General features: G+C 32.9%; 49 protein-coding genes (1 of these 49 running past the window's edge). 30 read left to right on the plus strand and 19 right to left on the minus strand.

Translation table 11 applies throughout. The annotated features are described in order from the left end of the window. Nucleotides 1-32 precede the first annotated feature (32 nt). The 3 genes from SOM12_RS10665 to SOM12_RS10675 form a co-directional block, all read right to left on the minus strand. Nucleotides 33-2297 carry a hypothetical protein gene (locus SOM12_RS10665; protein WP_320493412.1) on the minus strand — a complete coding sequence of 755 codons (2265 nt, stop codon included), beginning with the start codon at nucleotides 2295-2297 and terminating at the stop codon, nucleotides 33-35. A gap of 92 nt (nucleotides 2298-2389) precedes the next feature. Further along, complete coding sequence (locus tag SOM12_RS10670; RefSeq protein ID WP_320493413.1) at nucleotides 2390-5077, minus strand: carboxypeptidase-like regulatory domain-containing protein; 2688 nt, start codon at nucleotides 5075-5077, stop codon at nucleotides 2390-2392. 76 nt (nucleotides 5078-5153) lie between these two features. Then, nucleotides 5154-6041: a GLPGLI family protein gene (locus SOM12_RS10675; RefSeq protein WP_095928083.1), complete on the minus strand. Its 888-nt coding sequence runs from the start codon at nucleotides 6039-6041 to the stop codon at nucleotides 5154-5156. 213 nt (nucleotides 6042-6254) lie between these two features. Here SOM12_RS10675 and SOM12_RS10680 point away from each other — a divergent pair, with 213 nt between their 5' ends. Further along, on the plus strand, nucleotides 6255-7070 hold the full coding sequence (locus tag SOM12_RS10680) for a hypothetical protein (RefSeq protein ID WP_414655673.1): 816 nt from the start codon (nucleotides 6255-6257) through the stop codon (nucleotides 7068-7070). Then, on the plus strand, nucleotides 7070-7684 hold the full coding sequence (locus SOM12_RS10685) for a deoxynucleoside kinase (protein WP_095928085.1): 615 nt from the start codon (nucleotides 7070-7072) through the stop codon (nucleotides 7682-7684). The genes SOM12_RS10680 and SOM12_RS10685 overlap by 1 nt, the downstream gene beginning before the upstream one ends. Before the next feature lie 706 nt (nucleotides 7685-8390). On the opposite strand, the gene SOM12_RS10690 is transcribed toward SOM12_RS10685, so the two are convergent. The 5 genes from SOM12_RS10690 to SOM12_RS10710 form a co-directional block, all read right to left on the minus strand. Next, nucleotides 8391-10910, minus strand: a complete 2520-nt coding sequence (locus SOM12_RS10690; RefSeq protein WP_320493415.1) for a sodium-translocating pyrophosphatase — start codon at nucleotides 10908-10910, stop codon at nucleotides 8391-8393. 113 nt (nucleotides 10911-11023) lie between these two features. Further along, nucleotides 11024-11554, minus strand: coding sequence for an inorganic diphosphatase (locus SOM12_RS10695; RefSeq protein WP_095928087.1), 531 nt, complete (start codon nucleotides 11552-11554; stop codon nucleotides 11024-11026). A 111-nt stretch (nucleotides 11555-11665) separates the two neighbouring features. Next, entirely contained in the window at nucleotides 11666-12265 is a 600-nt protein-coding gene (locus tag SOM12_RS10700) for a DNA-3-methyladenine glycosylase family protein (RefSeq protein ID WP_095928088.1), read from the minus strand. Nucleotides 12266-12528: 263 nt separating this feature from the next. Continuing rightward, complete coding sequence (locus SOM12_RS10705; RefSeq protein WP_320493416.1) at nucleotides 12529-15030, minus strand: DUF5686 and carboxypeptidase-like regulatory domain-containing protein; 2502 nt, start codon at nucleotides 15028-15030, stop codon at nucleotides 12529-12531. 70 nt (nucleotides 15031-15100) lie between these two features. Further along, nucleotides 15101-16078, minus strand: a complete 978-nt coding sequence (locus SOM12_RS10710) for a pyruvate dehydrogenase complex E1 component subunit beta (protein WP_008466560.1) — start codon at nucleotides 16076-16078, stop codon at nucleotides 15101-15103. 500 nt (nucleotides 16079-16578) lie between these two features. On the opposite strand from SOM12_RS10710, the gene SOM12_RS10715 reads away from it, so the two are divergent. From SOM12_RS10715 to SOM12_RS10730, 4 genes are all read left to right on the plus strand, one after another. Beyond that, complete coding sequence (locus tag SOM12_RS10715) at nucleotides 16579-17325, plus strand: electron transfer flavoprotein subunit beta/FixA family protein (protein ID WP_095928090.1); 747 nt, start codon at nucleotides 16579-16581, stop codon at nucleotides 17323-17325. A 145-nt stretch (nucleotides 17326-17470) separates the two neighbouring features. Next, nucleotides 17471-18439 carry an electron transfer flavoprotein subunit alpha/FixB family protein gene (locus tag SOM12_RS10720; RefSeq protein WP_320493417.1) on the plus strand — a complete coding sequence of 323 codons (969 nt, stop codon included), beginning with the start codon at nucleotides 17471-17473 and terminating at the stop codon, nucleotides 18437-18439. Nucleotides 18440-18605: 166 nt separating this feature from the next. Next, entirely contained in the window at nucleotides 18606-19229 is a 624-nt protein-coding gene (locus SOM12_RS10725) for a bifunctional nuclease family protein (RefSeq protein WP_008466556.1), read from the plus strand. A gap of 116 nt (nucleotides 19230-19345) precedes the next feature. After that, nucleotides 19346-20197, plus strand: a complete 852-nt coding sequence (locus SOM12_RS10730) for a thymidylate synthase (protein WP_095928092.1) — start codon at nucleotides 19346-19348, stop codon at nucleotides 20195-20197. 38 nt (nucleotides 20198-20235) lie between these two features. Here the strand turns inward: SOM12_RS10730 and SOM12_RS10735 are convergent, their stop codons facing one another. Then, nucleotides 20236-20532 (minus strand): isoamylase early set domain-containing protein, encoded by a 297-nt coding sequence (locus tag SOM12_RS10735; protein ID WP_095928206.1) that lies wholly within the window; start codon nucleotides 20530-20532, stop codon nucleotides 20236-20238. A gap of 240 nt (nucleotides 20533-20772) precedes the next feature. On the opposite strand from SOM12_RS10735, the gene SOM12_RS10740 reads away from it, so the two are divergent. The 4 genes from SOM12_RS10740 to SOM12_RS10755 all read left to right on the plus strand — a co-directional run bounded on the left by SOM12_RS10740 (nucleotide 20773) and on the right by SOM12_RS10755 (nucleotide 23634). Then, complete coding sequence (locus SOM12_RS10740; protein ID WP_095928093.1) at nucleotides 20773-21117, plus strand: 2TM domain-containing protein; 345 nt, start codon at nucleotides 20773-20775, stop codon at nucleotides 21115-21117. 11 nt (nucleotides 21118-21128) lie between these two features. Next, nucleotides 21129-21611, plus strand: a complete 483-nt coding sequence (locus SOM12_RS10745; protein WP_095928094.1) for a dihydrofolate reductase — start codon at nucleotides 21129-21131, stop codon at nucleotides 21609-21611. 579 nt (nucleotides 21612-22190) lie between these two features. Next, complete coding sequence (gene ubiE, locus SOM12_RS10750; RefSeq protein ID WP_095928095.1) at nucleotides 22191-22922, plus strand: bifunctional demethylmenaquinone methyltransferase/2-methoxy-6-polyprenyl-1,4-benzoquinol methylase UbiE; 732 nt, start codon at nucleotides 22191-22193, stop codon at nucleotides 22920-22922. A gap of 1 nt (nucleotide 22923) precedes the next feature. Next, the gene (locus tag SOM12_RS10755) at nucleotides 22924-23634 is read left to right on the plus strand and encodes a porin family protein (RefSeq protein ID WP_095928096.1); all 711 of its coding nucleotides are present in this window, start codon (nucleotides 22924-22926) and stop codon (nucleotides 23632-23634) included. Between the two features lie 9 nt (nucleotides 23635-23643). Here the strand turns inward: SOM12_RS10755 and SOM12_RS10760 are convergent, their stop codons facing one another. Further along, on the minus strand, nucleotides 23644-24372 hold the full coding sequence (locus tag SOM12_RS10760; protein WP_320493418.1) for an RNA methyltransferase: 729 nt from the start codon (nucleotides 24370-24372) through the stop codon (nucleotides 23644-23646). 37 nt (nucleotides 24373-24409) lie between these two features. Between SOM12_RS10760 and SOM12_RS10765 the strand changes: the two genes are divergently transcribed. From SOM12_RS10765 to accD, 3 genes are all read left to right on the plus strand, one after another. Continuing rightward, nucleotides 24410-26983 carry a BamA/TamA family outer membrane protein gene (locus SOM12_RS10765; protein WP_095928098.1) on the plus strand — a complete coding sequence of 858 codons (2574 nt, stop codon included), beginning with the start codon at nucleotides 24410-24412 and terminating at the stop codon, nucleotides 26981-26983. A 60-nt stretch (nucleotides 26984-27043) separates the two neighbouring features. After that, the gene (gene fbaA / locus SOM12_RS10770; protein ID WP_320493419.1) at nucleotides 27044-28111 is read left to right on the plus strand and encodes a class II fructose-bisphosphate aldolase; all 1068 of its coding nucleotides are present in this window, start codon (nucleotides 27044-27046) and stop codon (nucleotides 28109-28111) included. Between the two features lie 104 nt (nucleotides 28112-28215). Further along, nucleotides 28216-29070: an acetyl-CoA carboxylase, carboxyltransferase subunit beta gene (gene accD / locus SOM12_RS10775; RefSeq protein ID WP_026728501.1), complete on the plus strand. Its 855-nt coding sequence runs from the start codon at nucleotides 28216-28218 to the stop codon at nucleotides 29068-29070. 224 nt (nucleotides 29071-29294) lie between these two features. Here the strand turns inward: accD and SOM12_RS10780 are convergent, their stop codons facing one another. Both SOM12_RS10780 and SOM12_RS10785 read right to left on the minus strand, forming a co-directional pair. Then, entirely contained in the window at nucleotides 29295-30182 is an 888-nt protein-coding gene (locus tag SOM12_RS10780; RefSeq protein ID WP_320493420.1) for a cupin-like domain-containing protein, read from the minus strand. A gap of 90 nt (nucleotides 30183-30272) precedes the next feature. Then, nucleotides 30273-31520, minus strand: coding sequence for an ABC transporter permease (locus tag SOM12_RS10785; RefSeq protein ID WP_320493421.1), 1248 nt, complete (start codon nucleotides 31518-31520; stop codon nucleotides 30273-30275). A gap of 165 nt (nucleotides 31521-31685) precedes the next feature. Between SOM12_RS10785 and purH the strand changes: the two genes are divergently transcribed. From purH to rodA, 6 genes are all read left to right on the plus strand, one after another. Further along, entirely contained in the window at nucleotides 31686-33212 is a 1527-nt protein-coding gene (gene purH / locus SOM12_RS10790) for a bifunctional phosphoribosylaminoimidazolecarboxamide formyltransferase/IMP cyclohydrolase (RefSeq protein ID WP_320493422.1), read from the plus strand. Between the two features lie 56 nt (nucleotides 33213-33268). Further along, nucleotides 33269-34297 (plus strand): rod shape-determining protein, encoded by a 1029-nt coding sequence (locus SOM12_RS10795; RefSeq protein WP_008466528.1) that lies wholly within the window; start codon nucleotides 33269-33271, stop codon nucleotides 34295-34297. Between the two features lie 111 nt (nucleotides 34298-34408). Then, the gene (gene mreC / locus SOM12_RS10800) at nucleotides 34409-35239 is read left to right on the plus strand and encodes a rod shape-determining protein MreC (RefSeq protein WP_095928102.1); all 831 of its coding nucleotides are present in this window, start codon (nucleotides 34409-34411) and stop codon (nucleotides 35237-35239) included. Further along, nucleotides 35232-35738: a rod shape-determining protein MreD gene (locus SOM12_RS10805; protein ID WP_095928103.1), complete on the plus strand. Its 507-nt coding sequence runs from the start codon at nucleotides 35232-35234 to the stop codon at nucleotides 35736-35738. The genes mreC and SOM12_RS10805 overlap by 8 nt, the downstream gene beginning before the upstream one ends. Continuing rightward, nucleotides 35735-37708, plus strand: coding sequence for a penicillin-binding protein 2 (gene mrdA, locus SOM12_RS10810; protein ID WP_320493423.1), 1974 nt, complete (start codon nucleotides 35735-35737; stop codon nucleotides 37706-37708). The genes SOM12_RS10805 and mrdA overlap by 4 nt, the downstream gene beginning before the upstream one ends. A gap of 15 nt (nucleotides 37709-37723) precedes the next feature. Beyond that, a complete protein-coding gene (rodA, locus tag SOM12_RS10815; protein WP_095928105.1) occupies nucleotides 37724-38959 on the plus strand; it encodes a rod shape-determining protein RodA in 1236 nt (411 codons plus the stop codon). 282 nt (nucleotides 38960-39241) lie between these two features. On the opposite strand, the gene SOM12_RS10820 is transcribed toward rodA, so the two are convergent. The 6 genes from SOM12_RS10820 to xrtF form a co-directional block, all read right to left on the minus strand. After that, nucleotides 39242-39922 carry a DedA family protein gene (locus SOM12_RS10820; protein WP_320493424.1) on the minus strand — a complete coding sequence of 227 codons (681 nt, stop codon included), beginning with the start codon at nucleotides 39920-39922 and terminating at the stop codon, nucleotides 39242-39244. Between the two features lie 133 nt (nucleotides 39923-40055). After that, entirely contained in the window at nucleotides 40056-40397 is a 342-nt protein-coding gene (locus tag SOM12_RS10825) for a heavy-metal-associated domain-containing protein (protein WP_095928107.1), read from the minus strand. Nucleotides 40398-40445: 48 nt separating this feature from the next. After that, entirely contained in the window at nucleotides 40446-42452 is a 2007-nt protein-coding gene (locus SOM12_RS10830; protein WP_320493425.1) for a TonB-dependent receptor plug domain-containing protein, read from the minus strand. 118 nt (nucleotides 42453-42570) lie between these two features. Continuing rightward, nucleotides 42571-42969: an HYC_CC_PP family protein gene (locus SOM12_RS10835; RefSeq protein WP_320493426.1), complete on the minus strand. Its 399-nt coding sequence runs from the start codon at nucleotides 42967-42969 to the stop codon at nucleotides 42571-42573. A 46-nt stretch (nucleotides 42970-43015) separates the two neighbouring features. Further along, nucleotides 43016-43462 (minus strand): exosortase F system-associated membrane protein, encoded by a 447-nt coding sequence (locus SOM12_RS10840; RefSeq protein WP_320493427.1) that lies wholly within the window; start codon nucleotides 43460-43462, stop codon nucleotides 43016-43018. After that, nucleotides 43452-43988, minus strand: coding sequence for an exosortase family protein XrtF (xrtF, locus tag SOM12_RS10845; protein WP_320493428.1), 537 nt, complete (start codon nucleotides 43986-43988; stop codon nucleotides 43452-43454). Before xrtF ends, SOM12_RS10840 begins: the two co-directional genes overlap by 11 nt. A 71-nt stretch (nucleotides 43989-44059) precedes the next feature. Here xrtF and SOM12_RS10850 point away from each other — a divergent pair, with 71 nt between their 5' ends. The 4 genes from SOM12_RS10850 (at nucleotide 44060) to SOM12_RS10865 (ending at nucleotide 47981) form a co-directional block, all read left to right on the plus strand. Next, nucleotides 44060-44515 (plus strand): GAF domain-containing protein, encoded by a 456-nt coding sequence (locus tag SOM12_RS10850; protein ID WP_095928111.1) that lies wholly within the window; start codon nucleotides 44060-44062, stop codon nucleotides 44513-44515. 33 nt (nucleotides 44516-44548) lie between these two features. Continuing rightward, nucleotides 44549-45244, plus strand: coding sequence for a hypothetical protein (locus tag SOM12_RS10855; protein WP_320493429.1), 696 nt, complete (start codon nucleotides 44549-44551; stop codon nucleotides 45242-45244). Between the two features lie 154 nt (nucleotides 45245-45398). Continuing rightward, on the plus strand, nucleotides 45399-45665 hold the full coding sequence (gene rpsO / locus SOM12_RS10860) for a 30S ribosomal protein S15 (protein WP_012023524.1): 267 nt from the start codon (nucleotides 45399-45401) through the stop codon (nucleotides 45663-45665). 180 nt (nucleotides 45666-45845) lie between these two features. After that, nucleotides 45846-47981, plus strand: a complete 2136-nt coding sequence (locus SOM12_RS10865; RefSeq protein WP_320493430.1) for a polyribonucleotide nucleotidyltransferase — start codon at nucleotides 45846-45848, stop codon at nucleotides 47979-47981. 73 nt (nucleotides 47982-48054) lie between these two features. Here the strand turns inward: SOM12_RS10865 and SOM12_RS10870 are convergent, their stop codons facing one another. Beyond that, complete coding sequence (locus SOM12_RS10870; RefSeq protein ID WP_320493431.1) at nucleotides 48055-49140, minus strand: fatty acid desaturase family protein; 1086 nt, start codon at nucleotides 49138-49140, stop codon at nucleotides 48055-48057. Between the two features lie 106 nt (nucleotides 49141-49246). Here SOM12_RS10870 and SOM12_RS10875 point away from each other — a divergent pair, with 106 nt between their 5' ends. The 7 genes from SOM12_RS10875 to SOM12_RS10905 form a co-directional block, all read left to right on the plus strand. Next, complete coding sequence (locus SOM12_RS10875) at nucleotides 49247-50209, plus strand: helix-turn-helix domain-containing protein (protein ID WP_095928115.1); 963 nt, start codon at nucleotides 49247-49249, stop codon at nucleotides 50207-50209. A 303-nt stretch (nucleotides 50210-50512) separates the two neighbouring features. Then, nucleotides 50513-51259 carry a hypothetical protein gene (locus SOM12_RS10880; RefSeq protein WP_095928116.1) on the plus strand — a complete coding sequence of 249 codons (747 nt, stop codon included), beginning with the start codon at nucleotides 50513-50515 and terminating at the stop codon, nucleotides 51257-51259. 5 nt (nucleotides 51260-51264) lie between these two features. Next, nucleotides 51265-54048 (plus strand): TonB-dependent receptor, encoded by a 2784-nt coding sequence (locus SOM12_RS10885; protein ID WP_320493432.1) that lies wholly within the window; start codon nucleotides 51265-51267, stop codon nucleotides 54046-54048. A gap of 27 nt (nucleotides 54049-54075) precedes the next feature. Next, complete coding sequence (locus SOM12_RS10890) at nucleotides 54076-55257, plus strand: DUF4249 domain-containing protein (RefSeq protein WP_320493433.1); 1182 nt, start codon at nucleotides 54076-54078, stop codon at nucleotides 55255-55257. Further along, nucleotides 55245-56963, plus strand: coding sequence for a hypothetical protein (locus SOM12_RS10895; RefSeq protein WP_095928119.1), 1719 nt, complete (start codon nucleotides 55245-55247; stop codon nucleotides 56961-56963). The genes SOM12_RS10890 and SOM12_RS10895 overlap by 13 nt, the downstream gene beginning before the upstream one ends. Before the next feature lie 124 nt (nucleotides 56964-57087). Beyond that, a complete protein-coding gene (locus tag SOM12_RS10900) occupies nucleotides 57088-57501 on the plus strand; it encodes a hypothetical protein (protein ID WP_095928120.1) in 414 nt (137 codons plus the stop codon). Between the two features lie 10 nt (nucleotides 57502-57511). Then, nucleotides 57512-57671, plus strand: the start of a protein-coding gene (locus SOM12_RS10905) for a sigma-70 family RNA polymerase sigma factor (RefSeq protein WP_320493434.1). It continues 392 nt past the right edge of the window; only the first 160 of its 552 coding nucleotides appear in the window; it begins with the start codon at nucleotides 57512-57514; its stop codon lies beyond the right edge, outside the window.

The raw sequence follows: 57671 nt of genomic DNA on the forward strand, positions 1-57671 counted from the left end.
CGGCTTTTATTTTATATACTGATAATTCTTTATTAATACGTTCCGTTGCTCATTTTAGTTAAAACTTCTTTCATTTGATTCGCAGTTTCTTCATCCATATCACTAGTCATAAATTTTACTGCTAAAACTTGCGTTTCGATAGCTTTGTCTTTTTGTCCGTCTTTATAATACAATTGCGCTAAAGTGTCTAAGTAATACGGATTGTTTTTAGAGATCACCAAACTATATTCAGACCATTTAATAGCATCTTTAATAAAGTTTGAATTTTGTGGCTTTAATACAACTGTCCATGCCGCATTGTTACAGATGTCTGAATGGTAAAGTTTGAATGAATTCCATCCATCATAAGAATAGCTTGAACTAGAATCTAATCCCGAAAAGATTGCATCTAATTTTTCAATCGGACTTGCTCCTGCCAAAGTATTATCAAAATAAGTGTTGAACTCTTTTAAATAAGTTGTGTTTGAACCGTCTTGATCTTCAAGCTGGCCTAAATAATAAAAATAGTTTCTGTACGAATCGAAATTCCCTTTTCCTGAAGCAATAATCTTTTTATAAATAGAATTGATCTTTTCTTTATTCATCTCTCCAGAAACTCCATCTTGAGCAAGATATAGGTTTTGCTGCAATGCATCTGAAACTTCAGAAACCACATTTCCAATCGTATGAAGTTCTCCTTGTTTGCTATTAAAATCTGCACGATTACGTTCAATATCTTCTGAGTGATTAAGCAAATAATCGATTGCTAAGAAATCGGTATCATTTAGAATTCTATCTGTACTAAAAAGCTGTTTTGTAAATCCTTGGTTTTTGATTTCTTTAATAATCGTTTCTACCAAATACATATTGGCAACTTTATCTTTTTGATGCGCTTCAATCAACTTTTTCCAAGTTTGAGCCACCTCTTTTTGGTTTAAAGCCGTTTTTGTAATTACAAATTCAGTCGAATTAGGATCGTTTACCGTATAATCTGAATCATAATCATAAGATGTTTCTAATAAGGCTGCCTTATTAAAAGCTGCAATTAAATCTGAGTGTGAAGCTTTTTTGTTCTTTAAAACTTTATCTACAGAAAGAAATGCATTTGCTCTCTGAAGTTTTCTATAGAAATCTCCATAATAACTAAATTGATATTGTTGCGTAGTTAAATCTGATTTTGCAACAGCTAGCAGATCACCACTTCCATTTAAAATAATTACACTTTGGTCGCTAGCAATTTTATTGTTTTTAAGCCATTTTTTGTCATCGGCTCCAGCAAAATAATAATTGTAGATATCATAAAGAGCATTATAAGAATCGTACATATTATATCCCGTCTGGGTTTCCTGCTCTTTTACAAAAGCATCAAAATTTTCTTTTGCAGTCTTATCCTTATTGTCAACTACAACAACCAAAAACTTGTTATTTGCCGTTTTTGTAGATTCTATTGCCTTTTTTAGATTGTTTTCAACTTTTAATTTAAAATCATATTTGATATAGGCTGGCGGAGGAATTGTCGCATCAACGGCGGCAGCATCTACTATTACAGCGGCACTATCCACAGCTACTCCAGAACCAAAATCATCGTTTATTAAAGTATTTTCTTTTCCTGGATACGTCCAATTTTTTATGGTTTGATTTTCTATAGGAACAACTGTTGGAGCTTTAGCAGGTTTCTCCTCTTTTTCATTTATAAATACCAAAGGATCTTTTCCGTATTGATCAGAAATTTTCAATTCTTTTGTTCTTTTATCAAAAGATCCAATAAGATTTAAATCGCTTAAAACTGCCAAATCATAATTGATCGTCACTTCCGAAACATCTTTTGGCAATGCATATTTACTCACATCGCTTTTTCCGTCGTAATCTTCGTAAACCAAATAAAGGAAGTCGGTTTTCTCAATTTCAAAATCTAAATCTGTTTTGATATAATCAGGATCTACTTTCGTTTTTATATCAGAAAGTCTCTCGTATTGAACCGATTCTGCTCCTTTTTGGGTTCCAATGTAAAAAGAATAATACGATGGATTCAAGAATTTAATCTTAACTTTTTTTGCCTTTTTATCTTTAGCAAAAGCAAGATCAAATCTATTTGTTTTATTTTCAGTGCTTTTTAAAAAAACTAGCGAATCGCCTTTAATCTCGTAACCTCCCGAATAAAAAACCAATTCGTATTTATTATCCTCTAATAAATTTAACTTAATCTTTCCTCCTTTATTTGTAGATAAATAAGTTCCTTTTTCGATGCCATTTGTTTGAGAGAAAGAGATAGAAATTCCAGCAAACAGGAGCGATACACTCCAAATAAAATTGCGCATGATTACGTTTTTTGTCGTTAATACTATATCGCAAAGATATTTGATTCTTCATTAAACAAATCACAAAAACCACAATATTGGCACCAAAAATACTACAAATTGTATTTCATCGAAAATATGATGTAACGCGGCTGAACCGTATATTGAGAAACTCGAGTCGAGAACTGAGAAAAGCTGTCGTCGTTAAGATAAGTCGTGTTTAACAGGTTGGTTGCCGAAACTTTATATTCCCATTTGCTATTCTTTTTTTGATAAACCAAACTCGCGCTTAAGAAATCATATTCATTATCGACCGTTTTATCTCCATTATAATAATGATAGAATTCGTATTCCGAAACAAAAGAAAAACTATCCAAGAAATAATAATCTAATCTTGCAAATGGCTTGTCGGTGTAAAAAGTTGAACCACTGTATTTGTTAACCAAAAGATTATAACCAAATTCTATATTGGGAAGATTTTTATAATTTGTTGAAGCTTTGACGGTATAACTTTGACTGAAACTTTCTGTGGTTGACAATTGGTCATTTTGAATGTTATTGAATTTCGACCAATTAAAACTAGCATTAACAGAAGCTTTATAATTCTTTAAAAACGAACGCCCGTAATTTCCCATTCCTGTAAAAGTTTCATCGGCCAAATTGGAATTGTAAGGAACAGAAGACTGATTAATTCCGTCAAAATTGGCTTTTGTTTTAATCGCGTCCACTTTTCTGGTATAGGTGGCATTGGCAAAAATGTTCTCAAAATTGAACATATTATATTTAAAATATCGAAGCGAATGTACTTGCGAAGTCGCATTTTCTAAGAAACGATTTCCGCGAAACAAACTGCTGTAATCTGACAAAACATAACCCGAAGCCAATTGATTAATATCGGTAAAATCGTTTGTCAATGAGAAATTATAGGTAAGTGTTTCCGATTTTTTGATTTGATATAAGGCAAAGAAATCAGGAAGGACCTTTACGAAATTCTGAGAATAATCGGTTCCAAATTGCCCATTTGTCATTTGATACGTATGCAAACTCACTCCAGGCGTTAATGTAAATTTTCCTGTTAGAATTTTATAATGAAAACCTAAAAAAGCATCATTAAAACTGTAATCAACATCATTGTTATTTTCGGCATCATTCAAATCATTTTTATCCCCATTATCTAAAATTTGAAAAATATGAGAATTGAAATTCTGATACGAATATGTATTTCCTACCGTAATATTGATGTTACTTTTTGGCGTTACCATATAATAGTAATCCAATTTGGTATCCAATTTATTGGTTTTTACAAAACGATCTTGATTCAAGTCGTTTCGATTTTGTCCCGAAATATATCCTGATAAATCAAAAGGCTGTGTTCTTAAATTGGCATTGTAAAACGGATTTTCGTCTTGATATAAATGTTGCATTTCAAAAGCAAAAATATTTTTACTGCTTTGCGTATAATACAAACTCAGATTTTGATTGATAGAAGTTGGATCTTGTTTCTTTTGAGTTAAAATAGTTTCAACTGCCGAAACATTATCAACAACCGATTCACGAAGCAAGTCTGTATCTTCATTCTGTTTTGATAATTTGGTCAGGATATCATAATCAAACTGAAATTTATCATTTGGCTTGTAAGTCGAGCTCAGTTTAAAAAGTCCCAAATTATTCTTTTGATGCGTCAATTCATCCCGTTTCTGCTGATCTCCAGAATCTAAAATCGTGGTTTGAGATTTCGTTTCCAAATCTGTTTTTGAAGTTGAAAGAATTCCAAAACCGCTTATATTCCAAGCTTTATTTACAGAATAAGCAAAGTTTGTTGCGCCAAATTTGGTTTCGATTTCTTTAGCGCGATTATTTCGAAGCAATGAAATTCCTAGATCATTTGAAGAAACATTAAAACTGCTTCCCCCCTTTTTCATCATATTTTTAAATCCGCCCGTAAACTTAAAATAATCTTGTGCAGTAAGTGGCAATTCTCCAATATTATTAAAATTAGTGATTAAATTAATGCTGTATTTTGGACTGTAATAGAATAATTTCGGATTAATAATATAGCGACTATCCAATTCTGCAACTCCAATTCCAGCAGTCACATCTCCAAACCAAAAATTCTTTTTTCCTTCTTTTAATTTGATATTCATTGCCACATTATCTTGATCGTTTTCTAGACCTTTAAGTGCGCTTACTTCATTGTAATTTCGTAAAACCTGAACCTTATCAATAGCATCGGCCGGAATATTTTTAACGCCTAGTTTTGTATCTCCGTCAAAAAAATCTTTTCCTTCCACCATCAATTTACTGACTTTTTTTCCTTCAACTTCAATTTCACCATCGGCATTTACCTCAACTCCAGGCAATTTCTTCAGAACATCTTCGAGCTTTTTTTCTGTTCCCGATTTAAAAGAATCTGCATTGTAAACAATTGTATCGCCTTTTATAGAAACAGGCATTTCTCGAACAATTTCTACACCTTCCAATTCGATTCCAGCACCATCCATTACAATATTTTGAGTCATGTTCTCAGCCTTTGTAACTACAGCTATTTCCTTAGATTTCATTCCCAAATAACTTAATTTAATAGTGTAAGCTGTATTCGGTTTTAAAGTAAGCTGGAACTTTCCTTTATCATTGGTGATTCCGTATGAATCCATTGCTTTGGTGCCATTGTTAATCGCCATGATATTGGCCATTTCCAACGGATTTTTCTGTTCGTCTTGAATCAAACCATCAAAACGGATACTTTGAGCAAAAGAAAAAGAAGTAAAAAGTAAGGCAAATAAAAAAAGTGTCTTATTCATTATAAGAATATTGGAAGTTTGGACCCGAGCGATAGCGAACAGGCGTAGCAATTTGATATTTTGAGTTTTATAAATTTTATCTTCCCATTGGAGGAGGTCCGCCCGCACGACCGCGGTTCATCTCCCTAAATTCTTCCATTTTTTTAATTACCGTTTCGTCGTATTCTTTCTGAGAAATTACTTTTCCTTTTTTCGAAGGTTTTATTTCCACTTTCTCTTTAGCATTCAAAACTATCTTCGAACACAAAATTGTAGTGGTTCCGTCGTTAATTTCTAAAATTAAACCTGGAAGTCCCCAGTAATTTTCTGGCCCTTGATTTATAGGAATTTCAGGTGTATACCAAGCTGTTACTACAATTTCTTTTGGAATTTCGAAGTTATCAGCAAAATTCGTTTTGGTATCTCCCGAAGTCTTTTTAGCCTCCTCTTTTTTATCTTCATCCTTTTTAGGTCTGAAGTTTCTAAAATCGGTTTTACTGGCTTGCTTTACCGCTGTTGCTTTATAACAATTGTAGCCTCCAATTTGCTTGGTTTCTTGTTCCAGTTTCCAGTCTAATTTTGGCAGCGAATCAATCACAAGAAATTCTTTACCCATAAATTCTTTATCAACCGTATACGTTTTTGTTTTTACATCTTTGTAAAAAGTACCGCCTCCACCTGTAAGCGAACCAAACATCATGCGAAAACCGCCTTGCTGCTGACCTGGCGCTTCTAGTTTTTCTTCTTCTTTGTAAATCGATGCTGCTTTATCGAAATTTAAAACGAATGTTTTTTCGAGCATCTTTTTCATACGCTCTTCCATGTTTTTCTGCATTTCTGGGGTAATATCTCTATTCCCGCGCATGCCTTCAAATTTTGGAGCCTGTGTTTTTGACTCATAAACAGCCATTCCCTGAAAATCTTTTTGCGCTTGAATTTGTGCAGAAACAAGCAGTAAAGTCATATAAAAAAATATCTTTTTCATTTCATTTTCTTTAAGTGAGTAAATCCGATAAAGCTTACATTCAAATGTATTATTTATTTTAAGATTCAAAAAACTAAATATATAAACGGCATTAAGGCATAGATAGAACCGCTTATTTTTTAGACTATTAGATTTAAAAAAGGTTTAAGACTCCAAATTGAAATTTTAAGGAGAGTTTTTTGTAATTTGGTGCTCTTGTAAATTAATTTTCTAATGTATAGAAACGTGCAAAAAATTTTATTTTCCGTATTTCTTTTCTGCACTTTTCATGCGCTTTCAGCTCAGGATCTGAGCATAAATCCAACTTTAATTTCGCAGTATAAAAACACTGCTGATGAATTTTTAGGATACGATTCGTTTGGATATTCCTATCAGATTACGAACAACGTTTTTAGCAAAATTAAAGGAAAAGAAATCTTCGAATACAAGAATGTTTCTTTGGGAAAAATAACAAAAGTCGATCTTCAAAATCCGTTAAAAATTGTTTTGTTTTATGAAGATTTCAACAGTGTCGTTTTATTAGACAATCAATTGAATAAAATGACCGAAATTAACTTTTCGCAAAATGCAGCGCCAATTGTAGTAAATGCCATCGGAATGTCTACGCAAAACCAGTTATGGATTTACAACACTTTAAATCAGCAAATTGGACTTTTTGATTATTTAAAAAATGAATATAAAACGCTTTCAATTCCATTGACTGAACCAATTCAATATTATCAAACCGATTTTAATACCTTCTATTGGATTGATAAAAAAAACAACGGGTATTCTTGTGATATTTTTGGAAAAATCACTTCATTAGGCCCAATAGGGGATTTTGATAAAATTGTTATAATTAGTCCTTCACAATATCTTTTCAGTAAGAATCGTTTACTGTACTTTAAAGGTATTAATAAGTCGAATCCAGAGGTAATTTCTGAGATTAAAATTTTAGAAAAAACCTTTGACAATTTTTATTACAAAGACCAAATTTTATCTATTTTTACAGCTACAGATATATCAAATTATAAAATCGTAACACCGTAATGCACATAGCAATAGCAGGAAACATAGGCGCAGGAAAAACCACTCTGACCAAATTATTGGCGAAACACTTCAAATGGGAACCTCATTATGAAGATGTAGTTGATAATCCGTACTTGGATGATTTCTACCATCAAATGGAGCGCTGGTCATTTAATCTTCAGATTTATTTCCTAAATAGCCGTTTCCGTCAAGTGCAGCAAATTCGCGAAAGCGGAAAAAGAATCATTCAGGATAGAACGATTTATGAAGATGCTCACATCTTTGCTCCCAACTTATATGCAATGGGATTAATGACGAGTCGTGATTTTGAAAATTATACGTCGTTGTTTGAATTAATGGAATCTTTGGTTAAAGCTCCAGATTTATTGATTTATTTAAGAAGTTCTATTCCGAATTTAGTGGGACAAATTCATAAACGCGGACGCGAATATGAAAACTCTATTTCGATAGATTATTTAAGTCGTTTGAACGAAAGATATGAAGCTTGGATCCAGACTTACACTAAAGGAAAACTCTTGATTATTGATGTTGATAATATCAATTTTGTTGATAATCCTGAAGATTTGGGTGATATCATTAATAGAATTGATGCTGAATTGAACGGATTGTTTTAGAACACGAATTACACAGATTAACACGAAATAAAAAAATGCCTCTAAATAATATTTAGAGGCATTTTTTATTTTTCAACTTTCAGAATTACCATATAAGTTATTGGTTTATAATATAAAATCTTGCATTAGAAAGAATATAAGTTTTTTTTAAATTTAACAAACAAAATACTACTTTAAGCAATTAAAATTGCGATCTTTATATTTTAAAAAGATTATGCTTAAAATAAAAATCATCTCGAGGGGTCTCTTTCTAAATATTATAATATTCATTATCGGCGCTTTAATGATTGACAGAAAACTCGATAATCTGTACCCTATTTTACCGTTGCTTTTATTTACAAATTTTTGCTATCAATGGTACATTTTTTCCAGCAATCCAAAATCTACAGATAAGTCAAATTGGACAGTTGCAACCATAAATTTTGTTCTGACTATAGTTCTCTCAATAGCTTCATTAGCAATCTGGATTATACTTCTAACTGTTTCTGGAATTCCAAAAAACAGGGCTGTTACTAATCACAATGTGCTTTATAAAAAAGAGTTTTCTAAAGATTTCAAAAAAAAACTTTTTAACGGAGACCTATATTTTTAACACATAGAATAAAACCTGATTGCAAAACTTTGTTAAAAGGAAAAGTCTCTCGAATAATTCAAGAGACTTTTAATTTGATTATCCTGGCAGGTTTAAAACCTCTCAGGTAGATTATTATTTCGCAGCTTCAACTTTTGCCAGAACTTCTTCTTCAGTTCCTTCAAAAACTTCGGTTGTTGTTTTACCATTTTCTGTTTTAGTAACAGTTCCAGTAGTTTTTCCGTTAATATTTTTAACCTCAACACGAACTGATTGGCTTTCGGTATGAGAGTATTTTCCTTTCGCATCAAAATGAGCTAAACATTTAGCTGTTTCTTCTTCAGAACAACCTTTTTCTTTACACATTTTAATACATTCTTCTTTTGTCATTCCAGACATATCTCCACATTTAGAAATTCCTGCATGCATTTCTGTTTTGGCACAGCAAGAAGCTTTTGTAGCAATATCTGATGGCGCGTGACCTTCTCCTAAAATTGGAGCAATTACCAATCCAATCAAACAAGTTAATTTAATTAAGATATTCATTGAAGGTCCAGAAGTGTCTTTAAACGGATCTCCAACTGTATCTCCTGTTACGGCAGCTTTATGCGCATCAGAACCTTTATAAGTCATTTCTCCGTTGATCATTACTCCTGCTTCAAAAGATTTTTTAGCATTATCCCAGGCGCCTCCCGCATTGTTTTGAAAAACTGCCCAAAGTACTCCAGAAACCGTAACTCCAGCCATATATCCTCCTAACATTTCAGCAATTAACTGATTGTTGTCTGAGTAAACTAATTTTCCTAAAAGAACAATTAAAATTGGGAAACCAATCGTTAAAATCCCTGGAAGCATCATTTCTCGTAAAGCAGCTTTTGTAGAAATCTCAACACATTTTCCATATTCTGGTTTTCCCGTTCCTTCCATAATTCCAGGAATTTCTTTGAACTGGCGACGAACTTCGTACACCATATCCATTGCCGCTTTTCCAACAGAATTCATTGCTAAAGCAGAGAAAACTACTGGTATCATTCCGCCGACAAATAACATCGCCAAAACTGGAGCTTTAAAAATATTGATTCCGTCAATTCCTGTAAAAGTTACATAGGCTGCAAATAATGCTAATGAAGTTAAGGCTGCAGAAGCAATAGCAAATCCTTTTCCTGTCGCTGCTGTTGTATTTCCAACTGAGTCTAAAATATCGGTTCTGGTACGAACTTCTTTTGGCAATTCGCTCATTTCAGCAATTCCTCCAGCATTATCAGAGATAGGTCCGAAAGCATCAATTGCTAATTGCATAGCAGTTGTCGCCATCATGGCTGAAGCCGCCAAAGCTACTCCATAAAATCCTGCTAAAGCATAGGAGATCCAAATTGCAACAGCAAACAATAATACCGTTGGGAAAGTCGAAATCATACCTGTTGCCAAACCAGCAATTACGTTTGTTCCTGCTCCCGTAGATGATTTTTGAACAATTGCCAAAACTGGTTTTGTTCCTAATCCTGTATAATATTCTGTTACTGATGAAATAGCTCCACCAACAACTAATCCGACCAATGTAGCGTAGAAAACACGCATTGACGAAATCGCTTTTGATCCTTCTCCAAAGAAACTCATCTGCATCGTTTCCGGAAGCATGTGCTGTACTAAAAAGAAACAAGCTACAGCTGTTAAAACAATCGAAACCCAGTTTCCTACATTTAAAGCTTTTTGAACTTGTGCTTCTTTGGCATTATCATCTGAAATTTTCACTAAAAGTGTTCCTATAATGGAAAATATAATCCCAAAACCGGCAATTGCCATTGGAAGCAAAATTGGGCCGATTCCGCCGAAAGCATCATTAATACTTCCGCCCATATCTTTTATAACATAATTTCCTAGTACCATTGCTGCAAGAACTGTTGCTACATAAGACCCAAACAAATCAGCTCCCATACCTGCAACGTCTCCTACGTTATCTCCTACGTTATCTGCAATTGTAGCAGGATTACGAGGATCATCTTCTGGAATTCCCGCTTCTACTTTACCAACTAAATCTGCTCCAACATCGGCTGCTTTAGTATAGATTCCACCTCCAACACGAGCAAACAAAGCAATTGATTCTGCTCCTAATGAAAATCCTGCTAAAGTTTCCAAGACAACTGTCATGGTATCTGTATCTTTCCAAACACCATCAGAGAATAAATGAAAGAAAATAATAAAAAAGGATGTTAAACCTAAAACGGCTAAACCAGCAACGCCAAGCCCCATGACAGTTCCACCGCCAAAAGAAACTTTTAAAGCCTGTGGCAAACTTGTACGAGCCGCTTGAGTAGTTCTAACGTTTGTTTTAGTTGCTATTTTCATTCCGATATTTCCAGCATAAGCCGAAAATAAAGCACCAAAAATAAATGCTATTACGATTAATAAATGTGTTTTTACTCCTGGAATAAAAGTAATTCCTGCCAAAGCTAAACTGGCGATAATTACAAAGATTGTTAATAATTTATATTCGGCTTTTAGAAAGGCTAAGGCTCCTTCGTAGATGTAATCTGAAATCTCTTTCATCTTACCGTCTCCAGCGTCTTGTTTTAAAACCCAAGTCCTTTTTATTCCCATGAAAAGTAATCCTAAAACTGCCATTATAATGGGCAGGTAAATCATAAATGCATTCATAATATTTTAATGGTTTTGGTTAATAGTCAACAATCTAACTAAAACGAATTTAAACAAAAAAGCAATACTCCTGACGGTAGTATTGCTTTTTTTATATTAGAATGCGGTTAAAATTATTTAATACTAAATAATCCAGCCGGTTTATTTTCAATGTCATCAAAACGTTTTGTACACTCAGCGATAATCTCGTAAGCTTCTTTTACGTCTCCCCATCCTTCTACATCTACTTTTTTGTTTTCAAGATCTTTGTAAACTTGGAAAAAGTGCTCGATTTCTTTTACTAAGTGAGGATTAATATCTGATAAATCTGTTAATGAATTCCAAATTGGATCTGAAACTGGTACACAAATAATTTTTTCGTCTGGTCCTTTATCATCTGCCATGTGGAATACACCGATTGGCTTAACTTCCATAACACATCCAGGGAAAGTTGGTTCGTTTACCAAAACTAATACGTCAAGAGGATCACCATCTAAAGCTAAAGTTTCTGGAATAAATCCGTAATCTGCTGGGTACATCATTGAAGAGAATAACATTCTGTCAAAACGCATTCTTTTGATTTCAAAATCGTACTCATATTTATTTCTGCTTCCTCTTGGTATTTCGATTAATACATCGAAAGTCGTTAATTTGTCTGCGGTCATTTTCGTTTTTTATTATTTCTATAATTTCGGTTGCAAAAATAACTAAAGAATCTAGTTCTACAATAAAAAACAAGGTTAAATTATCTGTATTAGAGTTTAAAATACAAGCATTTAATAACTAATCGTTCGATTTCTTTTTTTTAGGTAATAATGCCAAAGTAAATAAGTCGCATAAGATCGATATGGACTCCATTGTTCTGCATGAATTTCCATTTCTTGTTTATCATGAATATTAAGTAATTCTTTGATGGTATTGATTACTGCAATATCGCCAAGCGGAATCAAATCGGGCTCTTCCAGACAAAACATTAAATAAATATCGATAGTCCAGTTTCCAATTCCTTTTAATTTAATGAGTTCTTCGCGAACTTGTTTTGCAGATTTCAAAGCCAAACTTTCAATATCTAATTCTTTGTTTAAAACTGCTTCCGCTAAGATTTTGATGTATTTTGTTTTCTGACGGCTTACTCCTAGATTTCTAAATTCTTCATCAGACAAAACGGCCATGTTTTCAGGATCGCAAGTTTTGTAAGCTTTTATTTTCAAAAAAGTGGCTTTCGCCGAATCTATAGAAACCTGCTGTTCGAGTATAAGCAAAACCAAAGTTTCAAAACCTGGAGGACGTTTGGGAATTGGAGGCAATCCGTATTTTTCTATGATTTCAAGAAATATTGGATTTTTAGATGAAAGAAAATCAATTGCTTCTTGCATGGTTTTGGGTTTTGAAAGTAAATCAAAAATAAGAAAAATGAAACTAGTTCTCGCAAAGACGCAAAGGCGCTAAGTTTTTTTTTCACGCAGATTCTGCAGATTTAAGCAAATTCTATTTTTCCAATCTTAAATATATTTAATCTGTGTTTATCTGCTCAAATCCGCAGAATCTGCGTGAGAAAAAGTATTAAAAACACAAAAAAAGTCGCAAAGATTTAAACCTTTGCGACTCTGTAACTTTGAACCTTTGCCCCTAAATACAATTAGAAATAGAATCCAAAAGATCCTTTTACTGCAAATTTGTGAGCATCTGGCATATCTAGATAATTTCCTCTCCAAGAAAAATCAATTCGAAAAACTTTAAATATATTTCCAATTCCTGTATGATACTCCCAATACACTTTTTCTGGAGCATTATAAGGTAATCCAGAGGCATTAATCGCGCGGTTGGCATCAGAAATTGTTCCGTGAACCGCTCTTACTCCAACAAACTCTCTCCAATTAAGTTTTCTCATAAAAGGAACTCTTGCGAATAATCTTCCTCCAAAATCATGGTTCCACTGCAGGGTCGTATATTGATCCGTAACAAATTCGTAGAAATTCAAGTTACTGAATGTATTCTCGATTGTAAAATACGTCTGGTTACCTGGAATTACACTCATCAAACCTAACGGAATTGTACCAAATGTTTTTCCTGTTTCAACTGTAATATTTGATCTTCCTAAAGGTCCAATAATGATTGGCTGCCTGTAAAAAACTTGAATTTTTTCGTAAGCAAAATCACTGTCAAAAACTCCTTTTAAACCATAACTAAAATTCACAAAGAAATGACTAAAAGGGCTATCAACTAAATCTCTTTCGACACCATAACCAATAGTTTTGCGGTTAGGCATATATTCAAATTGAATATTTGCTTCAGATTGTTTTACTGCACTTTCAATAACTCCAGCTGGATTTTCAGGAGTTGGTAAAGTCGAATAATAATCTAAACTAAATGTTTTTGATGCCGATTCTAATGTACGATACGAGAAACCAGCCTGAACTATAAAGTTCTTTTTAGCTTCCATTTCAACAGAAACATTACTCAGATTAATGTTAGTCAGCTTACCATTACTTCCCGTTGTAAACAAAGCAGAAGAAGCAAAACTTCGCCCTAAAACATCATTTGTTGTAGTTAAGCTTGCACCAATTTGTTCAATATCACGCCTATTTCCTCCAGAAATAATAACACGGTTTTTCTTGTCAACCATCCATTTTCCAGAAACTCCGTATTTGAATTTATTATCATCAAATCCATAAGCTGTATAGGCTTGAATACGCCAAGGATCATTTGGTCCAAAATAGGTCCTTCCTCCCACTCTCAACCTTAAACCTTCGACTTCATTATATCCAAAAGTTGAAAAAATTGGTCCGTAATCGAAGTTTTTAAACTCAACATAACCACTTCCTAAAATGGAGACGAGATTATACAACTGCTTAAATCGCTTTACTGTTTGCAGTGTATCGAGCATTTTATAAATTCCCTGTTCGTCTTTATTTAATTTTTCAAAACGATTTTCGTCCCAGAATTCAGGCGGTCGATCATAGACTGCATTATCAATAAAATTGACTTCTTCTTTGTAAAACTTCTCGGGTTTCTGAATATTGAATTTATGATTGCGATATAAAGTTGTTCTTTTACCATAAACTCCTTTTGATTTTTCTTTTTTATTTAAAGCAAAATCGGACATCATGTAATCACGCGTCAAAAGGAAAATTGAATCGTTTTGCACATCAAACTCCTGTTCGATATAAATATCTTTTACCCAGTTAATATTGGCACTTTTGGTTACGCCCATATTAATTTTTTTGATCGCAAAAGTGGTATCGTTAACCCAAAAATCTCCTTTAAAAGTTAATTCGTTTTTACGTCTAGGATAAAAGACAATATTATAACACCATTTTTTATCTACAAATGCACTGTCTTTTAAGACATAATTGTAAACATCAATTCCTGTTCTTGAAAGTGGGCTTGTAAAACTTTTATCAAAAAACTTAAGGTGATTATCGTAAATATTATACTCAGAATAAAGGTCTTTTACAAAGGATAAAATCTGCTGATTTCCATTAAAACCAGACATTTTATTTCCTGTTATATTTTCTTTTACTTTCTTTAATTTATTATCGCCATAAACATCATAAACAGATTCGTTAATAAAAATTGGCAGATACGTTTTTCCTGTAACATCTGAAGTATCAACATGATTAAAGATAAACTCCATTCCTTTAAAAAGCTTGTTTTTCATGAATGCACTATCAATAGTGTTCATGTCAAACTCTACTTTTTCATACTTCTGCATTTGATATTGATTAAACTGATAAAGTCCGTTTTTACGTTTTCTTTCCCAGATTTTTCTTAAAATATCCAATGCGGGATTGTTCTTTTTAGAAGTTTTACCCGTATAAATTACAACTTCATTTAGCGCTTCGGCTTCGCCTAAAACAATTTTGAAATTATAATTAACTGCTTTTTCTAACGGAACTTCTTTATCCGAAAATCCTGCCGAAGTAACAATAAGTGCCGTATACGTATTTGGAGATTCTAAATAAAAACGTCCATCTTCGTTAGAAACGATTCCTATATTAGAACCTTTAAATACAACATTTGCAAAAGGTATTGGCTGATTGGTTTTGTCCAAAACAACTCCACTCACCTTAGTTTGTGCAGTAGCAACATTCGCAAATGCAAATAAAAAATATAAGAGAAGTAGAGTTAATTTGTTCATTATAAAGTAAAAAAAAACTTCACCAATCCATGTTTGTCTGATGAAGTTTTATGAGTATTATGTATTTGTATTATTTATATAATACTTTTTTTACTGCTTTTACTACATCACCTGCATTTGGCAACCAGTCTTTAAGCAGTACTGGAGAATACGGTGCAGGAGTATCTGCAGTTGTAATACGTTGAATTGGCGCATCAAGGAAGTCAAACGCTTGTTCTTGTACGATATAAGATATTTCAGAAGAAAGGCTGGCAACTGGCCAAGCTTCCTCAAGAATTACTAAACGATTTGTTTTTTTAACCGATTTTAAGATTGCATCTTTATCCATTGGACGAACTGTTCTTAAATCGATGATCTCACAAGAGATACCTTCTTTAGCTAATTCATCAGCAGCGATAAAAGCTTCTTTGATAATTTTTCCGAAAGAAACAATTGTTACATCTGTTCCTTCACGTTTAACATCAGCAACACCTAGAGGGATTGTATATTCTCCGTCTGGCACTTCACCTTTGTCACCGTACATTTGCTCAGATTCCATGAAAATAACTGGATCGTTATCACGGATAGCAGATTTCAAAAGTCCTTTTGCATCGTAAGGAGTTGAAGGAACAACAACTTTAAGACCTGGAGTGTTAGCAAACCAGTTTTCTAAAGCTTGTGAGTGAGTAGCTCCTAATTGACCAGCAGAAGCTGTTGGTCCGCGGAAAACGATAGGCACATTAAATTGTCCTCCTGTCATTTGACGCATTTTAGCAGCGTTATTTATAATTTGATCAATACCAACTAAACAGAAGTTGAATGTCATATATTCTACAATAGGACGGTTTCCATTCATTGCAGAACCTACTGCAATTCCTGAAAATCCAAGCTCAGCGATTGGAGTATCAATTACTCTCTTTTCACCAAACTCAGCAAGCATTCCTTTAGAAGCTTTGTAAGCTCCATTGTATTCTGCAACCTCTTCTCCCATTAAATATATGGATTCATCGCGACGCATTTCTTCACTCATCGCTTCGCAAATGGCCTCTCTAAATTGTATTGTTCTCATATTTTATATTGTATGTTGAATTTTCTGAAGAGCAAAAATAAATATTTTAAATAACTTAAAAGCATAAATTGAATTTAAAATCGTACGAACTTCTATCTGTTCTGCCATTTTAACTTTTTAATCTTTATTGTGATAATTACGAAATCGATATAATAACGTACAAATCACACTTAATCGCTCTAAAATATTTTTCAGACAAACTTTTATCTATTTGTTTAATTCTTGTCTCTCCAAAATTCATTCATCAAAACGCAAAAAATCAAAAAATAGTATTTATCAGACAAAAATAATTTACATTCCAATTATCGGTTATTGCAAAATTCCTAACAATCAGACAAAATGAATATTATTTTATTTTTAGATTACGATGAAAATCATCCAAAACTGAACAATCTGCGAAATCGTAATAGTTTTAAAAAATATTATGCATGCATAGTATAATTATTCCAAATTAAATTCTAAATTTGTAAAAGCATATTATAAATTCAAAATATATACTTATGAAAATACTAGTTTGCATCAGCCATGTGCCTGATACTACTTCAAAAATTAACTTTACCAACGGTGATTCAGAATTTGACACTAATGGAGTACAATATGTAATTAACCCTAACGACGAATTCGGTCTTACACGCGCAATCTGGTTTCAAGAACAACAAGGAGCAAATGTAACGGTTGTAAACGTTGGAGGTCCTGATACTGAACCAACTTTGCGTAAAGCATTGGCAATTGGAGCAAACGAAGCAATTCGTGTTAATGCAAACCCTACTGATGGTTTTTTTGTTGCAAAACAATTGGCAGAAGTTATTAAAAACGGTGGTTACGACTTAGTAATTGCTGGTAAAGAATCTTTAGATTATAATGGAGGGATGGTTCCTGGAATGATCGCTGGTATTTTAGGCTCTAATTTCTTAAACTCTTGCACTTCTTTAACTGTTGACGGAAATAATGTAAAAGCTGTTCGTGAAATCGACGGTGGAAAAGAAACAGTAAGCACAACTCTTCCTTTAATCATTGGAGGTCAAAAAGGTCTTGTTGAAGAAAAAGATTTACGTATCCCGAACATGAGAGGAATTATGACAGCCAGAACTAAGGCTCTTACTATTCTTGAGCCAGTTGATGCTGCTGTAAATACAAAAGCCGTGAAATTTGAAAAACCAGCTCCAAAATCGGCAGTAAAATTAGTTTCTGCAGATAATTTAGATGAGTTAATCAATTTATTACACAACGAGGCAAAGGTGATTTAAGATTGTAGAATTTAGATTTTAGATTGCAGATTGCAATACTAAATCTAAAACTCAACATTTGATTCACTTCAAAATCTAAAATCAATAATCATTTTAGATTTCAATTTTTAAATCTGAAATCTAAAATCTAAAATCTAAAATTGTTATGTCAATATTAATATATGCAGAATCTGCAGAAGGAAAATTTAAAAAAGTTGCTTTCGAATTAGCTTCTTACGCTAAGAAAGTAGCTGAATCATTAGGAACAACTGTTACGGCTTTGACTGTAAACATTAGCGATGTAAGCGAATTAGGCAAATACGGAGTTGATAAAGTTCTAAAAGTAAGCAATGATAAATTAGCTGGTTTTAATGCAAAAGCTTATGCTGATGTTATCAAACAAGCTGCTGAAAAAGAAGGAACAAAAGTAGTTTTACTTTCTTCTACAACAGATAGCATTTACCTTTCTCCACTAGTAGCGGTAGGCTTAGAAGCTGGTTTTGCTTCAAATGTAGTTGGATTGCCTGTTAGCACTTCTCCATTTCAAGTAAAAAGAAATGCTTTCTCAAACAAAGCTTTCAATATTACTCAAATCGATACAGATGTAAAAGTTATTGGTTTAGCCAAAAACTCTTACGGTCTTTTTGAAAGCGCAGGAGCTGTTGCTGCTGAAGACTTTAACCCAACCGTTGGAGACAATGACTTTGGAGTAAAAGTAGAATCTGTAGAAAAAGTATCTGGAAAAGTTTCTATCGCTGACGCCGATATTGTAGTTTCTGGCGGACGTGGATTAAAAGGTCCAGAAAACTGGGGATTAGTTGAAAATCTTGCCGCTGTACTTGGCGCTGCAACTGCTTGCTCTAAACCAGTTTCAGATTTAGGATGGAGACCTCACAGCGAACACGTTGGACAAACAGGAAAACCTGTAGCAACAAACTTATATATTGCAATTGGTATTTCTGGAGCTATCCAACACATTGCGGGTATTAACTCTTCTAAAGTAAAAGTAGTAATCAATAACGACCCAGAAGCACCTTTCTTCAAAGTTGCAGATTATGGTATCGTTGGAGATGCTTTTGAAATTGTACCGCAATTGACAGAGAAATTAAAAGCTTTTAAAGCGCAGCATTCTTAATACAAAGAATTCTCTTTAAAAAATATTGTCGCCTAAAAACAAGATGTTGTATCTTTGTTTATAGGCGGCTTTTTTGTTCCATATTTTTTGATTAAAATTGCAGCTTTATTTTTCAAACCAAAAAAGTATTAAAATAAGGTGCTAAGTGCCTTTTTTACAAACATATATGAGTCTAGTAAAATTATCCATAAAAGGAATTTCATACAGTCAAACTCAAAATGGCGCTTATGCCTTAATTTTGAATGAAGTCGATGGCGAAAGAAAATTACCCATTGTTATTGGCGCTTTTGAAGCCCAGTCAATCGCTATTGCTTTAGAAAAAGAAATAAAACCGCCACGTCCTTTAACTCACGATTTATTTAAAAATTTTGCCGAAAGATTTGATATTGTAGTAAAACAAGTTATCATTCACAAATTAGTCGATGGTGTTTTCTACTCTAGTTTAATTTGTGAAAGAGATAAAATCGAAGAAATTATCGACGCAAGAACTTCTGATGCTATTGCTTTGGCACTGCGTTTTAATGCTCCTATTTTTACTTATAAAAACATCTTAGACAAAGCTGGGATTTATCTAAAATCAAATACTGCTGAAACAGATTCTGGAGCTCAGGAAATAGATGATGTTCTTTCAAATCCTGAAACTTTCGGACACGAAGAAGAAAGCAACCAATCTGGAGATGTTTACGCAAAACATTCTTTACAGGAATTAAACGAGCTTTTAGACCAAGCCGTTTCTCAAGAAGATTACGAAAAAGCAGCAAAAATTAGAGACGAAATCTCTAGAAGATAATTTTTAGGCTATAAGCCGTAAGCTTTAGGCTATAAGCTTAAAGCATAATCATAAAAAAACAAACTTTAAGCATTAGGACAAAGCCTAAAGCTTGAAGCCTAAAGCTTAAAGCAAAGATGAAGCAATACTTAGATTTAGTAAAACACGTTTTAGAAAACGGCAATCAAAAAGGAGACCGAACTGGAACTGGGACAAAAAGTGTTTTTGGCTACCAAATGCGTTTTGATTTAAGTGAAGGTTTCCCAATGGTCACAACAAAAAAACTGCATTTAAAATCCATCATTTACGAATTGCTTTGGTTTTTAAAAGGCGATACAAACGTAAAATACCTTCAGGAAAACGGAGTCAAAATTTGGGATGAATGGGCAGATTCTAATGGCGATTTAGGACCTGTTTACGGTCATCAATGGCGTAATTGGAATAGTGAGGAAATAGATCAGATTTCTGAATTAATTAAAGAATTAAAAACAAATCCGAATAGCAGAAGAATGTTGGTTTCTGCTTGGAACCCTTCGGTTTTGCCAGATACTAAAAAGTCTTTTGAAGAGAATGTTGCCAATAACAAAGCAGCATTACCTCCATGCCATGCCTTTTTTCAGTTTTATGTAGCAAGCCCAGATCCTGAAAAAGGCGAAACAAAAGGAAAATTATCTTGCCAATTGTATCAGCGAAGTGCTGATATCTTTTTGGGAGTTCCTTTTAACATTGCTTCTTATGCATTGCTAACCATGATGATCGCACAAGTATGCGATTTAGAAGCAGGCGAATTTATTCATACTTTTGGTGATGCACACATTTATAACAATCACTTTGAGCAATTAGAATTACAACTTTCGAGAGAACCAAAACCATTACCAAAAATGATTTTAAATCCGGAGATTAAAAACATTTTTGATTTTGATTATAATGATTTCACACTGGTAGATTACGATCCGCATCCAGCCATAAAAGGAAGTGTTGCTGTATAATAATAAAAAAATCCGCTTAAAAATTTAAGCGGATTTTTTTATACAACTAAAACTCCATTTTCACTTCCGGCATAATCGTTCCATTTGTAAAAATCGGCTTCAGGATCGTTAACATAATTTCCGTCGATTACATACTTAAATTCGTAAATCGCATCTTTCACCAAATCGTAAGTTGCTTTAAACGTTCCGTTTTTTAACTTGCTTAAAGTTCCTTCTGAGGCATTCCAGTTATTAAAATCTCCAACCACCGCTGCCGAATCAGCATCTTTGGCATCTATTGAAAATGTAACTTTAACAACCGGCTTCGTTTTGATAAATTGTTTTTTCAAAGACATAACTATTTCGTTTTTAGATTTATACCATCTAAAATTACTTAAATTCAACGAAACACTAACTAACCCCAGAACCGATTTATGATAATACCAAAAACAGCATATTATTTTCGCTTTATCTGTAATTTAAAGTGGTTAAAATTTTGTTTTTCAAATTCTTATAATTTTTAAAAGCAAATATTCCCAATCCAAAATATGGACTTTCGAAAATAAATTTTAACTTTATAATCTCATTTTTATCTTATGGAAAAAGAAGTACACGAACAATACGAATACGCTAGACGCCGGTTAAGACAAAAAAAAATCTTATATTTTCATTTTGTTCTTTTCCTTCTAGGAAGTTTATTCCTATTTATTGGCAACAAATTTTTTGGTTTTGGTGAGGGCACAACCCAAAACTGGTGTATTTGGGGAATTACAATCTGGCTTTTCCTTTTTATTCTACATTTTATAAAAGTGTACATAACTGACCGTTTTATGAATAAAAAATGGGAAAGAGAACAAATTGATCGATTAGTTGCTTTACAGCAAAAACGAATCAGTCAGCTCGAATCTTCTATTAACGAAGAAAATGAAAATAAAATTTAGTTAGGCATACCATGATTATAATGATAGCGGCTGCAGCCGAAAATAATGCGCTTGGAAAAAACAATGAATTAGTATGGCATTTGCCAAATGATTTTAAAAGATTTAAATCGCTTACTACTGGTCATCATATTATTATGGGAAGAAAAACTTTTGAAAGTTTCCCAAAACCATTACCTGACCGTGTTCATGTTGTAATTTCTCGCCAAGAAAATTATAAACCAGAAGGATGCATCGTAGTAGATAGTATTGAAAAGGCTATTGCAATATGTCCTGAAAATGATGACAGCTACGTTATAGGCGGTGGAGAAATTTACAATCTTGCCCTTCCCTTTACCGACATTATTGAATTAACCAAAGTTCATCATTCTTTTGAAGCAGATGCCTTTTTTCCTAAAATCAATAAAAGTGAGTGGACTTTGGTAGAATCTGAAGAAAATTATAAAGACGAAAAACATCTTTATGATTACACTTATGAAACTTACATTAGAAAATAAATAAAAAACATCCTCTTTTAACGGAGGATGTTTTTAAATAATTGACATGAAGCTTAACTCGCTCAAGAAAAAATTTTTGTTTAAAAAAATCACAAATGTTGAGAAACATTTGTAAAACTGAATAACATTTAATGTTGTTTGAGACCTAAATCTCAAAAAGCCTTTAATAACAAATACCACTAAGATATTAAAGGCAGAAAATTAAAATTTCCAAAAACAAATTTAATCCTAAGAACGTACTTTGCACTTAATATAGTATATCCCCCCAAAGAACGATACTTACAAAACTCTTTCATGAACAAATGAAATTACCAGCGCAAAAAAAGCAACCATTTGTTTAAGTCATGGCGACATTATCAATCATTAACTTTAATCATTTTTACTTTGACAAAGTTGCTCATAATAGCCTTATTAGACAATACCGTGATTTAGGGATTTTGATAAAATCCCTAGATTTAGGGATAGCAGAAATACCCTTTTATTCTGTTTTAAAATAAACACTCCAAAACATTTATTTGACAAATTAAAAAACTCAATTACAGTTAAACTAGATTGTTTATATTTGCCTAAATAAAAAAAATGTCTGAAAAAGTAACTCCGTATAAAGACTCTACCTTAGGTAAAAAAGAGCAAGTAACCCAAATGTTTGATACCATTTCTGGGAATTACGACAATTTGAATCGTGTAATTTCATTTGGAATTGATGTTAAATGGCGTAAAAAAGTATTAAAAATTGTTTCAGACAAAAAACCAAAAGTTATTCTGGATATTGCAACAGGCACTGGTGACTTAGCCATTTTAATGGCAAAGACCAATGCTGAAAAAATTATTGGCCTAGATATCTCTGCTGGAATGCTAGAAGTTGGTAAAAAGAAAGTTGAAGAAAAAAATCTATCCAATATTATTGAACTAGTTTTAGGCGATTCTGAAAATATGCCTTTTGAGGACAATTACTTTGATGCTATTACGGTTGGCTTCGGTGTGAGAAATTTTGAAAACCTAGAAAAAGGTTTTGCAGAAATCTTAAGAGTCTTAAAACCAAATGGAGTATTTGTTATATTAGAGACTTCTGTCCCAGATAAATTTCCTTATAAACAAGGTTATAATTTTTACAGCAAAAATATACTTCCATTAATTGGTAAATTATTCTCTAAAGATAATGATGCCTATGGCTATTTGTCTGAATCTGCTGCCGCTTTTCCTTATGGAGAAGCCTTAAACAATATTTTGAGAAAAACTGGGTTTATAGATGTTGTGGCAATGCCCCAAACTTTTGGTGTCGCAACAATTTATTCTGCATCTAAAAAATAGTATGAAAAAAGTTGTAATCTTATTTTTATTAGTCTTAACGACAAAAGGACATTCTCAATTTGCTAAAAACATGTTTAGCAAAGACCCTATCATTAATCTTGAAAATTGGCAAAAACAGCGTGTCTATTTTGGCTATTATCTAGGTTTTAATAGTTTTGACTTTAAATTTGACTACAAAACTCCTGTACAGGAAGATATTCAAGTAAAAAAAACTACTGGTTTTAATGTTGGTGTCGTAGCCGATTTAAGACTTCAGGAATACATTAACCTTCGTTTTGAACCAGGTTTGTATTATACTAAACGTGATTTGTTTTTTCCTGGCGTAGGAACTACAGAAAACGACTATTTAAGAGAAGTAAACAGTACTTATATTCACTTTCCTTTATTATTGAAATTTTCTGCCTTGCGCACAGGAAATATACGTCCGTACTTGGTTGGCGGTATGTCTACAACTTTAAATTTATCTAGCAATGCTAAGTCTCAAGATGATAACTTTGAGCAAAAATTTAGAGTAAAACAATGGACAGCTGCTTACGAGTTAGGTTTAGGAATTGATATTTTTACCGAATACTTTATTTTTTCTCCTTCTGTTAGAGGAATGTTCGGAATCACAGATGAACTTATTAGAGATAAAACTCCAGACAGCCCTTGGACTGGAAATATCGATTCGATGAAATCTAGAGCAATTTTAATAAATTTCACTTTTCATTAAAACAAAATATCAACTATTTCGTTTAAATTCACTAAGAATAATTGCTGTTGCAGTAGCTACATTTAAACTTTCGGTTTTTTGAAGCTCTCCAAATCTAGGAATTGTTAGGCGACTGGTTACTATTTTTTCAATTTCTTCTGAAATACCATTGGCTTCATTACCCATAATAATGATTCCATCCTGAGGTAATTTGGATTGATAAATATTTTCTCCGTCCATAAAAGTTCCAAAAACTGGCAGTTTAGTTTGAGCAAGAAAAAGTTTTAAATCAACATAGCTTACATTTACTCTGGTAATTGAACCCATTGTAGCTTGTACCACTTTCGGATTATAAATATCTACCGTTTCTTTAGAACAAATAATCTGCTTAATACCAAACCAATCGCATAAACGCAAAATAGTTCCTAGATTTCCAGGATCTCTAATGTCGTCTAATGCTAAAATTAAGCCCGAATCGATTGTCTTTTTGGGAGCTGGAATTTTAAAAACTGCCAAACAAGAATTCGGAGTCGACAAAGCACTTATTTTTTTCAGTTCTTGGTCATTAATAAGCGTTCGTTTTGAAGCATGTACCGTTTCAAAATCATTCAAAGTGGTGTATAAATGTTCTAATTCAAAATTGGATTGCAGCAATTCTTGAATTACTTTTACTCCTTCTGCAAAGAATAATTGACTAGCAAAACGCTGCTTTTTTTGATGTAAACTAGAGATAAGCTTTATTTGGTTTTTACTAACCATAAAATAATGTACTTTTGAATTAAATATTAAAAAACACTTGAAAAATAATTCCACAAAAATAATAGCATTTCTTCTAATTGCAATATTAATTTGCGCTTGTAATGCCGTAAAAAGAGTTCCCGATGGAAAAAACCTTCTTGTAAAAAATAATATTTTAGTTAACGGAAAATCTACAAATGACGAAACAGCTTCTAACCAAATGTACCAAAAACCAAATGGTAAATTATTAGGTTACAAACTTCGATTAAATTTATACAATTTAGCCAATTTAAATCCAGATTCTACTTATCAAGCAAAATTTAAAAATAATCCTGGAAAGTATGAACGAATGTCCAAAATATTTTCTGCAAAACAAGTAGATCGCCTTGGACAATCGTTTTATTACAAAGGAATTCATGAGTTTTTAAAAAGCACTGGTGAACCGCCTGTAATAGTTGACACTTCAAAAACCAGAAAATCATTATTGCGTTTAAAATACTATTATTTTAACAATGGTTTTTTCAACGTCCATACCGATTACACAATCGACACGGTTGGAGTAAAAAGAGCCGAAATTAATTATAACATCACTACAGGACCAGCTTATAAATTGGATACTATTAGAACCAAAATAATGACTCCTGCGTTAGACTCTTTATACAGAACCAACAATGAACCTTCTTTATTAAAATCTGGAAATCAATATAAAACTACCGATTTTGAAGAAGAGAAAAATCGTATTACAACCTATTTTAGAAATCACGGAGCGTATTATTTTCAGCCTACTTATGTAACTTTTGACATTGATACCATTGGCAAAAAAGCAAAAGCTGATGTTAGCTTAATTATAAACAACAATACTATTCAGGAAAAAGATTCGAGCCGTACAGAACCTTTTAAACTATACAAAATTAGCGATGTAAATATTTACACCGATTATTCTGCTACCAATGCCAAGAAAAAACCAACAGATAGCGTAACATACAACAATTTTAATCTATACAGTTACAAAGGATTAAAATATAGACCGCGTGCTATTACCGATGCTATTTTCATTACAAAAGGAAGCACTTTTGCCGATTTTAGAACCACCCTTTCTTCTCGCTCTTTAAACAATTTAAGGATTTTCAACTATCCTTCTATTCAATACGAAGTAGACAAGAGAGATTCTACAGCTCAATCTCTTATCGCTAATGTTTATCTGACTCCAAGAAAAAAATACAGCTTTGGAGCTACTCTTGACGTAACGCACTCTAATATTCAGGATTTCGGAATTGGAGCCAGCATTTCTGAAACGATTCGAAATGTATTTAATCGAGCAGAAACTCTTGAAATTTCAGCGCGTTTAAACATTGGTTCATCTAGAGATATGGCCAATCCGAACAACAACTTCTTTAACGTTTCGGAATATGGATTAGATATGAAATTAAATTTTCCGAGAATTTTACTGCCCTTTGGAACCGAAAAAATCATTCCGAAAAGCATGATTCCATATACCTCAATATCTTCTGGTTTTTCCAAACAGAGAAATATTGGTCTTGATAAAGAAAACTTCACAGGAGGTATCTCGTATAACTGGAGTCCAAAACGCCATAATACTGCGAAACTGGAATTATTGAATGCACAGTTTGTCCGCAACTTAAATCCAGACAACTATTTTAGAGTTTACACTTCTTCTTATGATGATTTGAATGGAATTGGAAAAGACTACAATGTTAACCCTGGCAACTGGGGAGAAACAACAGAAGAACAAGCAAGAAAAGATCTGACAATACCTAAAGGGACAACAGGATTTACGAATGACGTATTAACAGGCCAAACTGCTCTAACACCTTCAGACTCTCAATACCAAGAAGTTGAAAGTATTGAAGAAAGAAGAGTTCGTTTAACTGAAAATGATTTCATTCTAGCAACAAGTTTCTCTTTTACTAAAACAACTAAAAAAGATTTAGCAGATAACAACTTCTATCAATTTAGAACAAAAATAGAATCAGCAGGAACTTTGTTGTCTCTAGTCTCTGAAATTGGAAACCTTCAAAAAAATTCAAGAGGAAATTATGAGATTTTCAACCTAGAATACTCAGAATATGTTAAAACTGAATTTGATTACATCAAACACTGGGACTTTGGAAAAGAAAAAGTTTTGGCTGTTAGAAGCTTCTTCGGAATTGCAGTTCCGTTTGGAAATTCAAATTACATTCCGTTTTCACGAAGTTATTATGCCGGAGGTTCAAATGACAACCGTGCTTGGCAACCTTATGCTTTAGGACCGGGAAGTACAAATGCTGTAAATGACTTTAATGAAGCAAATATGAAAATTGCGGCAAGTATCGAATATCGCTTCAAAATTTTTGGAGATGTTAAGGGAGCTCTCTTTGCAGACGCCGGAAATATCTGGAATGTGCTCGATAATGTCGTAGATCCTAAAGCAAAATTTGACAACTTAAACGATTTAGAAGAAATTGCTTTGGGTACAGGATTCGGTTTACGATACGATTTAAGCTTTTTTGTTATTCGTTTAGATTTAGGCTTTAAGACCTATAATCCCTCGCATGACAAAGGAGATAGATGGTTTAAAGAATACAATTTTGGGCACTCGGTTTTAAATTTTGGAATAAATTATCCGTTCTAATGCTAATTAATTCTTATTTTTGCAACCTAAAAACTAAAAACAACTATAAAAAAAATTACAATGGCACATAACATTAAACCAGGAGTAGCTACAGGAGATCAAGTACAAGAGATCTTTAATTATGCTAAAGAGAAGGGTTTTGCTCTTCCAGCAGTAAACGTTACTGGATCAAGCACAATTAACGGAGTTCTTGAAACTGCAGCAAAACTAAAAGCGCCAGTTATCATTCAATTTTCTAACGGAGGAGCACAATTCAACGCTGGAAAAGGATTATCAAATGCAGGTGAAAAAGCAGCAATCGCAGGAGGAATCGCGGGAGCAAAACATATTCATACTTTGGCAGAAGCTTACGGTGCAACTGTAATCTTACACACTGACCACTGTGCAAAAAAACTTTTACCTTGGATTGATGGTTTATTAGACGCTTCTGAAAAACACTTTGCAGAAACAGGAAAACCATTATTCAGTTCTCACATGATCGATTTGTCTGAGGAGCCAATCGAAGAAAATATCGAGATCTGTAAAGAATATTTAGCTAGAATGAGCAAAATGGGTATGACATTAGAAATCGAACTTGGTATTACAGGTGGTGAAGAAGATGGTGTTGATAACTCTGATGTTGACAGCTCAAAATTATATACTCAACCAGAAGAAGTAGCTTACGCTTACGAAGAATTATCTAAAGTAAGCCCTAAATTTACAATTGCTGCTGCTTTCGGAAACGTTCACGGTGTTTACAAACCAGGAAACGTAAAATTAACTCCAAAAATCTTAAAAAATTCTCAAGACTTCGTACAAAACAAATTCAACACAGGACACAATCCAGTTGATTTCGTATTCCACGGAGGTTCAGGTTCTACACTTGAAGAAATCAGAGAGGGAATTAGCTACGGAGTTATCAAAATGAACATTGATACAGATTTACAGTTTGCATACACTGAAGGAATCCGTGATTATATGGTTAAAAACCTTGACTATTTGAAATCACAAATTGGTAACCCAGAAGGTGCTGATGCTCCAAACAAAAAATATTATGACCCAAGAAGATGGGTTCGTGAAAGCGAAGTAACATTCAACGCAAGATTGGAACAAGCTTTTGCAGATTTAAATAACGTAAACACGTTATAAAAAAGTATTCAGTTTACAGTTTTAAGTATTCAGTATCTGAGTACTTAAAACTGAATACCACTGAACACTGAAATTTTTATTACTGAACACTGAATACTAGAAAAATGGCTTGGTTTAAAAGACAAGAAAAAGGGATTACGACCGCGACAGAAGATAAGATGGACGTTCCGAAAGGATTGTGGTACAAATCTCCTACTGGAAAAATTATTGATGCTGACGAATTAGCGAGAAATTTATTCGTGAGCCCTGAAGATGATTTTCATGTTCGAATTGGAAGCGCAACCTATTTTGAAATTTTATTCGACAACAACGAATTTGTTGAGTTAGATAAAAACATGACTTCTAAAGATCCTTTGCATTTTGTGGATACAAAAAAATATGCAGAGCGTTTGAAAGATGTAATGGAAAAAACTCACTTAAAAGACGCTGTTCGTACGGGAGTAGGAAAATCTAAAGGAAGAGAACTTGTAATTTGCTGTATGGATTTTGCATTCATCGGTGGATCTATGGGAGCTGTAGTAGGTGAAAAAATCGCAAGAGGTATTGATCACGCTATTAAAAACAAACTTCCATTTGTAATGATTTCTAAATCTGGTGGAGCTCGTATGATGGAAGCTGCTTATTCTTTAATGCAATTAGCAAAAACTTCTGTAAAACTAGCTCAATTAGCTGAAGCTAAATTACCTTATATTTCTCTTTGTACAGACCCAACAACTGGAGGAACAACAGCATCATACGCGATGTTAGGAGATATCAACATCTCTGAGCCTGGCGCTTTAATTGGTTTTGCTGGTCCGCGTGTTGTACGTGACACTACAGGAAAAGATTTACCTGAAGGTTTCCAAACTGCTGAGTTCTTATTAGAGCACGGTTTCTTAGACTTTATCACGCCTAGAAAAGAATTGAAAGATAAGATCAACTTATATATCGATTTGATTCAAAACAATGATATTAGATAGTTTTAAAACTACTTAAAATAGAAAATCCCAAGAAATTGCTTCTTGGGATTTTTTTTTGTTTTTAAACCAAATAAATTATATAAGTATATTCAATCTTTTCCTGCAAGGTTTTAAAAACCTTGCAGGTATTAATTTCATGCAGAATATTTTTTCTAAATTAAAATCTTAAGCTAGACCTACAAGGTTTTCAAAACCTTGCAGGAAGACATGAAAAAATCCTATTCTTAACTCGCCTTTTTCAAATCTTTTTTCAACTCTTTCTCCGCTATTTTATAAGCTCGCTTTTCACGCCAAATCGCATAGCGCTTTCTAAAAATCACTTTTATACCGCTATCTACTGCTCCATGCATAAATAAGCTCCAAACGCTCGCAATTTTTCTTGACACAGATTGATCCCATGCGCGAAGTGTAAGCGAAAAAGAACCGTCTATATAACGCATCCAGTGCCACATTCCTGTTGGCATGAACAAAGTATCTCCGTGCTCTAAGAAAACCTCATAGCCCTCTACTCCTTTTAGAGCTGGAAATTTTTCAAAATCAGGATTCGCAACATCGTAATCTTCTAAAGCATAAGTCGTATTTGGGATACAATAAAGCCTTTTCTTCCATTTATTATCAAATAGTATAATATGTTTTCTTCCTCCAAAATGAGTGTGAAAAAGATGCGGCAAATCGATATCATAATGCAAAAAAGTAATTGCCTTTGAACCGCCAAAAAACATGGCAGGCATACTTTCTATAAAACCTCCCATTAATTCTTTAGGAACTTTTACATCATCAATTAATTCTGGTCTGTGTTTGAAAAGATTGAAGAAAAAAATACGCAATTGAGTTGGTTCGCGTTTTATCAAATCTAGATATTCTCCAAATTTCATACTTGCTATAGAAGCGTTGATCACTTTTGCTGGATCTGCCTTTGAATTATCTACAAGTTTAACCTCTATATCTCCAGCAATCTGCTTGAAATACTCTGTCGACCATTTTTCTCTTGCTGGCCAATCTTTTGTAAGTCCCTTTATGATTAAAGGTTTTCTTTTATCTAGGTAATTCTTTTTAAAATCTTCCCTAGAAATCGACTCAACAGTATCAACAGATTTAAGATTAAAGCTCATTTATCTTGTATTTTAATTTGTTGTCTATCAAATGTATCTATTTATTCCCACTCAACAAAATTTACAATTAAATAACACAAAAACAATATTTTACATTCCTGTTCGAATGGCTTCTACAGGATCTAAATTTGCCGCCGAAATAGCAGGAAGAATTCCAGAAATCAAACCAATAAGAGCCGCTAAACTAGTTCCTAAAAGAATATTTCCTAAACTCAAAACAAATTCAAAATCAAGGGCTTTTGTTAAGATTACAGCAATTCCCCAAACCATCAGCAGACCTATAATTCCGCCAATAACAGAAAGAATAACAGCTTCAAACAAAAATTGAAATAAGATAAATTTATTCTTCGCTCCCAATGATTTCTGAATCCCGATTAGATTGGTTCTTTCTTTAACCGAAACAAACATAATATTCGCAATTCCGAACCCGCCAACAAGAAGAGAAAACCCACTAATAATCCACCCTACAAAATTCATCTGACCTAAAATTCCGTCAATAAAATCTGTAAAACCGGAAAGTACATTAATAAAGAAATTATCCATTTCTCCCGCTTTCATTCCACGAATTGCTCGAAGTTTCTGAGCAATTTCTGCTTTATACGCCTCCATATCTACGTCTTTTTCTGGCTTTAAAACTATAACTGGAGTCATAGAATCGCTGTCTCCGTACATTCTTCTTAAAAAATTAGCCGGAAGATAAACCGAAGTATCATTACTGTCTCCAAAAAAACCGGCTCCTTGTTTTGCCATTACACCAATTACAGTAAATCGCTGTCCATATAAGCGAATATTTTTCCCAATTGGATCACTTGCACCAAAAAGACCATCGGCTATATCATATCCAAGAACAATAACAGGAGTTCCCGAATTAGATTCAGATTCGTTATAAAATCTTCCTTTGTCAAAACTCAATCCGTCAATATCGACCATTTCGTTTGATGCCGGAATAATATTTACATCGCTGACTGTTTTAGAATCATATTTCAAACTTTCCCTATTTACAAAAAGCTGATATGCTACTTGATCGGTATTATTCATTGAATTTTTTAAACCAATATATTCGTCATATTTTACATTTGGAAACTGTTCTCTCTTCCATTGCGGAATTTCAGACGGCCCAAAGCAGTATTTCATTAAATAAATTGTATTTTTATCTAAGCTACTCAGATCTTTAGAGATTTTTTTATCTAAAGAGTCAACAGCGGCCAAAACGGCAATGATTGAAAAAATACCGATCGTTACACCTAAAAGCGACAATAATGTGCGTAATTTATTATTTCGCAAAGCATTGATGGCAAAGCTTAGACTTTCTTTTAATAATCTTAGATAAACGATCATATTTTTGTATATTTCAATAAAGTAAAATTCAATAATTTAAATTCAAAAACCTAATAAAAGTTAACTTACTCATCAGTAGATTTTTTTAGCATTTTGTTACACTAATTTTCTTTAATATAATATATAAAAAAACTACTTTTGCAGTCTCAAAATCATAACTACACAATGAGCACAACAAAAAAAATACAATCGGCATTAATTTCTGTTTTTTCTAAAGATGGATTAGAACCAATTGTTAGAAAATTACACGAACAAAATGTAACACTTTATTCAACTGGAGGAACTGAAGATTTTATCAAAAACCTTGGCATTCCAGTAGTTCCTGTTGAAGATATCACTTCTTTCCCTGAAATTCTTGGCGGAAGGGTAAAAACTTTACACCCAAAGATTTTTGGCGGAATCTTGAATCGTCAAGACAACGAAAGCGACGTTCAGCAAATGAAGGAATTTGATATTCCTCAAATCGATTTAGTAATTGTTGATTTATATCCTTTTGAAAAAACAGTTGCTTCTGGAGCTAGCGAACAAGATATTATTGAGAAAATTGATATTGGTGGTATTTCATTAATTCGTGCTGGTGCAAAAAACTTTAAAGACACTGTAATTGTTGCTTCTGTTAACGAGTACAGCTTACTTTTGGATTTGATTACGGAGCAAGATGGAGCAACAACTTTGGAAAACAGAAGATTGTTGGCTACTAAAGCATTCCACGTTTCATCTCACTACGATGGCGCTATTTTTAATTATTTCAACACAGACGAGACTATCTACAAAGAAAGCATTGCAAATGGTCAGGTTTTAAGATACGGTGAAAACCCTCACCAAAAAGGATTCTTCTTTGGAGATTTTGATGCTATGTTCAACAAACTTCACGGAAAAGAATTATCATACAATAATTTACTTGATGTTGATGCTGCAGTAAATTTAATTGCTGAATTTAAAACTGACGGACCAACGTTCGCCATTTTAAAACACAACAATGCTTGCGGATTGGCTTCAAGAAAAACAATCAGCGAAGCTTATTTAGCCGCTTTAGCTTGTGATCCTACTTCTGCTTTTGGAGGAGTGTTAATTTCTAACACCAAAATTGATTTAGAAACTGCACAGGAAATCAACAAATTATTCTGCGAAGTAGTAATCGCTCCAGCTTATGATGATGAGGCTGTTACGGTGCTACAAGAGAAGAAAAACAGAATTATATTAGTTCAAAATGAAGTTGAATTACCAGCTCGTCAAGTAAGAACTTGTCTTAATGGTTTGTTAATTCAGGACAGAAATAATATTACGGATAATAAAGAGCATTTAAAAACCGTTACAATTACAGAACCTACTGCTCAAGAGATCGAAGATTTGATCTTTGCTTCTAAAATCTGCAAGAATACAAAATCAAACACTATTGTATTTGCTAAGAACGGAACATTGATTTCATCAGGTACAGGTCAGACTTCAAGAGTTGACGCTTTAATTCAAGCTGTTGACAAAGCAAAAGCTTTTGGATTTGATTTAAATGGAGCTTCGATGGCAAGTGATGCATTTTTCCCATTTCCGGATTGTGTAGAATTAGCCAAAAAAGCAGGAATAACTGCTGTAATTCAGCCAGGAGGTTCAATTAAAGACGAATTAAGTATAAATTATTGCAATGAAAATAATCTTGCAATGGTATTTACAGGAACTCGTCATTTTAAACATTAATTTGTTTAACTTTGTTCGATAAATAATTTATAACATTTTAAACCCCTAAAAAACTTATGGGATTTTTTGATTTCATGACCGAGGATATTGCGATAGACCTTGGAACCGCAAACACTTTAATCATTCATAATGATAAAGTTGTCATTGATAGTCCATCTATCGTTGCACGTGATAGAGTATCAGGCAAAATCATTGCTGTTGGTAAGGAAGCCAATATGATGCAAGGTAAAACACATGAAAACATCAAAACTATAAGGCCTTTGAAAGATGGTGTAATCGCTGATTTTGATGCTTCGGAAAAAATGATCAATATGTTCATTAAAAGTATTCCTGCATTGAAAAAAAGAATGTTTACTCCAGCTTTACGTATGGTTGTATGTATTCCTTCTGGTATTACTGAAGTGGAGATGAGAGCGGTGAAGGAATCTTGCGAGAGAGTAAACGGAAAAGAAGTTTACTTGATTCATGAGCCAATGGCAGCGGCAATTGGTATTGGTATAGACATTATGCAACCAAAAGGCAACATGATTGTAGATATCGGAGGTGGTACAACAGAAATTGCTGTTATCGCTTTAGGCGGAATTGTTTGTGACAAATCTGTAAAAATTGCAGGTGACGTTTTCACAAACGACATCGTTTATTACATGCGTACACAGCACAACCTTTTTGTAGGAGAAAGTACTGCAGAAAAAATTAAAATTCAAATCGGAGCGGCTATTGAAGATTTAGATGGTCCGCCAGAAGATATGTCAGTTCAAGGTAGAGATTTACTTACTGGTAAACCAAAACAAGTAGATGTTTCTTACCGTGAAATTGCAAAAGCATTAGACAAATCTATTCAGCGTATTGAAGATGCGGTAATGGAAACATTATCTCAGACTCCTCCTGAGTTAGCAGCAGATATCTACAACACTGGTATCTATTTAGCTGGTGGTGGATCGATGCTAAGAGGTCTTGACAAACGTATTTCTCAAAAAACAGACTTACCGGTTTATATTGCCGAAGATCCTTTAAGAGCAGTTGTACGAGGAACAGGAATGGCTCTTAAAAACATCGCTAAATTTAAAAGTATCTTAATCAAATAAGATTCAAAATAACAATCAATTTACTTTTATAAGGGTCAGATTTTTAATATTTGACCCTTGTAAAAACTGAAACCTTTAAGCATATCCTGAAACAAAATAACCAGACAAGAAATGCAGCAAATATTTAATTTCATTATAAGAAACAGTAATCGATTGCTGTTTTTGCTGCTTTTAGGTATTTCGTTGACGCTCACAATTCAATCGCATTCCTACCACAGAAGCAGAGTAATCAGTTCAGCTAATTTTTTAAGCGGAGGTGTTTATGAAAGAATTAATCGTGTAAACGAATATTTGAATTTAAGAGCCGAAAATGATGAACTTGTATTAGAGAATGCAAGGTTAAAAAGTCTTTTGTTTAATAAAGAAGACACTACCAAAGCACCATTGCCAGATAGCATTAAAGGTGTAAAACCTGCAGATATTGTGGTATCAAAGGTAATTCATAATACATACAACACACACGAAAACTATATCACTTTAAACTCTGGAAGCAAAGAAGGAGTTAAGCCAGATATGGGAGTTATAAACAGCTTAGGTATTATTGGAGTAGTAGACAATACTTCTGCAAACTATTCTACAGTAGTGAGCATTTTGAACATGAAGTCGCATATTAATGCTAAAATCAAAAAATCTAACCACTTTGGTTCTTTAACTTGGGATGGTAAAAGTACAGGATTTGTTCAGCTAGAGGATGTGCCAAGATTAGCATCAATTAGAAAAGGTGACACCATTGTTACCGGAGGACAATCTGTAATTTTCCCTGAAGGAATTAATATCGGAACTGTAGACGTTATATACAAAAAAGAAAACACAAGTTTTTATGTTATAAAAGTTAAACTATTTAACGATATGACAAACTTGGGTCATGTATACGTCATCAAAAGTAAAGACAGAGAAGAACTTATTAACTTAGAAAACAAAAACAAAGAAAAAAATGAATAGCGCTCTGTTAGTCAATATTTTTCGATTTATTATGTTACTGGCAGTTCAGATTGTTATTTTTAACAATATGAATTTCTTAGGATATATAAGTCCTTTTCCGTATATCTTGTATATCATTCTATACCCTGTAAACAGCAATAAAGCAGGACTAATAATTTCTAGTTTTTTACTTGGACTTACAATGGATATGTTCTGTAATTCTGGAGGTATACATGCAACTGCGTGTGTTATATTAGCGTATTATAGACCCTATATTTTTAAATTTTCTTTTGGTCTGAGTTATGAATATCAAACTATTAAACTAAACGAATCTTTAACACCAGAACGATTTTCATTTATACTGGTTTCGGTTTTAATGCACCATATTGTATTATTTGTTTTAGAAGCATTTCAATTCAAATTTATCTGGGACATTTTGCTCCGAACCTTATTTAGTTCTATCTTCACTATAATCACCTCAATAATAATAATTTATCTTATTAAGCCCAATAAACGATGAGAAAAGTCTTGCTGCCCACTATAATTATTATTGCAGCGTCTTTGCTAGTGATTAGGATTTTTTACCTGCAGATTATTGATGATTCTTTTAAATTGAAATCGGAAAATAATGCGATAAAAAAAGTATATGACTATCCTGAAAGAGGTTATATTTATGATCGTAACGGAAAACTTCTTGTTGCGAATCAGGCTTCTTATGACATCATGGTTATTCCTAGAGATGTAAAAAAAGATTTAAATATTGCCGAATTTTGCGCTCTTCTAAATATTACTGAAGAAGAATATCATAAACGCGTCGAAAAGGCAAAAGTATATAGTCCGAGACTTCCTTCTGTTTTCTTATCTCAGCTAAACAAAAATGAATTTGCTGCTTTTCAGGAAAAAATCAGAAAATATGATGGTTTCTATTTCCAGAAAAGATCACTTCGTGATTATGAAGTAGATTATGGAGCAAATATTTTTGGTTTTATTACACAGGTTAACGAAAAACAGATTGAAAAAAATCCTTACTACAATAGTGGAGATTTAATTGGAAAACAAGGTGTAGAGCAAAGTTATGAAGAAATTTTACGCGGAATAAAAGGTGTAAAATACATTCAAAAAGACAAATACAACCGAGAAATTGGTGCTTATAAAGAAGGGAAATATGACACCATCGCCGTAGCTGGAGAAGATATTAATTTAACTATTGATGCTGAACTTCAAAAATATGGTGAGGAATTGATGATTAATAAGCGAGGAGGAATTGTCGCGCTTGAACCTAAATCTGGAGAAATTCTAGCATTGGTCACTGCTCCTTCCTATGATCCAGGTATTTTAGTAGGTCGCCAAAGATCTAAAAATTATACGCTTTTATATAACGATTCTATTTCAAAACCATTATACGACAGAGGACTTTTAGCAGAGTATCCTCCAGGCTCTCCATTTAAAATCCTAACTGGTTTAGTTGCACTTCAAGAAGGTGTGATAAATGAGCAGACTACTTTTATGTGTCATCACGGATTTAGTTATGGTGGAGGCCGATTCATGAAGTGTCACGGTTTTGGTCCACATCAATTGCATAACGGAATTTACAATTCTTGCAACACTTATTTTGGACAAGCCTATATGTTGACCATTAATAAATATAAAGATCCTGGTCAGGCGGTTGATGTTTGGAGCGGTCACATAAAAAGTTTTGGTTTAGGACAATTTATGGGATATGATTTACCTATTGGAAAACGAGGAAATATCCCAACTTCTAAAACCTATAAAAGAATTTATCCTAACGGAGGATGGAGAAGCTCAACTATTGTATCGAATGCAATTGGTCAGGGAGAGGTCTTAATGACACCTATTCAATTGGCCAACATGATGGCGACTGTTGCAAATCAGGGTTATTATTATACTCCTCATATCATTAAAAAAATTGAAGGAGAAAAAATCGACGAAAAGTTCACTACAAAACACGTGACTACGGTTGATCAAAAATATTTCCCACCAGTTATCAGTGGACTGTTTGATGTTTACAACAAAGGTACAGCTTACAGTTTAAGAGTAGAAGGAATCGATATTTGCGGAAAAACAGGTACTGCCGAGAACTTTGCCAAAATAAACGGCAAAAGAACACAGCTTAAAGACCACTCTATATTTGTTGCTTTTGCACCAAAAGACAATCCAAAAATTGCTATTGCGGTTATGATTGAAAATGGAGGTTTTGGAGCAACAGTTGCGGGTCCGATAGCGAGTTTAATGATTGAAAAATATCTAAGAAAGAAAATTACAAGAACCGATCTAGAAATAAGAGTACTGAATAAAAGCTTACTTTCAGAATATGCTAAATTGGGAGGAATAAGTGAGGCTCTTAAAATTGAATCTGTTCCTAAAGATTCTGTTTTGCAAGCTAAAATTGCAAAGCCAAAAGCACCAGTTACAACGGCACCAAAAACTGAAGTTAAAAAAACAGCGGTAGACACAACTAAGAAAAACTAAGAAAGATTATTTCAAATGAAAAATCAAAGTGTAAAAAATAATATTGATTGGATAAGTGTCTTTATCTACATTGCGCTGGTAACTTTAGGTTGGCTTAATATTTACTCGTCTTCCTTATTATCAACAGATGGTACTTATCAAAAACAGCTGATTTTTATTTGCTGTACAATTCCTTTGATATTTGTTGTGCTTTTTGTTGATGGTAAATTCTATGAAAAATATGCTAGTATCATATTTGGAGTTTCTTTATTATCTCTTGCTGGATTGTTTCTCTTCGGAAAAACAATTGCTGGACAGCGATGCTGGTACGCAATCGGAAGTTTTACTTTGCAACCTTCTGAGTTTGCAAAAGCCGCGACATCATTGGCTTTGGCCAAATATTTAAGCGACACACAGATCAACTTAAAAGAAACCAATAGACAAATTCAGGCTTTAGCCATTATGCTATTACCTGTAATACTTATTCTTCCACAGCCAGATCCTGGAAGCGCTTTAATTTATAGTGCTTTTATTCTTGTTCTGTATCGAGAAGGCTTACCTTCTTGGTATGTTTGGACAGCATTTATAACAATTATACTCTTTGTTCTTACTTTGGTTTTAGAACCATACGCTGTTATCGCAATGGCTTTTGTAGTTTTGGCAATCATACATTTTAAAGGCAGAGCAGTAGATCGAAATATTATTTTAAGCGGTATTTTATTAGTTTTAATCTCAGGATTTGTTTTCTCTGTAGATTATGTATTTGACAATGTTTTTAAACAGCACCACAGAGACCGTTTCAATATTTTACTAGGTAAAACTGTAGATATGAAAGGGATTGGATATAATACCAATCAGTCTGAAATTGCAATTGGTTCTGGTGGATGGATCGGAAAAGGTTTCCTAGAAGGAACACAAACCAAAGGAGGATTTGTTCCTGAGCAACACACCGATTATATTTTTACAACTGTTGGTGAAGAATGGGGATTTGCAGGTTCTTTTGTTGTTATTTTACTTTTCGTTAGTTTATTGCTTAGAGTAATTTATTTGGCAGAAAGACAGAAGACAAAGTTTAGCCGAGTCTATGGCTATTGCGTCGCCGCAATTCTATTTATACACTTCTTTGTAAATATCGCAATGGTAATTGGAATTTTCCCTACAATTGGTGTTCCTCTGCCGTTCTTTTCATACGGAGGCTCTGGACTCTGGGGATTCACCATTTTGCTGTTTATTTTCCTTAAAATGGATGCAAATAAAGTGAATGAATGGTAATTTAAAATATTCCATTTTAGTTGCTTTACCTGTTCGCTATTGCTCGGATTTAAATTCCAATTAGAAATATTTATACAACTAAAATAATTTAACCTAAAAGCTGTAATTACGTTTTAAAAACTAATTGCAGCTTTTTTTGATTTTACATTTACTCTCTTAGCTTCGATTTTATTTTCTAAGTAAGATTATATATCATACAATGGAAACGTCAACAATAACTTTAAAAACAAAGCATAAAAAAATCCGAAGTTTAAGCTTCGGATTTTTTTATTTACTTTAAGATTATATTTGTTCCTTTGGTGTCTTTTTAAATAGTTTAACTAGAACCGGGAACGTTGAGATTATAACGATAATAACTATAATGTATTCAATATGTTTCTTTAAATCTATGCCTTGCTTTAAGAAAATACCGTATAGATAATGTCCTGCGAAAATTAAAATAAACGACCAAAGAAAAGAACTCAGGATATTGTAAAACATAAACTTCTTTCTATCCATCGATACAATACCCGCAACAATTGGAGCAAAGGTTCTGAAAATTGGAAGGAAACGTGCGTAAATAATTGCTTTTCCACCATATTTTTCAAAGAAATCTTTTGACTGCAACAGATATTTCTTCTTGAACCAGAATGTATCTTCTTTTTTGAATAAATAATAACCGCTTTTTGCGCCAAACCAATAACCAGTCATATTACCTAAAACTCCCATTACAGCAACTGCTGTAGCAAGCAGAAAGACATTTATAAAATCATTTGGAATAGAGGCAACATTCTCAACTAGATCACGGCTGTAAATACCTGCCAAAAAAAGCAAACTATCTCCAGGCAGAAAAAAACCTGCAAAAAGTCCTGTTTCGGCAAAAACGATAAACAGAACAATAAACAACCCAATCTGAAAACCTCCAACGCTTAAAGTAATATAAAATTCAGGGTTTAGTAACTGGGTCCATTCAAAATTATTCATAAAAGGGGAATTGGTTATCTTATAAGTTCGTGAAAGTAACAATAATTTAGCTTAACCACAATAAAATACGGTATTTTAAACATAAATTAACTATTAAAAAAAGCCCAAACTATTCGTCTGGGCCTTCTTTACATTATTCTCTTACATACTTGCAACAGCTGTGTAAGTTATCATAATCTGCAGTTGTCGCCTTAACTTCCTTAGTATCATGACCTGCCTTTGCAATCGCTTTGTTTAAATCTGAAGGAGAACATTTTTCTTCGTTTAAAATAACCGAAAGCTGATGAGAGCTTACATCCCAACTTGCACTTTTTACACCCGGAACTCCGTAAGCCGCTTTTTCAATTCGTTTCTTGCATTGTTCGCAGTTACCATTTACTTCTGTTGCATACTTTAAGTTCTTATTTTTCTTCGTTTGAGCCTGAGCCGACAAACCTAAAAAAACCATCATTGCGATTAAAACTATCTTATTCATTGTATTTATTTTTATTGTTATTAAAATTGATTTTTGATATTGAAATTGTTATTTAATTTTAAACCTTAATCCTGCATAATACATCTGTCCAAAAATTGGAGCGTATGCGATCGATGCATCAAAATTAGGTCCAAAAGGATCGTTTGCCCCTAAAATTGCTTTTTGCTGCTTATAATTTCCAATATTCTCCCCTCCTACATATACCTCAAAAACCGATGAAAAAACACGAGTTACCTGAGCATTCATCACGCCATAAGCTGGTGAAAAATCAGGAAACTGATCTTCTACAGGATTTGTTGCCGTATAAGGCAATTGCTGTTTTCCTGACCAATTATACGTAAAGTCAAACCTCCATTGTTTATCATCATTCATTGTTGTTTCGTATTCTAAATTTCCTAAGAAGCGATGTTTAGCCTGAAGCGGACGCTGGAATGTCCCCCTTAAATAATCGGTTTGGATATCGTAATATTTATAAGCTGTTCTCAAATTTAAGTTATGAATCAATTCATAATTAAACTCTACTTGAAGGCTGTTTGCAAAAGAACTTCCTTTCAAATCATAAAACAAAACTTGTTGCGGGCTTTGCATCACATCTACAACAGCTTGATTTTGGAAATCGGTGCGGTAAAAATCAAAACCTGCATCGGCATTTTTATTGAAAAGACGGAATTTCTGCGAGAAACTCACGCCATAATTCCAAGCAATCTCTGGGTTTAAACCGTAAACTTTTCCACTAGAATCTAAAATCGAAAAAGTTCTTGAACTAGCAAAAAGCTGCTGATTCTCGGCAAAAATATTGGCAGAACGTTTCCCTCTTCCCGCAGAAAAACGAACTACTCCATTTTTCCAAGGATTATATCTCATGTGCAATCTTGGTGTAACAAAAAAACCTAATCGATTATGGTTATCTACTCTCCCTCCTAAAATCAAACTAAAATTGTCTGTATTATCGTAAGTGTACTCAAAGAAAGCACCAACCGAATTATCAATTCTACCCACATCTGTTAAATTAACAAACTCTTGATATTGATCGTAAGTAAAATTCAGACCAGTAGTAAACTTGTGCATGGTGTTATTGATAATCGAATTGAAAATCAAATTAGAATAAAAACTATTTTGTTTGATATCGTATTGATTTAAGCCATAATAAGAATCTTGTTTATGACTATTAAAAGCATTCTGAAAACCGATACTTTGATAAGGCATATCTTTAAACACATATCCAATTTTTGTTGAAACATCAAAACGTTCTGTATTAATTTCAGAACCCCAATGATTAGTTGTACCTCGATCGCGATCTTTATCAAAATCAACTTCTCCCGTTTGTTTTTTATCATTCATATATCTGAAATTGATAAAACTAACCAAACCGCTTTCCGGATCATAATATTGGTAACGGTTTAAAACATTGATTTGTTTTCCTAACGGATTATCTAAAAACCCATCATTATTCATATCGTTTTTAGCTACGCGCGCATTTCCATGAACAAACAAACTTGTTGCCCATTTATCTGATAATTTTTTATTGAAATGAGTATTCAATTCAAAACGAGAATCGGTTGAACCATAAGCATTCAAGAAAAACGGAATATCGTTTAAAGGCTTTAAAAGCTCCGTATTAATTTGACCTGAAATACTTTCGTATCCATTTATAACACTTCCCGCTCCCTTGGTAATCTGAACACTTTCGATCCAAGTTCCAGGAGTAAATGACAATCCGTAAGCTTGAGAAGCTCCTCGAACAGAAGGAATATTCTCTTCTGTAATCATTAAGTAAGGACTCGTCAATCCAAGCATTTTAATTTGCTTAGTTCCTGTTAAAGCATCAGAAAAATTGACATCGATTGATGGATTGGTTTCAAAACTTTCTGCCAAATTACAACAAGCTGCTTTTAGCAGTTCTTTACTAGTAATTACAGAAGTATTGGCTGTTAACGTATAGGATTTTTTAATTCCTTTTTGCTTTTTAGTGATTTTTACCTCTTCTAGATCTTCTTGTGAAAACACAGATACAGAAAGCAAAAACGCCACAAAAAGCATTATATTTTTTTGCATAAAAAATGATTTTAATGTTGAAATAGAATTACATTATTGCATTCTGCGCAAAGCAAAAGCAATTAAAATGTAAATACAAAGCCTTAATCAAGACTCGTAGTGCATCTTAACATTAAAATCAGGAATAGAAAATATACTGATGGTATAATTTAAATAAAGGGGGCGCATTCGCATCAGCATAGTACGAAAGAACTTCTTTCTTTTTAAAACTTGGAATTTCTAAAAAGACAAGAGGTTTGTAATCTTGTACAACTGCTGGGAAAGTAAATTGAAAAAAGAAGAATTTGATTGTTGCATTATCTGATTTCTTTTCGAAATGAACAACTTTGTCTTTACAGCAAGAGTTCTTTTTCTCTTTAGAACCACAACATTTCTTTTCAACAACAGGTTCTGCAGTAGTCTTTAATGAAACCGAAGCAATTTCTCCGCCACAATAGTGCACATCAAAAGCAAACCCAATATTGGAAACCAATAAAAGGAACGCCAAAAACAGACCTGTACACTTTTTCAAATTCATACTGCAAAGCTATTCAAAAACTGTCGATAAAAAACTAAATGAATTGTTATTTTTTAGATTTTTGGAGCTGATAGTAAAATCCAGGAATAAACAATAACACCAAAATTGGCTGAACTATAAATCTTCTCACATAAAAAAGAAGCCAACTGCCATCTGGAAAAAAATGAAGTATTATATAAAATGAACTCAATAGCACAACCAAAAAGCAGGCATAAACAAATGAGCTAAACTTAAAAATATCACGATCTTGAAATAAGACATAAATCAGTAAAAGTGACAAAGCAGAGTTTAGAAAATAACGAAGAAAAAGCGACCCGAAAAGTTTTAAAGTTTCCACTTCTGGATAAGGACTCGAATGGTAATCGGCTTCAAAGTATCTCAGAAAAGGATCATAAAACAAATTTCTTTCAAATGTCCTAATCAAAGCAAAACCTATTACCACAACAATTGCTGTAAAGATTTTAAATTTATTCTCTCTTAAATTATTTAGCATATTTTGAAAATCTATTAATCCAGAAAACCCATAAAATAAAAACATATCCGTAAATCACTAATGGAAAGAAAGTACCATGTAAAAATCGGGTATAATGAGGAAAGTTATATACAAGGACAATCAAAATCGCAATTCTTATAACATTTAATAGATATATAGATACAAGCCCAAAAAGTATAAACAATACTGTTTTTTTTAAGCTTCTCGAAAAAGCAGATACAAATGATACAAAAAGTATCATTACGCTAACAGCATTGCACCCTTCTGTTATACGCGCTATAAATTTGCCATTTAAAATAATCTCCTGCCACGGATTTTGTGAACTTTTCTGAATTATGACATCATAATTAAAAAGCTTTAGTAATTGCTCTGCATTTTGCCCGGCTATCATTGTCGCTCCATCAAGTTCCTCGGCTTGATAGGTATTTAAATAAAACTTATACAGCAGTGTAAGCACAATATAGGTAAGAAAAAAGACGCTTACAAAAATTAAGAATGGCTTAAACTGGACTAAATATTTTTTCAAGAGATTTTTTTTTTCAAATTTATGTATTTTTTGAGTTCAGCTTTAAATACTTTTGTATAAATTTTTACATTATGACATTTCAAGAATTACAACCAAAAATAAGTGCAATTGTTGCTGGCACTGAAACAGATAGAGACGGAAAATTATTAGCAATATGCCAACTTTTAAACGAAAACGTGGAGTATTACAACTGGGTTGGATTTTATTTTGCTAATCACGAGGCTAAAACTTTACATTTAGGACCTTATGTTGGTGCAGAAACAGACCATACTGTTATTCCTTTTGGAAAAGGAATTTGCGGCCAAGTTGCTGAAAGTAATGCCAATTTTGTTGTGCCAGATGTTAAAGCACAAGACAATTACATCGCCTGCAGTTTAACCGTAAAATCGGAAATCGTAGTACCCCTTTTTGTTAATGGAGTAAATATTGGTCAAATCGACATCGACAGCCACGTTATTGATCCTTTTACAGAAGCTGACGAAAGATTTTTAGAATTTGTAAATCAAGAAGTTGCTAAATTATTCTAGAAGAACTATTTTTAAGATAAAAAATAGCACAGAATGAAAAGAAACTTCCTTCTCTTTTTGCTTACACTAATTTCAGCTCATCTGTCTGCACAAATTAATATGGTTTCTAAAAAAATCTTTTTAGACTCCTTAAATCGCGAATGCACACTAGAAAACTCTGCCTACACAAGAGTAATTACCAATTATTCGCAGAAAAGTGTTCGCTATGTTGTGACTGACTTTTATAAGAATGGAAGAAAGAAAATGACTGGTTCGACTCTGGATCGCGATGTCTTAAAAAAAGACGGCGAGTTTATTTACTATTATAAAAACGGAGCAAAAGAAACAGTTGTCAATTATTCTGAGGATCATAAAAATGGAAAAGAAATCAATTGGTACGAAAACCAAAATAAAAAGTGCGAAAAACAGAATCTCTGGGATCCGAAAACAAAAAAGACACAAACTTTAGTTCTTAACTGCTGGGATGAAAACAAAAGTCAGACCGTAGTTGACGGAAATGGAGATTATGAAGAAACAGATTTATTTGTAACACAAAAAGGAACTCTTAAAGATGGATTGAAACAAGGAGTTTGGGAAGGAAATGATGCGTCGAGAAAAATTACATTTGTTGATAATTACGACAAAGGTGTTTTAATTTCAGGTGTGAGCACTGATACAAACAATGTCAAATTTTCGTATTCTTCTTTAAGCGAAAAGCAATCTGGTAAAAAAGCTCAGAAGCTTAAGTAAAAAAACGATCGTAAATCATTAAAAACAAATTTCTTAACCCTTATTTTAAGATTCTTTTATTTTTGTTTGATTTTTTTGTTTTTTTAATCTAATTTTGCACCCGTCTTACAAAAGTTGTATTGACATACATAAAAATCATTAAAACAATATTGGAATGTATTTAACTAAAGAAAAGAAAGAAGAAATCTTCGCACAACACGGTGATGCAAAAAACACTGGTAAAGCTGAAGGTCAAATCGCATTGTTCACTTACAGAATTTCTCACTTAACTGAACACTTGAAAAAAAATCGTCACGATTACAACACTGAGCGTTCTCTTGTACTATTAGTAGGTAAAAGAAGAGCTTTGTTGGACTACTTGAAAAAGAAAGATATCAACAGATATCGTGAGATTATCAAAGTATTGAATATCAGAAAATAATCAATATAGAAAAGAGGTGCGAAAGTGCCTCTTTTTGTTTTTACATTATAGCTATTTATAATAAGCATATTACAAGAAAAAAAGTTTGGTTTTTCATTGGGTTTTAGATAACAACAACTACACACAACAACAACTACAACACAACTAAAACCCATTGTATAATCAATAAGGAAAAAATTTATGATTCCACAATTATTTGTAGAAAAGATCGATTTAGGTGATGGCAGAAGCATCACAATCGAGACAGGACGTTTAGCGAAACAAGCTGACGGTTCTGTAGTAGTAAGAATGGGCGACACTATGATTCTTGCAACAGCAGTTTCAGCTCGCACATCAAACCCAGGCGTTGATTTTTTACCGTTAACGGTAGATTACCGCGAAAAATTTGCAGCAGCAGGTCGTTTCCCAGGAGGTTTCTTTAAAAGAGAAGCACGTCCAAGCGACAGCGAAGTATTGACAATGAGATTAGTTGACCGTGTATTGCGTCCGCTTTTCCCAGACGATTACCATGCTGAAACACAAGTTATGATTCAATTAATGTCTCACGACGAAGAAGTTATGCCAGATGCATTAGCTGGTTTAGCTGCTTCTGCGGCATTAGCTGTGTCAGACATTCCATTTTACAACTTGATTTCTGAAGTTCGTGTTGCACGTATCGACGGGAAATTAGTAATCAACCCAAGCAGAGAAGAATTAGAAAAATCTGATATCGATATGATGATTGGAGCTTCTATGGATTCTGTAGCAATGGTTGAAGGTGAGATGAAAGAAATCTCAGAAGCTGAAATGATCGAAGCTATTAAGTTTGCTCACGAAGCTATCAAAGTTCAAATTCAAGCTCAATATCGTTTACAAGAAGCTTTTGGTAAAAAAGAAATTCGTACTTACGAAGGAGAGAGAGAAAATGAAGAAATTTACGCAAAAGTAAAAGCTGCAGCATACGATAAAATCTATGCTATTGCAAAAGTTGGTTCTGCTAAACACGAAAGAGGTGCTGCATTTGCTGAAGTAAAAGAAGAAGTTAAAGCTTTATTTACTGAAGAAGAATTAGCTGCCGATGGTGATTTAGTTTCTAAATATTTCTACAAAACAAACAAAGAAGCTGTTCGTAATGTAGTTTTAGAATTAGGTGTTCGTTTAGATGGTAGAAAAACTACAGACATTAGACCAATCTGGTGTGAAACTGATTATTTACCAAGAGTTCACGGTTCATCTTTGTTTACTCGTGGAGAAACTCAGGCTTTGGCAACTGTAACTTTAGGAACTTCTAGAGAAGCAAACCAAATCGATTCTCCATCTGAGCAAGGTGAAGAGAAATTCTACTTGCACTATAACTTCCCTCCTTTCTCTACAGGTGAAGCAAAACCATTAAGAGGAACTTCAAGAAGAGAAGTTGGTCACGGTAACTTAGCTCAAAGAGCTTTAAAAAATATGATTCCTGCAGATTGTCCTTATACAATTCGTGTTGTTTCTGAGGTTTTAGAATCTAACGGTTCTTCTTCTATGGCAACAGTTTGTGCTGGAACAATGGCTTTGATGGATGCTGGAGTTCAAATGGTAAAACCAGTTTCTGGTATTGCTATGGGATTGATTACTGACGGTGAGAAATTTGCTGTATTGTCTGATATCTTAGGAGACGAAGATCACTTAGGAGATATGGACTTTAAAGTAACTGGAACTGCTGACGGTATTACAGCTTGCCAAATGGACATCAAAATTGATGGTTTACGTTATGACATTATGGAGCAAGCTTTGGCTCAGGCTCGTGATGGACGTTTACACATTTTAGGAAAGTTAACTGAAACTATCGCTGCACCAAGAGCTGACGTAAAAGCTCATGCACCAAAAATCATTACCAGAACTATTCCTGGAAACTTTATTGGAGCTTTAATTGGACCTGGTGGAAAAGTAATTCAAGAATTACAAAAAGCTACTGGAACAACTATCGTTATTAATGAAGTTGATGAGCAAGGTGTTATCGAGATTTTAGGTACAGATCCTGCTGGAATTGAAGCAGTATTAGCAAAAATTGCTTCAATCACTTTCAAACCAGTATTAGGAGAAGCTTACGAAGTTAAAGTAATTAAAATGCTTGATTTTGGAGCTGTTGTAGAATATACTGCTGCACCAGGAAACGAAGTTTTACTTCACGTTTCTGAATTGGCTTGGGAGCGTACAGAAAATGTTGCTGACGTAGTTAAAATGGGAGATGTTTTCCAAGTGAAATACCTAGGAGTTGACCCTAAAACTAAAAAAGAAAAAGTGTCTAAAAAAGCACTTGTTCCAAGACCTCCACGTGAGGAGAAAAAAGAGTAATCAGATCTTAGTTTACTAAAGGTTTATTCATAGAAAACCCCAATTCATTAATTGAATTGGGGTTTTTAAGTTTTTATTTTGTCTCCGCTACAGGATTTCCCATTTTATGCAAATGAACAAAATGCGAAAACATCATTTCAAACAATGTTTTATGATGATAAGGCTGCTTATACTCTTTTGTTGTTTTTTTAATTATTTCATTTATTTCACTATAATTAGTATGACAGATATTAGGAAAAAGATGATGAGCAGCATGACAATTGGAACCTCCACTTAAAAATCTTGCCCAACCTTTATCTGCATCCCAATCGCAGCTAGTGTAAAGCTGATGAACCGCCCAAGTGTGTTCTAAAAACTCTCCCTCGGGCTGCGGATAATCTGCGCCATCAAAAAAATGGGTTCCAACAAGCATAATAATAAATACCATTGATGTAAATGCACTGGCGGTAAGATAACTCAAAACCACAAATCTCCATGAAAAATCAGAATACAGTAATGGAAGAACCAGCACCAAAGAAAAATAAAATATTTTATACAATACAAATCTAAAATATAACGCCGCTTTAGGAACACCCCTTTTCATCCAGTTGTAGTCTTCTGAAAATAAATATACCCAATCACTCATAAAAACAGAGTGCAATAAAGTAAACATATAAACAAATGGCGCGTAATATGCCTGATATTTATGCTTCGGTTTCCAAGGATGCGTTGGGCTTAATCTCAAAAAAGGGTTTTTATCTATATCAATATCACTTCCTTCTACATTTGCATATAAATGGTGTGATCGAATATGTCTTAATCCCCAAAGCATCGGGTCAATTCCTACCGTAAGAAAACTAAAAAAATGCAAAACGGAATTTGCCTTTTTATTTTGGAATGCTGTATTGTGCGAAGCATCATGCCCAAAACTAAATCCTATTAACAATCCTGATAATTGAAAAACAACATATAATACCCAAAAGTTTATTTTAGTGATGGACTCCAAAAAAAGCAACGAATAAGACAAATAACAAACGAATGTCCAAAACAAACCTTTAAACCAAAACTGAGCATCTCCATAAGAAATAGTTTTATCCTGAAGCTTCTCCTGTACTCTTTTCTTTAAAACAGAAAAGAAAAGCTTTTCGTCTTCTGATTTATTAAAATATTTAGCTTTCATAAAATTTTATTTTTTTTTAATTACAGAACAAACGTATTGCATTTATCGCATATCAATTTGTGTAAACTAATAAATCATTTTTATACATTTGCGATTATCGCAAAATATGAAATCGCAAGAATTATTTTTAAAAGCAATTAGACAAAAAATACCTAAATCAGTTTCTTTAATAGAAGAAATTGCAGGCATTTTACAAATTAGCTACGATGCTTCACACCGAAGAGTTTCGGGAAAAAGTAAATTCTCTATAGATGAAACAATTACACTGGCAGGCTATTTCAACATTTCGTTAGATAACTTATTTTCAAATAAGGAAAAGGTGGTGGTTGAAAAAACAATTGAGATTGAAAACTTAAAGGACATGCTTCAATATTTCAAAACATCATCTGAAAATATAGCAACCTTAATAAAAAACAAGAAAACAACACTTTTTTATTCCGCAAAAGATATTCCTCTGTTTTATTTTATGGATGGTACAATCCTATCTAAATTTAAAGCTTTTGTATGGCTGAATCTATTAAATTCAAATCAGAAAAAAGTTGCTTTTGAAAATTTTGTAGTCGATGAATCGTTTACTGAGTACATGCAGAAATTAAAAGAAATATATGAGAATACTTCTGTCAACGAAGTATGGAATGATACTACCATAAACAGCAGCTTACAGCAAATTTTATATTTTTATGAAGCTGGCCTTTTAAATTTAAAAAGTGCCAATGCCCTTTGTTTAGATTTAAAACGGATTGTAAATCTAATAAAATCAAAGTGCAACGATACTAATAATAAGTTTTCCATTTATTATAATGAACTCATATTATTAAACAACAATATGCTTATAGAAACAGAAGACAAGCTTACGATGTTTGTACCCTATACTCTTTTGGGATATTTTATAACCGACAATAAAGAAAGTTGTAAAAATGTTCATCAGTTTTTTAAGCAACAAATCACGAACTCTATACCTTTGGGTCAATCTGGCATTAAAGAACAAAATCTTTTCTTTAATCGAGCCATTCGAAAAATTGATTATTATTTGGAAAAGATAAATTCACAAGTAGATTTGTTTTTTTGAAAAAAAAATATTAGAAACCCCAATTCGATTAAGAATTGGGGTTTTTCAGTTTTTTGGACATTTGCATCTTTTTGCTATCTTTCTACAAATCAAGCTTATCCTTCATAAAATCAAAAAACACACCACTACAACATCATTTTTCGAATATTTTTAATAAAAATTCTAAATTTTAATAGTCCTACAATGCCTTTCACTAGCCTGTAGCGTCATTTTATAACAATTTAACAAATTAGCGTTTTATTTGTAACCTTTTTTTTATACTTTTGAAATCTTCCAAAAACAACTAATAAACCATTAAATCCTTTGAAAAATTACCAAAAAAAAATCGTTTTTCTCATTTTATTTGAATTATTATTAAATATTCATCCTATCCAGAGTCAAACTAGCAATGACGTAAAAACTTACAATTGGTTTGACACTACAGTTGGCAAAGACAATCTGGATATTTATAATGGGGTACCACACACAAATCCTTACAGAACCTTAAGAAATGACATTCATTTGTATTTAGTAGATAAATACGAATTAGGAAAAGCGGTCTACGAAGACCAAGCCTATTATGACATTAAACTTAAATACGATATCTATCGCGACATATTGGTTTTAAATCCAGCTGGAGGTTCAGAAAATATCGGTATAAGCTTAATACAGAATAAAGTCAGTTCGTTTTCTCTACAAGATAAAAACTTTATCAAAAGAGAAAGAACAACCGAAGACATTCCTGAATTTACCACAGGCTACTACGAAGAAAGTAAAGTTGCTCCCGAATTAATTTTGTATATCAGACATCATAAAGACATGCAAAAAACAATTTCTGACAACAGCATCTATTATGTATTCAAAGAAAACAATTCTTATTTTATCGATTTAAAAGGCAAAATTTATTTAATAAAAAGCAAAGGCGACCTTATTAAATTATTCCCAGAACAGAAAAAACAAATCAATGGGTTTTATTTATTGAACAGAGAACTACGAAAATCCGATTTAAATCAATTCATGAAAAATTTGATGAAATACACTTTTAACTCTCTTTCAATATCAAGCAAATAAAACAAATGAAAAAATTTTTACTCTCCTTACTTATCGTCTTCTCCTTTCAATTGTCTTTTGCACAAAATTCTAATGAGAAGTTATCGATTACTTTAAAAGATGAAACTTTAGAAAACACTATAAAACGTATTGAATCATCGACATCTTATAAATTTTATTTTGATTCGGCTTGGTTAAATTCTAACAAAACACTTATTTCTGACACTTTTAATAATGTTAGTATTGATGAATTTATGTCTGCTGTTTTAAATAAAACAGACTTAAATTATGTTGTTATCAAGAACAAAGTAATCTTGACGCTTAACAGCACAATATACAGTACTTTACCATCTAATTATTTCCCTGACGAACCACTTCAAACAAACAGCCAAGGAAATGATCAAAATGACAATCCTGTTTTTTATCAGCAATATGACTCAACTAGTAGCTATAGTGTAAGCAAAAAGAGTTCTATTGTATTTATAGGTAAAGAGAATAAGGACACAACAAAGAAAACATTTACAGTTACTGGAACCGTTAAAAATGAAGAAAACGGAAAACCAGAAGCCAATATTTATATTAAGGTAAAAAATAAAAACATAAGCACATCTAGTGATCTTGATGGAAATTATACTTTACAATTACCAAGAGGAATTAACATAGTAGAAATAAAATCGCTTAGTCACAAAGAGGTTACAAAAACTTTAGTGGTATACGATGATGGCCAATTTGATATAGAACTTAACGAAAAATCGAATCAATTGGACGAAGTCGTGATTAAAAAGAAAGGCCAAAGAGCGACAGAAACAGTTGTATCTGGTTTGGTTTCTATTGATATTGAAAACATAAAAAATGTTCCTCTTATTCTTGGAGAAAGAGATATTTTTAAAGTTGCTACTACTTTTCCAGGTATAAAAACTACTGGTGAAGGATCTTCAGGGTTTAACGTTCGTGGAGGAAAAGAAGATCAGAACTTAATTCTTTTAGATAATGCAGTGGTGTATAATCCGCAGCACTTTTTAGGTTTCTTCTCTGCCGTTAACCCTTACACAACAAAAAAAGCAGACATTTACAAAGGAAGCATTCCTGCCGATTTTGGAGGAAGACTATCGTCTGTATTTGATATTGCAACAAAAAATGGAAACAAAGAGAAAATTTCTGGAGAAGGTGCTATAGGACCAATTACTTCGAACCTTACATTAAGTGTGCCTCTTGAAAAAAATAAATCAAGCATAATTTTTGGAGGTCGTGCAACATATTCTGATTGGATTTTAAAACAATTGGATGACGAAAGACTTAAAAATAGTGAAGCTGGATTTTATGATGGAATTTTAAAATACCAAAACAACATCAACAGTAAAAATGCAATTGAAGCAATGGCATACTACAGTCATGACCGTTTCAGATTGAGTTCAGATTCATTATACAAATACAGCAACAGATTATTTTCTGCAAAATGGGATCATACTTTTAATGACAAAAACAAAGGAGCTCTTATTTTAACGAATAGCGAATATAAATTCAACATAGATTATCATTCTGACAATATTAATTCTTTTGATTTCGGATATAAAATAAACGAGACTCAATTGCAATTAAAGATGAATTATAAGTTGAATGAAAAACACAATTTTTCTTATGGTTTAGCTAGTAAATTATATAATATTTCGCCAGGCTACCAGCATCCAACAAACCCTAATTCAACTTTAGTTCCGACTGATATTAATAAGGAAAAAGGATTAGAATCTGCAATTTATCTGGCAGACAATTATAAAGTAAGCGACAAATTATTGATTGATCTTGGTTTAAGATATTCTTTATACGCATCATTAGGGCCTGCTGATGTCAATACTTATGAAAGTGGAAAACCGATCAGTGACGCTACAATTATCGATACTAAGCACTACAACAATAATGAAGTTGTAACAACTTATGGAGGTCTAGAACCAAGAATAGCGGCACGTTATTTCTTTACAGAAGATTTTTCTATCAAAGCGGGTTATGATGTGACGAGACAATACATTCATCTTTTGTCTAGCAACACCACACAATCTCCTACTGACACTTGGAAATTATCTGATGCTAACGTAAAACCACAAAGTGCACAACAAGCATCTTTAGGATTGTTTAAAAACTTTGGAGATGATGAATACGAAGTTAGCTTAGAGGGTTACTACAAGAAATCTAAAAATATTTTAGACTATAAAGTAGGTGCGCAATTATTGCTAAACGAAAATGTAGAAACAGAACTTTTACAAGGTGAAGGAAAAGCTTATGGTGTAGAATTTTTAATTAAAAAACAAGTTGGTAAATTAAATGGATGGTTAGGATACTCTTATTCAAGATCATTGATTAAATTAGATGGTGAGTTTAATGAAGAAATTGTAAACAATGGTAAATTCTTCGCTTCTAATTTTGATAAGCCACATGATTTAAGCGCTGTTTTAAATTACAAATTCACAAAACGTTATAGTCTGTCAACAAACTTTATATACCAAACGGGAAGGCCAATTACCTACCCTATTGGAACTTATAATCTTGGAGGCGCAGAATACACATTATATAGCGACAGAAATGAATTTAGAATACCAGATTACATTCGTTTAGACATCGGTATCAACATTGAAGGGAATCATAAAATTAAAAAATTAGCGCATAGTTTCTGGAATATTTCTGTTTACAATGTATTAGGAAGAAATAATCCGTACTCGATATTTTTTGTAACAGATCCAAACGGAAAATTAAAGGGATACAAAACATCAATCTTCTCTATTCCGGTTCCAAGTATAACTTATAATTTTAAATTTTAATCTTCCGTAAAGCAGAATTTAAAAATCATGAAAACATTATTAAAAAATAAAATAACAGTATTACTACTAATGAGTACTATATTCATTAGCTGTACTGAAACCTATAACCTTAAGACTGATTCTTACGAGGAGGCACTTGTTGTAGAAGCAACTATAACAAATGAATTAAAAAATCAGGAAATTAAACTGACGAAAACTGCTCGTTTGGAAGAAGAAGGCGTACAAGTAGAAACAGGTGCGAATGTTGTAGTTACCGACAATAAAGGAAACAGCTATCACTTTACTGAAAATTCAGAAAAATATATTTCTGATTCAGAGTTTAAAGCAGAACCTAACACAGAATATTCTTTAGAAATCACTACAAAAGGCGGTAAGAAATACCAGTCTTCAACTGAAGTTTTGACAACTGAAAATCAGATTGAAAACCTAGTCCCTAAAGTGGTTTCAACCCAAGAAGGAGAAGGCGTACAAATAAGTGTTGAAAGCTATGACCCAACAAATACTTCAAAATATTATAGATACGAATATGAAGAAACTTATAAAATAATCGCACCAAAATGGGGTGACCAAAAACTAATTGCAACGGGTCCAAAAGAAATTGCGCTTGTTCCAAGTCCATTAGACATTCAAATTTGTTATGGCTCAAAAAAATCTGTTGATATCATTCAAACATCAACAACAAATCTACAAGAGGATCGTGTTAATTTTCCTGTGCGATTTATAAGTGACCAAAGTTATATTATCAGTCACAGATATAGTATTCTAGTGCGCCAATATGTACAAAGTATTGAGGCATTTACTTTTTACAAAACATTAAAAGAAATCTCAAGCAGTTCTAGTGTATTATCGCCTAAACAGCCTGGCTTTGTAAATGGTAATATTAAATGTGTTACCGATACTGAAAGCAAAGTAATAGGCTTTTTTGACGTGTCTTCGGTATCATCAAAAAGAATGTTTTTTAATTATGCTGACTTATATCCAGGAAGACCTTTACCTCCCTATTATGTGCCATGTATTGACGCTGAGTACAGATTCTGTTTCGGATTTGGTGACCCTCCTTGCCTTGGGCCACAATTAATAACAGAACTTAACAGCTATAGACTTTGGTACAGCTATAATACCAACGATTATTATACTATGGTACCTATAGAATGCGGAGACTGCACAACATTTTCATCTAACGTAAAACCTTCATTTTGGACAGAATAAAGCACCTATTATTATTGTTTGTTTTAATTAGCACACAATTAGGAAACGCACAGCAAAATATTGTTGTAGACGAAACTATTTACCTTCATGCCAATGCATCGACATTTGTATCGGGTGAGACATTATTGTATAAAATTTACTGCTTAAAATCGTCTGACAAAACTATAAGCCATATTAGTAAAATTGCTTATGTAGAATTGGTAGACAGCGATAAAAAAAGCGTTTTTAAAGCCAAAATCAAGCTAGAAAATGCGTTAGGACAAGGAGATTATTTTATTCCGACTACTCTTAAAACAGGAAGTTACAAACTAGTTGCTTACACCAATTGGATGTTAAACAAACCTGCTTCAGAATTTTTTCAAATGGATATTAATATCGTTAATCCTTATAAAACAAATGAAAAAACTCCAAACAGCAATGTTTTAACAGGCACTTCAAATACTTTAGAGAGTTCAGTAAACGCGACAGATTTAAACCTTAGATTAAACAAAAAAGTTTTCTCTAGCCGCGAACATGTCGATTTAAAACTAGAATCTTCAAATGATAATATTAAAGAAGGAAGTTACTCTTTATCTGTTAGAAAATTAGACAACATTCCTACTCAAAATTCAATTTCAGCAACTAATTTTGCCACTATACCATCAAATACTGTTGTGCTAGATGCTACTTCAAAAGCAGTTCTTCCAGAATTAAGAGGAGAAATGATCTCTGGTAAAGTGGTTTCTAAAAGCGGAACAGATAAGATTCAAGATGTTACGGTTTCTTTTTCTTTGCCAGGAAAATCTTTTGTTTTTCAGGTAGTAAAGACAAATTCAGAAGGACGCTTTATTTTTAGTATTGATAAAGAGAATTACAATCCAAACATCATTATTCAAGTAATTGATGAACGTGCTGATAATTATTCTATTGCATTGGACGAACTTCCAAGTATAAACACAACACAATTAGCATTTTCGCCAAATAACAATTTATCATACACGTTTAAGGAAAGTCTTTTGGACAGAGCGGTTTCAAGTCAAATTGAGAATGCTTATATCCATAGAAAAAAGGACAACTTAGAAAAGCAAACTACTCAAGATCCATTCTATGCCACTAAAGCAAAAGAATATGTTTTGGATGATTATACAAGATTTAAAACGTTACGAGAAACAATAACAGAGGTTACAACAGAAGTATATCATAAAGAAAATAACGGAGTCATGCATTTGCATGTAACAGATCCATCTGTTTTCCCTCAATTGCCAGATCCTGCATTAGTATTAGTTGACGGATTGCAATTGCAAAACCAAAATGATTTATTAAAATACAACATGAAAAATATCTATAGAATCGACCTTATTGTCGGCAGATATTATGTTGGACCAAAATCATTTAACGGATTAGTAAGTTTTATAACTTTTGATAAGGATTTCGCAAGCACACAAAGCGGTTCTTCGATTCTAAAAACTACAATTTTGAGACCACAGCTTAAAAAAATCTACAACAATGTAGATTATACAAACTTGGCTGATAATGCAAGAATTCCTGATTTTAGAAATCAATTGCTTTGGAATCCTGATGTAAAATTAAACAAGGATTCTCAAACCTCATTCTACACTTCTGATGTTGCCGGAAATTATGAAATAAGATTGGAAGGTTTTGCAAAAAACGGAACTCCAGTTTCTATTAAAGAATTAATTGAAGTAAAAGATACAGCGACAAATTAAAAAAATTACAACTGCTAATAAAAGCCCATGTTTCAAAAACTTAGAAACATGGGCTTTTTATTTTTTCATAGTTACGCAACCTTTTCATTGTTTTTATACTATAGATTATAAAAGGCTAACTAAGATGAAAAAAGCAACACTTTTTATTTCGGCAATTCTGCTTGTTTTTTTATTTTCATGCAATAATGAAGCTGCAGAAACAAAAAATACAATCCCAATAGATGATAGCGCATACTATGATCAAGATCCGGATTGCAAAGATATAACGTCTGGAACCTGCTGCGATGTAGATGGCAGGATATGGGTAGAAACAGAAACTTCATATAAATATACCTATGACTATAAAGCATTTAATGCACCATCTGACGATTATGAAATTGAATGGACTGTTATAAGTGGCTCAATAATTTTACTGAAAGGACAAGGCACAAAAGAAGCCACTTTTTACTTTAATAAAGATTTTACTAAGGGAGAAATTTCAGCATATAACAAGAAATCTTTAGAATGTCAAAGCACTATATTAATTTCAAAATTATAGTTTTTAAAATTTGAATTTAGATCAGCTCATAAAAGATTGCATTAGGCAAAACAGAAAAGCACAAGAAGAATTATACCAATTGTATAAAAACACTCTTTTTGTGCTTAGTCTGAAATATTGCCCTAATGAAGCAGAAGCCGAAGATAATCTGCATGATTCTTTTATTGAAA

Source organism: Flavobacterium sp. CFBP9031, from assembly GCF_034044945.1.
Classification (GTDB): Bacteria; Bacteroidota; Bacteroidia; order Flavobacteriales; family Flavobacteriaceae; genus Flavobacterium.

Bases quoted from the DNA above. Each gene is read 5' to 3' on its own strand.
- SOM12_RS10900 (WP_095928120.1), top strand. From the start codon at position 57,088: ATGAAAAAAGCAACACTTTTTATTTCGGCAATTCTGCTTGTTTTTTTA.
- rodA (WP_095928105.1), top strand. From the start codon at position 37,724: ATGAAAAATCAAAGTGTAAAAAATAATATTGATTGGATAAGTGTCTTT.
- SOM12_RS10735 (WP_095928206.1), bottom strand. From the start codon at position 20,532: ATGTCTTTGAAAAAACAATTTATCAAAACGAAGCCGGTTGTTAAAGTT.
- SOM12_RS10830 (WP_320493425.1), bottom strand. From the start codon at position 42,452: ATGCAAAAAAATATAATGCTTTTTGTGGCGTTTTTGCTTTCTGTATCT.
- SOM12_RS10820 (WP_320493424.1), bottom strand. From the start codon at position 39,922: ATGAATAATTTTGAATGGACCCAGTTACTAAACCCTGAATTTTATATT.
- SOM12_RS10730 (WP_095928092.1), top strand. From the start codon at position 19,346: ATGAAGCAATACTTAGATTTAGTAAAACACGTTTTAGAAAACGGCAAT.
- SOM12_RS10720 (WP_320493417.1), top strand. From the start codon at position 17,471: ATGTCAATATTAATATATGCAGAATCTGCAGAAGGAAAATTTAAAAAA.
- SOM12_RS10875 (WP_095928115.1), top strand. From the start codon at position 49,247: ATGAAATCGCAAGAATTATTTTTAAAAGCAATTAGACAAAAAATACCT.
- SOM12_RS10840 (WP_320493427.1), bottom strand. From the start codon at position 43,462: ATGCTAAATAATTTAAGAGAGAATAAATTTAAAATCTTTACAGCAATT.
- SOM12_RS10855 (WP_320493429.1), top strand. From the start codon at position 44,549: ATGAAAAGAAACTTCCTTCTCTTTTTGCTTACACTAATTTCAGCTCAT.
- SOM12_RS10715 (WP_095928090.1), top strand. From the start codon at position 16,579: ATGAAAATACTAGTTTGCATCAGCCATGTGCCTGATACTACTTCAAAA.
- SOM12_RS10690 (WP_320493415.1), bottom strand. From the start codon at position 10,910: ATGAATGCATTTATGATTTACCTGCCCATTATAATGGCAGTTTTAGGA.
- SOM12_RS10760 (WP_320493418.1), bottom strand. From the start codon at position 24,372: ATGGTTAGTAAAAACCAAATAAAGCTTATCTCTAGTTTACATCAAAAA.
- SOM12_RS10870 (WP_320493431.1), bottom strand. From the start codon at position 49,140: ATGAAAGCTAAATATTTTAATAAATCAGAAGACGAAAAGCTTTTCTTT.
- fbaA (WP_320493419.1), top strand. From the start codon at position 27,044: ATGGCACATAACATTAAACCAGGAGTAGCTACAGGAGATCAAGTACAA.
- SOM12_RS10695 (WP_095928087.1), bottom strand. From the start codon at position 11,554: ATGACCGCAGACAAATTAACGACTTTCGATGTATTAATCGAAATACCA.
- SOM12_RS10740 (WP_095928093.1), top strand. From the start codon at position 20,773: ATGGAAAAAGAAGTACACGAACAATACGAATACGCTAGACGCCGGTTA.
- SOM12_RS10670 (WP_320493413.1), bottom strand. From the start codon at position 5,077: ATGAATAAGACACTTTTTTTATTTGCCTTACTTTTTACTTCTTTTTCT.
- SOM12_RS10805 (WP_095928103.1), top strand. From the start codon at position 35,232: ATGAATAGCGCTCTGTTAGTCAATATTTTTCGATTTATTATGTTACTG.
- purH (WP_320493422.1), top strand. From the start codon at position 31,686: ATGAGCACAACAAAAAAAATACAATCGGCATTAATTTCTGTTTTTTCT.
- SOM12_RS10865 (WP_320493430.1), top strand. From the start codon at position 45,846: ATGATTCCACAATTATTTGTAGAAAAGATCGATTTAGGTGATGGCAGA.
- SOM12_RS10850 (WP_095928111.1), top strand. From the start codon at position 44,060: ATGACATTTCAAGAATTACAACCAAAAATAAGTGCAATTGTTGCTGGC.
- SOM12_RS10890 (WP_320493433.1), top strand. From the start codon at position 54,076: ATGAAAACATTATTAAAAAATAAAATAACAGTATTACTACTAATGAGT.
- rpsO (WP_012023524.1), top strand. From the start codon at position 45,399: ATGTATTTAACTAAAGAAAAGAAAGAAGAAATCTTCGCACAACACGGT.
- SOM12_RS10825 (WP_095928107.1), bottom strand. From the start codon at position 40,397: ATGAATAAGATAGTTTTAATCGCAATGATGGTTTTTTTAGGTTTGTCG.
- accD (WP_026728501.1), top strand. From the start codon at position 28,216: ATGGCTTGGTTTAAAAGACAAGAAAAAGGGATTACGACCGCGACAGAA.
- SOM12_RS10725 (WP_008466556.1), top strand. From the start codon at position 18,606: ATGAGTCTAGTAAAATTATCCATAAAAGGAATTTCATACAGTCAAACT.
- SOM12_RS10665 (WP_320493412.1), bottom strand. From the start codon at position 2,297: ATGCGCAATTTTATTTGGAGTGTATCGCTCCTGTTTGCTGGAATTTCT.
- SOM12_RS10705 (WP_320493416.1), bottom strand. From the start codon at position 15,030: ATGAACAAATTAACTCTACTTCTCTTATATTTTTTATTTGCATTTGCG.
- SOM12_RS10755 (WP_095928096.1), top strand. From the start codon at position 22,924: ATGAAAAAAGTTGTAATCTTATTTTTATTAGTCTTAACGACAAAAGGA.
- SOM12_RS10795 (WP_008466528.1), top strand. From the start codon at position 33,269: ATGGGATTTTTTGATTTCATGACCGAGGATATTGCGATAGACCTTGGA.
- SOM12_RS10710 (WP_008466560.1), bottom strand. From the start codon at position 16,078: ATGAGAACAATACAATTTAGAGAGGCCATTTGCGAAGCGATGAGTGAA.
- SOM12_RS10780 (WP_320493420.1), bottom strand. From the start codon at position 30,182: ATGAGCTTTAATCTTAAATCTGTTGATACTGTTGAGTCGATTTCTAGG.
- SOM12_RS10745 (WP_095928094.1), top strand. From the start codon at position 21,129: ATGATTATAATGATAGCGGCTGCAGCCGAAAATAATGCGCTTGGAAAA.
- ubiE (WP_095928095.1), top strand. From the start codon at position 22,191: ATGTCTGAAAAAGTAACTCCGTATAAAGACTCTACCTTAGGTAAAAAA.
- SOM12_RS10680 (WP_414655673.1), top strand. From the start codon at position 6,255: ATGTATAGAAACGTGCAAAAAATTTTATTTTCCGTATTTCTTTTCTGC.
- mrdA (WP_320493423.1), top strand. From the start codon at position 35,735: ATGAGAAAAGTCTTGCTGCCCACTATAATTATTATTGCAGCGTCTTTG.
- SOM12_RS10675 (WP_095928083.1), bottom strand. From the start codon at position 6,041: ATGAAAAAGATATTTTTTTATATGACTTTACTGCTTGTTTCTGCACAA.
- SOM12_RS10785 (WP_320493421.1), bottom strand. From the start codon at position 31,520: ATGATCGTTTATCTAAGATTATTAAAAGAAAGTCTAAGCTTTGCCATC.
- SOM12_RS10885 (WP_320493432.1), top strand. From the start codon at position 51,265: ATGAAAAAATTTTTACTCTCCTTACTTATCGTCTTCTCCTTTCAATTG.
- mreC (WP_095928102.1), top strand. From the start codon at position 34,409: ATGCAGCAAATATTTAATTTCATTATAAGAAACAGTAATCGATTGCTG.
- SOM12_RS10835 (WP_320493426.1), bottom strand. From the start codon at position 42,969: ATGAATTTGAAAAAGTGTACAGGTCTGTTTTTGGCGTTCCTTTTATTG.
- SOM12_RS10700 (WP_095928088.1), bottom strand. From the start codon at position 12,265: ATGCAAGAAGCAATTGATTTTCTTTCATCTAAAAATCCAATATTTCTT.
- SOM12_RS10685 (WP_095928085.1), top strand. From the start codon at position 7,070: ATGCACATAGCAATAGCAGGAAACATAGGCGCAGGAAAAACCACTCTG.